The sequence below is a fragment of the Amycolatopsis sp. NPDC004625 genome, from assembly GCF_040609695.1.
In the GTDB taxonomy this organism is placed as follows: Bacteria; Actinomycetota; Actinomycetes; order Mycobacteriales; family Pseudonocardiaceae; genus Amycolatopsis.
On sequence record NZ_JBEXKX010000006.1, the window covers coordinates 55,730 to 113,400 of the forward strand.

49 protein-coding genes (2 of these 49 running past the window's edge) are annotated in these 57,671 nt (G+C 71.5%); 24 read left to right on the top strand and 25 right to left on the bottom strand.

The features are described from left to right. From gnd to dnaA, 3 genes are all read right to left on the bottom strand, one after another. Positions 1-467: the 5' portion of a phosphogluconate dehydrogenase (NAD(+)-dependent, decarboxylating) gene (gene gnd, locus ABZW17_RS08625; protein WP_354811124.1), read on the bottom strand. 424 nt of this gene lie to the left of the window's left edge; only the first 467 of its 891 coding nucleotides appear in the window; it begins with the start codon at positions 465-467; its stop codon lies beyond the left edge, outside the window. Positions 468-500: 33 nt separating this feature from the next. Beyond that, positions 501-1,634, bottom strand: coding sequence for a DNA polymerase III subunit beta (gene dnaN / locus ABZW17_RS08630; protein ID WP_354811126.1), 1,134 nt, complete (start codon positions 1,632-1,634; stop codon positions 501-503). A gap of 849 nt (positions 1,635-2,483) precedes the next feature. Next, entirely contained in the window at positions 2,484-4,103 is a 1,620-nt protein-coding gene (gene dnaA, locus ABZW17_RS08635; protein ID WP_354811128.1) for a chromosomal replication initiator protein DnaA, read from the bottom strand. Between the two features lie 549 nt (positions 4,104-4,652). Here dnaA and rpmH point away from each other — a divergent pair. From rpmH to ABZW17_RS08675, 8 genes are all read left to right on the top strand, one after another. Then, positions 4,653-4,796, top strand: coding sequence for a 50S ribosomal protein L34 (rpmH, locus tag ABZW17_RS08640; protein ID WP_003082934.1), 144 nt, complete (start codon positions 4,653-4,655; stop codon positions 4,794-4,796). 21 nt (positions 4,797-4,817) lie between these two features. After that, positions 4,818-5,252 carry a ribonuclease P protein component gene (gene rnpA / locus ABZW17_RS08645; RefSeq protein WP_354811130.1) on the top strand — a complete coding sequence of 145 codons (435 nt, stop codon included), beginning with the start codon at positions 4,818-4,820 and terminating at the stop codon, positions 5,250-5,252. 5 nt (positions 5,253-5,257) lie between these two features. Then, entirely contained in the window at positions 5,258-5,581 is a 324-nt protein-coding gene (gene yidD, locus ABZW17_RS08650) for a membrane protein insertion efficiency factor YidD (protein WP_354811488.1), read from the top strand. A 5-nt stretch (positions 5,582-5,586) separates the two neighbouring features. Continuing rightward, complete coding sequence (gene yidC, locus ABZW17_RS08655) at positions 5,587-6,705, top strand: membrane protein insertase YidC (RefSeq protein ID WP_354811132.1); 1,119 nt, start codon at positions 5,587-5,589, stop codon at positions 6,703-6,705. Positions 6,706-6,735: 30 nt separating this feature from the next. Next, complete coding sequence (locus ABZW17_RS08660; protein ID WP_354811134.1) at positions 6,736-7,293, top strand: R3H domain-containing nucleic acid-binding protein; 558 nt, start codon at positions 6,736-6,738, stop codon at positions 7,291-7,293. Between the two features lie 240 nt (positions 7,294-7,533). Beyond that, positions 7,534-8,196 carry a 16S rRNA (guanine(527)-N(7))-methyltransferase RsmG gene (rsmG, locus tag ABZW17_RS08665; protein ID WP_354811136.1) on the top strand — a complete coding sequence of 221 codons (663 nt, stop codon included), beginning with the start codon at positions 7,534-7,536 and terminating at the stop codon, positions 8,194-8,196. Between the two features lie 56 nt (positions 8,197-8,252). Beyond that, positions 8,253-9,200, top strand: a complete 948-nt coding sequence (locus ABZW17_RS08670; RefSeq protein ID WP_354811138.1) for a ParA family protein — start codon at positions 8,253-8,255, stop codon at positions 9,198-9,200. Further along, a complete protein-coding gene (locus tag ABZW17_RS08675; protein WP_354811140.1) occupies positions 9,197-10,204 on the top strand; it encodes a ParB/RepB/Spo0J family partition protein in 1,008 nt (335 codons plus the stop codon). The genes ABZW17_RS08670 and ABZW17_RS08675 overlap by 4 nt, the downstream gene beginning before the upstream one ends. 134 nt (positions 10,205-10,338) lie before the next feature. On the opposite strand, the gene ABZW17_RS08680 is transcribed toward ABZW17_RS08675, so the two are convergent. Further along, positions 10,339-11,283, bottom strand: coding sequence for a D-alanine--D-alanine ligase (locus ABZW17_RS08680; protein WP_354811142.1), 945 nt, complete (start codon positions 11,281-11,283; stop codon positions 10,339-10,341). Positions 11,284-11,309: 26 nt separating this feature from the next. After that, complete coding sequence (locus ABZW17_RS08685; protein ID WP_354811144.1) at positions 11,310-12,629, bottom strand: PLP-dependent aminotransferase family protein; 1,320 nt, start codon at positions 12,627-12,629, stop codon at positions 11,310-11,312. A gap of 212 nt (positions 12,630-12,841) precedes the next feature. On the opposite strand from ABZW17_RS08685, the gene ABZW17_RS08690 reads away from it, so the two are divergent. Further along, on the top strand, positions 12,842-13,486 hold the full coding sequence (locus ABZW17_RS08690) for a GNAT family N-acetyltransferase (protein WP_081655853.1): 645 nt from the start codon (positions 12,842-12,844) through the stop codon (positions 13,484-13,486). Between the two features lie 210 nt (positions 13,487-13,696). On the opposite strand, the gene ABZW17_RS08695 is transcribed toward ABZW17_RS08690, so the two are convergent. The 7 genes from ABZW17_RS08695 to murJ all read right to left on the bottom strand — a co-directional run bounded on the left by ABZW17_RS08695 (position 13,697) and on the right by murJ (position 21,396). Then, positions 13,697-14,848 (bottom strand): N-acetylmuramoyl-L-alanine amidase, encoded by a 1,152-nt coding sequence (locus ABZW17_RS08695; protein ID WP_354811146.1) that lies wholly within the window; start codon positions 14,846-14,848, stop codon positions 13,697-13,699. 281 nt (positions 14,849-15,129) lie between these two features. Then, on the bottom strand, positions 15,130-15,453 hold the full coding sequence (gene trxA / locus ABZW17_RS08700) for a thioredoxin (RefSeq protein WP_003082899.1): 324 nt from the start codon (positions 15,451-15,453) through the stop codon (positions 15,130-15,132). Positions 15,454-15,488: 35 nt separating this feature from the next. After that, positions 15,489-16,481 carry a thioredoxin-disulfide reductase gene (gene trxB, locus ABZW17_RS08705; protein WP_354811148.1) on the bottom strand — a complete coding sequence of 331 codons (993 nt, stop codon included), beginning with the start codon at positions 16,479-16,481 and terminating at the stop codon, positions 15,489-15,491. Positions 16,482-16,559: 78 nt separating this feature from the next. Continuing rightward, on the bottom strand, positions 16,560-17,345 hold the full coding sequence (locus tag ABZW17_RS08710) for a hypothetical protein (protein WP_354811150.1): 786 nt from the start codon (positions 17,343-17,345) through the stop codon (positions 16,560-16,562). Further along, complete coding sequence (sigM, locus tag ABZW17_RS08715; protein ID WP_033261039.1) at positions 17,342-17,965, bottom strand: RNA polymerase sigma factor SigM; 624 nt, start codon at positions 17,963-17,965, stop codon at positions 17,342-17,344. Before sigM ends, ABZW17_RS08710 begins: the two co-directional genes overlap by 4 nt. 31 nt (positions 17,966-17,996) lie before the next feature. After that, positions 17,997-19,589, bottom strand: a complete 1,593-nt coding sequence (locus tag ABZW17_RS08720) for a protein kinase family protein (RefSeq protein ID WP_354811152.1) — start codon at positions 19,587-19,589, stop codon at positions 17,997-17,999. Between the two features lie 79 nt (positions 19,590-19,668). Further along, entirely contained in the window at positions 19,669-21,396 is a 1,728-nt protein-coding gene (gene murJ / locus ABZW17_RS08725; protein WP_354811490.1) for a murein biosynthesis integral membrane protein MurJ, read from the bottom strand. Between the two features lie 516 nt (positions 21,397-21,912). Between murJ and ABZW17_RS08730 the strand changes: the two genes are divergently transcribed. After that, positions 21,913-22,578, top strand: a complete 666-nt coding sequence (locus ABZW17_RS08730) for a hypothetical protein (RefSeq protein ID WP_354811154.1) — start codon at positions 21,913-21,915, stop codon at positions 22,576-22,578. A gap of 124 nt (positions 22,579-22,702) precedes the next feature. Here the strand turns inward: ABZW17_RS08730 and ABZW17_RS08735 are convergent, their stop codons facing one another. Beyond that, on the bottom strand, positions 22,703-24,853 hold the full coding sequence (locus ABZW17_RS08735; protein ID WP_354811156.1) for a DUF6049 family protein: 2,151 nt from the start codon (positions 24,851-24,853) through the stop codon (positions 22,703-22,705). Beyond that, the gene (locus ABZW17_RS08740; protein WP_354811158.1) at positions 24,850-25,404 is read right to left on the bottom strand and encodes an NUDIX hydrolase; all 555 of its coding nucleotides are present in this window, start codon (positions 25,402-25,404) and stop codon (positions 24,850-24,852) included. Before ABZW17_RS08740 ends, ABZW17_RS08735 begins: the two co-directional genes overlap by 4 nt. A gap of 101 nt (positions 25,405-25,505) precedes the next feature. Here ABZW17_RS08740 and ABZW17_RS08745 point away from each other — a divergent pair, with 101 nt between their 5' ends. From ABZW17_RS08745 to ABZW17_RS08755, 3 genes are read left to right on the top strand one after another with little or no spacing between them, the layout of a single operon-like run. Next, positions 25,506-26,942 (top strand): CCA tRNA nucleotidyltransferase, encoded by a 1,437-nt coding sequence (locus tag ABZW17_RS08745; RefSeq protein WP_354811160.1) that lies wholly within the window; start codon positions 25,506-25,508, stop codon positions 26,940-26,942. Between the two features lie 3 nt (positions 26,943-26,945). Continuing rightward, a complete protein-coding gene (locus tag ABZW17_RS08750; protein WP_354811162.1) occupies positions 26,946-28,253 on the top strand; it encodes an ATP-binding protein in 1,308 nt (435 codons plus the stop codon). 12 nt (positions 28,254-28,265) lie between these two features. Beyond that, on the top strand, positions 28,266-29,117 hold the full coding sequence (locus tag ABZW17_RS08755; protein WP_354811164.1) for a class I SAM-dependent methyltransferase: 852 nt from the start codon (positions 28,266-28,268) through the stop codon (positions 29,115-29,117). On the opposite strand, the gene ABZW17_RS08760 is transcribed toward ABZW17_RS08755, so the two are convergent. Genes ABZW17_RS08760 through ABZW17_RS08785 form a run of 6 tightly spaced genes read right to left on the bottom strand, consistent with a single transcriptional unit; the run spans position 29,104 to position 41,445 of the window. Further along, positions 29,104-31,011, bottom strand: a complete 1,908-nt coding sequence (locus ABZW17_RS08760) for a TNT domain-containing protein (protein WP_354811166.1) — start codon at positions 31,009-31,011, stop codon at positions 29,104-29,106. The genes ABZW17_RS08755 and ABZW17_RS08760 overlap by 14 nt on opposite strands. Positions 31,012-31,047: 36 nt before the next feature. Further along, positions 31,048-33,885 carry an ADP-ribosylglycohydrolase family protein gene (locus ABZW17_RS08765; RefSeq protein WP_354811168.1) on the bottom strand — a complete coding sequence of 946 codons (2,838 nt, stop codon included), beginning with the start codon at positions 33,883-33,885 and terminating at the stop codon, positions 31,048-31,050. 16 nt (positions 33,886-33,901) lie between these two features. Next, complete coding sequence (locus tag ABZW17_RS08770) at positions 33,902-36,145, bottom strand: ADP-ribosylglycohydrolase family protein (protein WP_354811170.1); 2,244 nt, start codon at positions 36,143-36,145, stop codon at positions 33,902-33,904. After that, entirely contained in the window at positions 36,146-37,552 is a 1,407-nt protein-coding gene (locus ABZW17_RS08775; RefSeq protein WP_354811172.1) for a glycohydrolase toxin TNT-related protein, read from the bottom strand. Between the two features lie 5 nt (positions 37,553-37,557). After that, entirely contained in the window at positions 37,558-37,992 is a 435-nt protein-coding gene (locus ABZW17_RS08780) for a hypothetical protein (RefSeq protein WP_354811173.1), read from the bottom strand. Next, positions 37,993-41,445 carry a toxin glutamine deamidase domain-containing protein gene (locus ABZW17_RS08785; RefSeq protein ID WP_354811175.1) on the bottom strand — a complete coding sequence of 1,151 codons (3,453 nt, stop codon included), beginning with the start codon at positions 41,443-41,445 and terminating at the stop codon, positions 37,993-37,995. It lies immediately after the preceding gene. A 30-nt stretch (positions 41,446-41,475) separates the two neighbouring features. On the opposite strand from ABZW17_RS08785, the gene ABZW17_RS08790 reads away from it, so the two are divergent. The 3 genes from ABZW17_RS08790 to ABZW17_RS08800 all read left to right on the top strand — a co-directional run bounded on the left by ABZW17_RS08790 (position 41,476) and on the right by ABZW17_RS08800 (position 44,980). Then, on the top strand, positions 41,476-42,051 hold the full coding sequence (locus ABZW17_RS08790; RefSeq protein WP_354811177.1) for a hypothetical protein: 576 nt from the start codon (positions 41,476-41,478) through the stop codon (positions 42,049-42,051). 615 nt (positions 42,052-42,666) lie between these two features. Next, positions 42,667-43,779 carry a hypothetical protein gene (locus tag ABZW17_RS08795; protein WP_354811179.1) on the top strand — a complete coding sequence of 371 codons (1,113 nt, stop codon included), beginning with the start codon at positions 42,667-42,669 and terminating at the stop codon, positions 43,777-43,779. A 1,075-nt stretch (positions 43,780-44,854) separates the two neighbouring features. Then, a complete protein-coding gene (locus ABZW17_RS08800; RefSeq protein ID WP_354811180.1) occupies positions 44,855-44,980 on the top strand; it encodes a hypothetical protein in 126 nt (41 codons plus the stop codon). Positions 44,981-45,279: 299 nt separating this feature from the next. Here the strand turns inward: ABZW17_RS08800 and ABZW17_RS08805 are convergent, their stop codons facing one another. The 3 genes from ABZW17_RS08805 to ABZW17_RS08815 form a co-directional block, all read right to left on the bottom strand. Then, positions 45,280-45,603: a WXG100 family type VII secretion target gene (locus ABZW17_RS08805; protein WP_354811182.1), complete on the bottom strand. Its 324-nt coding sequence runs from the start codon at positions 45,601-45,603 to the stop codon at positions 45,280-45,282. Further along, positions 45,603-46,145 (bottom strand): YbaB/EbfC family nucleoid-associated protein, encoded by a 543-nt coding sequence (locus ABZW17_RS08810; protein WP_354811184.1) that lies wholly within the window; start codon positions 46,143-46,145, stop codon positions 45,603-45,605. The genes ABZW17_RS08805 and ABZW17_RS08810 overlap by 1 nt, the downstream gene beginning before the upstream one ends. A gap of 142 nt (positions 46,146-46,287) precedes the next feature. After that, complete coding sequence (locus tag ABZW17_RS08815; RefSeq protein ID WP_354811186.1) at positions 46,288-47,580, bottom strand: MFS transporter; 1,293 nt, start codon at positions 47,578-47,580, stop codon at positions 46,288-46,290. Positions 47,581-47,791: 211 nt separating this feature from the next. Here ABZW17_RS08815 and ABZW17_RS08820 point away from each other — a divergent pair, with 211 nt between their 5' ends. Further along, positions 47,792-48,364: a YqgE/AlgH family protein gene (locus ABZW17_RS08820; protein ID WP_354811188.1), complete on the top strand. Its 573-nt coding sequence runs from the start codon at positions 47,792-47,794 to the stop codon at positions 48,362-48,364. On the opposite strand, the gene ABZW17_RS08825 is transcribed toward ABZW17_RS08820, so the two are convergent. Next, positions 48,361-48,780, bottom strand: a complete 420-nt coding sequence (locus tag ABZW17_RS08825) for an SdpI family protein (RefSeq protein ID WP_354811189.1) — start codon at positions 48,778-48,780, stop codon at positions 48,361-48,363. The two genes, ABZW17_RS08820 and ABZW17_RS08825, sit on opposite strands and share 4 nt — an antisense overlap. Positions 48,781-48,845: 65 nt before the next feature. On the opposite strand from ABZW17_RS08825, the gene ABZW17_RS08830 reads away from it, so the two are divergent. The 3 genes from ABZW17_RS08830 (at position 48,846) to ABZW17_RS08840 (ending at position 53,847) form a co-directional block, all read left to right on the top strand. Beyond that, positions 48,846-50,006 carry an esterase-like activity of phytase family protein gene (locus tag ABZW17_RS08830; protein ID WP_354811191.1) on the top strand — a complete coding sequence of 387 codons (1,161 nt, stop codon included), beginning with the start codon at positions 48,846-48,848 and terminating at the stop codon, positions 50,004-50,006. 172 nt (positions 50,007-50,178) lie between these two features. Then, the gene (leuS, locus tag ABZW17_RS08835) at positions 50,179-53,019 is read left to right on the top strand and encodes a leucine--tRNA ligase (protein WP_354811193.1); all 2,841 of its coding nucleotides are present in this window, start codon (positions 50,179-50,181) and stop codon (positions 53,017-53,019) included. A gap of 90 nt (positions 53,020-53,109) precedes the next feature. Then, positions 53,110-53,847, top strand: a complete 738-nt coding sequence (locus tag ABZW17_RS08840) for an SDR family oxidoreductase (RefSeq protein ID WP_354811195.1) — start codon at positions 53,110-53,112, stop codon at positions 53,845-53,847. Here the strand turns inward: ABZW17_RS08840 and ABZW17_RS08845 are convergent. Then, on the bottom strand, positions 53,844-54,581 hold the full coding sequence (locus ABZW17_RS08845) for a TetR/AcrR family transcriptional regulator (RefSeq protein WP_003087390.1): 738 nt from the start codon (positions 54,579-54,581) through the stop codon (positions 53,844-53,846). The two genes, ABZW17_RS08840 and ABZW17_RS08845, sit on opposite strands and share 4 nt — an antisense overlap. A 179-nt stretch (positions 54,582-54,760) precedes the next feature. Here ABZW17_RS08845 and ABZW17_RS08850 point away from each other — a divergent pair, with 179 nt between their 5' ends. The 4 genes in view from ABZW17_RS08850 to ABZW17_RS08865 are tightly spaced (at most 22 nt apart) and all read left to right on the top strand, a layout consistent with a single transcriptional unit that may run on beyond the window. Continuing rightward, positions 54,761-55,264, top strand: a complete 504-nt coding sequence (locus ABZW17_RS08850; RefSeq protein ID WP_354811198.1) for a YbaB/EbfC family nucleoid-associated protein — start codon at positions 54,761-54,763, stop codon at positions 55,262-55,264. Between the two features lie 22 nt (positions 55,265-55,286). After that, the gene (locus ABZW17_RS08855) at positions 55,287-55,610 is read left to right on the top strand and encodes a hypothetical protein (protein WP_354811200.1); all 324 of its coding nucleotides are present in this window, start codon (positions 55,287-55,289) and stop codon (positions 55,608-55,610) included. Further along, the gene (locus ABZW17_RS08860) at positions 55,603-56,586 is read left to right on the top strand and encodes a hypothetical protein (protein WP_354811202.1); all 984 of its coding nucleotides are present in this window, start codon (positions 55,603-55,605) and stop codon (positions 56,584-56,586) included. The genes ABZW17_RS08855 and ABZW17_RS08860 overlap by 8 nt, the downstream gene beginning before the upstream one ends. A gap of 4 nt (positions 56,587-56,590) precedes the next feature. Further along, positions 56,591-57,671, top strand: the 5' portion of a protein-coding gene (locus ABZW17_RS08865) for a hypothetical protein (RefSeq protein ID WP_354811204.1). The gene runs 11 nt beyond the window's last position; only the first 1,081 of its 1,092 coding nucleotides appear in the window; it begins with the start codon at positions 56,591-56,593; its stop codon lies beyond the right edge, outside the window.

Consider the following 57,671-nt stretch of genomic DNA (forward strand, 5'->3'; position numbering starts at 1 on the left):
TGCGAGAAGCCTTCCTCGCGCGGGCCTTCCGGACGCAGCGCGTCGAAGATCGGCATCGCCTTCTCGACGTCGGCGGCCGCGCCGCCGACCATCAGGCCGTAGCCGTTCTCCTTGCCCCACACGCCACCGGACACCCCGCAGTCGACGTAGCCGATGCTCTTCGCCGCGAGCAGGTCGGCGTTCAGCTTGTCGTCGGTGTACTTCGAGTTGCCGCCGTCGATCACCATGTCGCCGGCGGAAAGCAGGTTGCCCAGCTCGGTGACGGTCTGCCGGGTCGGCTCGCCGGCCGGGACCATGATCCAGACGATCCGCGGACCGTCCAGTTTGGACACCAGGTCCTCGAGCGACGTCGTGTCGCTGACGTCCGGGTTGCGGTCATAGCCGACCACCTCGTGACCGGCCGCACGCAGCCGCTCACGCATGTTGAAGCCCATCTTGCCCAGGCCGATCAGACCGAGCTGAACCATGAGATCCCCTTACGTGCGAACAAGAAGTGCGGGTCAGCCCGGCAGGCGGACCGGCATCAGGAGGTAGAGGTAACCGGGGACGACGTTGCCCTCGGCGTCGGCGGGCTTGATGAGCGCGGGCCGGTTCGGCGTGGTGAACGTCAGCTCCGCCCGGTCGCTGTGCAGCGCACCCAGGCCGTCGACGAGGTAACCCGGGTTGAACGCGATGGTCACCGGCTCACCTTCGTACTCGACCTGAAGTTCCTCTTCGGCGCTGCCCTCGTCGTCGCCGCCCGCGGACAACCGCAGCGAGTTGTCCCCGAACTCCAGTCGTACCTGAGTCCCCCGCTCGGCCACCAGCGAAACGCGCTTGATGGACTCGGTGAGCGCCGAGACGTCGATCACCGCACGCGAGGTGTGCGACGCCGGCAGCAGCTGCCGGTACGGCGGGAACTCCGCGTCGAGCAGGCGGGTGGTCGTGTAGCGCCCGGAGCCGGACAGGCCGAGCAGGCCCTCACCGCTGGCGAGGGCGAGGCGGATGGTGGCGCCGGACGCGCCGAGCGTCTTGGCCGCTTCGGCGAGGGTGCGCGCCGGGACGAGCACCGCGGCGTCGGCCAGGCCCTCGGCCGGCTGCCAGGTGAACTCGCGCATGGCGAGCCGGAAGCGGTCGGTCGCGACCAGGGTCAGCGAGCTGCCGGAGATCTCGAGCCGCATGCCGGTGAGCATCGGCAGCGTGTCGTCCTTGCCCGCGGCGACGACGACCTGGGTGACGGCCTGGCCGAACGCGTCGCCGGCGAGCTCGCCCGCGAAGGCGGGCTGGGACGGCAGCTGCGGGTAGTCCTCGACCGGCATGGTCGGCAGGGAGAAGCGCGCGCTGCCGCACGTGATGGTGGCGCGGGCGCCGTCGACGGAGATTTCGACCGGCTGCGCGGGCAGCGCCTTGGTGATGTCGGCGAGCAGGCGCCCGGACACGAGCAGGCGGCCGCCGTCGGCGATCGTCGCCGGGACCCCCACGGTGGCGGAGACCTCGTAGTCGAAGCCGGAGACCGTCAGCGCGTCGGTGTCGCCGTCCGAGCCGGCGTCGAGGAGGACACCGCCCAGCACCGGCACGGGCGGCCGGGAGGGGAGGCTTCTGGCCACCCACGCGACGGCGTCGGCGAGCCCGTCACGCTCGACGCGGATCTTCATGCGCGCATCCTTTCGACGGTCGAGCCCACCGCGGGCTCGGGCCAGGCCTCGTTCTCGAAGACGGGGACCGGCGGCCCCCTCCGGCCGGGTCCGCCCTCCGCGTGAGCGGCCGGAGCACGGACCAGGTGCAGGCGTCCACGTTAGGCCGTCGCGGGGGCCGCCGTCACCTCGGCCTCCCCTTGAGTTTGTCGACATGACGACACGATCTCGCGGCTGTCCCCAACTTCGTCCGCCGCCTGTTTTTATCTTTTTCTCTCTTAGAAGAGATCTAAAGGCAGTAGCAGTAGTAGGCGTTGTGGATTGTGTGGATCGAGCTCGTTCGCGCAGGTCGGAGTGCTCGCGGGCGTGTGGGTAACCGTGGTGGTGGACCTGTGGGTAGTTCGGGCGGTCCGTGGATGGTTTCGGGCGACCCCGGATTCATCCACAGTTGGCCCCGGTTGTCCCCACGGTTGTCCCCAGGTGTGGGGCGATTTGTACCCAGGCTCTGGGGGTGCCGGACGGGGTCCGAACCCCTCTTCCGAGTGATCGGCGCCGCCTGTGCACAGCATGTGGGCAACCTGTGGAATCAGCGTGGACAACGGTGTGGACACGTTGTGGATCGCCTGTGGGCGGGGTGTGGACGGTTTCGGCGTCGTCGCTGGTGGGAGATCCGTTGGCACTGTGGGCAATCCGCCCACACCATGGGGAAACTTCCTTGTGTACAAACAATTTTCACGAGTTTGGCGAAGCACGCGTACGCGCCTTCGCTGCTTCGCGGGCGTACGCGTGCTTCAGACGCTCCAAAGACGACTAAGGGGCGTCCACAATGAGCGGACGCCCCGAAGTCGTTGGGAGGTAAGAGAGAACGTGCTACTGGCGCGCGCGCTGCTTGATGCGCGACGTGAGCTCCTGGACCTGGTCGTAGATCCGCCGGCGCTCGGCCATCTCCTTGCGGATCTTCTTGTCCGCGTGCATGACGGTCGTGTGGTCGCGGCCGCCGAACGTCTGCCCGATCTTCGGCAGCGACATGTCGGTCAGCTCGCGGCAGAGGTACATCGCGATCTGGCGGGCCGTGGCGAGCGCCTTCGTCTTGCCGGGGCCGCACAGGTCGTCGAGCGTGACGTCGAAGAACTCGGACGTGACGCCCATGATGGTCGGCGCGGTGATCTCCGGCGCGTGCGAATCCGGGATCAGGTCGCGCAGCACTATCTCGGCGAGCGCGCTGTCGACCGGCTGCTGGTTCAGCGACGCGAACGCGGTGACGCGGATCAGCGCGCCTTCGAGCTCCCGGATGTTCGCCTCGACGCGCGAAGCGATGAATTCGAGGACCTCGCCGGGGACCGCCAGCCTGTCCTGCGCCGCCTTCTTCCGGAGGATCGCGATGCGCGTCTCGAGCTCGGGCGGCTGGATGTCGGTGATCAGGCCCCACTCGAACCGCGTCCGCAGCCGGTCCTCCAGCGTTTCGAGGCGCTTCGGAGGGCGGTCGGAGCTGACGACGATCTGCTTGTTCGCGTTGTGGAGGGTGTTGAAGGTGTGGAAGAACTCTTCCTGCGTACCTTCCTTGCCCTCCAGGAACTGGATGTCGTCGACGAGCAGGATGTCGATGTCGCGGTAGCGCCGTTGGAAGGCGACCTTGCGGTCGTCGCGCAGCGAGTTGATGAAGTCGTTCGTGAACTCTTCGGTCGAGACGTACCGGACGCGCATGCCCGGGAAGAGCCGTTGCGCGTAGTGGCCGACCGCGTGCAGCAGGTGCGTCTTGCCGAGCCCGGACTCGCCCCAGATGAAGAGCGGGTTGTACGCGCGGGCCGGCGCTTCGGCGACGGCGACCGCGGCCGCGTGCGCGAAGCGGTTGGACGCGCCGATGACGAACGTGTCGAAGGTGTACTTCTCGTTCAGCTTCGTCTTCGACGTCTGCGGCTGCGCCGGCGCGGTGTACGGCTGGCCGGCGATCGGCTGGCCGGAGAACGTCGGCCAGATCTCGTGCACGGCGGCGAGCGCCTCGCCCTCTTCGTCGACTTCCTCGTCGGTGTCGCCGTCGTCGTCCGGCTTCGGGGCGACGGCCTGGTGCGGCGGCAGCGGGGGCATCGGCTGCGCGGGTTCGGGCCGCGGGGGCGGCAGCATCGGCGCGCCGTTGCCCGGCATCGGCGGGGCGGCGTCGTGGCTCACGCCGTTTTCCACCCGGCCGGGTGACGGCGCGTAGCGGGGCGCGGGGGCCGGGGCGACCGCTTCGGCGGTGTCGACCTTCACTGCGAGCGAGATGGCCCGGCCGAGCCGCCGGGAGAGCGCGTCGGTGATCGCGCCGCGCAGGCCGCGTTCGATCGCTTCCTTCGCGAAGTCGCTGGGGGCCGCCAGCAGGGCGGTGCCGTCGAGGAGGCCGATGGGCCGGGTCACGCGCATCCAGGCACGCTGCTGGGGGGACAGGGTCCCGTCGGACAGTTCGCGTACCACCTGTTCCCAGATGACACCCAGATTGTGCTGGTGTTCCGACACCTGTCTGGCTCCCCTCCCCTCATCGGCGTGGACGGCCGAACACCCCGCGACCTGCGTGCAGTCGGCACAGCGGATATCCACATAGTTGTCCACAGCTGTGCACTAATGTACGGCGACCTGCGACGCCGCCACCTGCGGGCTCGTCGTACGCCGGTGGGCACTCCACCACCCGGAGAACTGTGCACCGCGACCGGTGACCCGGAAGAGGCACGCTAACAAGCCCCGCCCGCTGCCACAAGGCATCCTCGGCGGCCAGCATTTCACGGTGCACGGGGGGTTGCCATTCGGTGCCGCGGCGTGGAACACCCCGGGTACGACGACCGGTCGCGTACCGTGGCCGAGGGGGTGCTTACCGGCCGCCCGACGGGGGTGCGTACCCTCGTAAGGTCTCCCGTATGCGACGGGTGCGTTTCGCGTGCCCACGTTGTCGTCGCTCGTCGTGACGAGGCCACACGTTGGTAGGAGACACCAGAGACTGCCGTGCGCCCGCACGACACGCCAGGCGACGGGGAGGAATCCCCGCGTCCGACGCGACACACAGGAGAAGCAGTGAGCAAGGGTAAGCGCACCTTCCAGCCGAACAACCGCCGCCGCGCCAAGACGCACGGCTTCCGCCTGCGCATGCGGACGCGTGCCGGCCGGGCCATCCTGGCTGGCCGTCGTCGCAAGGGCCGCGCCGCGCTGTCCGCCTGATCCGGCACGTCGGGGCGCGCCGTGCTGCCGGCTGCCGCACGTCTGCGGCGGAGTGAGGATTTCCGCGTGGTTCTCCGTCGCGGGTCCCGGGCAGGCAGGCGCCGCCTCGTCGTCCACGCGCTGACCACGGACCCGTCCGCGGCCGCCGACACACTGTCGGCGGCCAGGGCGGGTTTTGTGGTGAGCAAGGCCGTCGGCAATTCGGTGGTCCGCCACCGCGTCAGCCGGCGGTTGCGTCACCTCGTTTCGGCCAGGCTCGGAACACTGCCCGCCGGCACTGCGTTGGTCGTACGGGCATTGCCGCCGTCGTCGACCGCGTCCAGCGCCGAGCTCGGGTCCGACCTCGACGCCGCGTTGCGTCGGCTGGGGCTTCTGACGTCGCGCCGTCCGGCCGGGGATGTCCCCCGCCCGACGCGTCCCGCGGACGCGACCCCCGACCACGGATCAGCGGTGTGACCGGCATGCGAGCCACCCCCGAGCACGACCACGAGCACGACACAGAGCCCGAGCCCTCGAAGCCCGGCCCCGTCGCGTGGGTCCTGCTGCTTCCCATCAAGCTCTACCGCAAGGCGATCTCGCCCTTCCTCCCACCGGCTTGCCGGTTCTACCCGAGCTGCAGCGCGTACGCAGTCGAAGCCCTCACCCGGCACGGTGCCGGCCGCGGCTCCTACCTCGCGCTGCGCCGGCTGCTGCGCTGCGGCCCCTGGACGCCCCCCGGCCGCGACCCCGTGCCCGAGACGTTCTCGTGGCGCCACCGACGACCTGAAACACCGATCGAGGAGTAGCAGCAGTGCTCGATTTCATCTACTACCCCGTGTCCTTCATCCTCTGGTGTTGGCACAAGGTCTTCGGTTTCGTCTTCGGGGAAGCCACGGCGATCTCCTGGATCCTCGGCATCATCTTCCTGACGTTCACCGTCCGCGGCATCATGTTCAAGCCGTTCGTGAACCAGGTCCGGTCGATGAAGAAGATGCAGGACTTCGCGCCGGAGATGAAGAAGATCCAGAAGAAGTACGCGAACGACCGGCAGCGCCAGGCCGCGGAGATGCAGAAGCTCCAGAAGGAGCACGGCGTCAACCCGCTGGGCAGCTGCCTGCCGATGCTGCTTCAGATCCCGGTCTTCATCGGCCTGAACCACGTCCTGCGCGCGTTCACGATCATGCCGGCGGACGGTAGCAAGAAGACCGAGAACTACTTCTTCACCGAACACGACGTTCTGTCCTACACCAGCGCGAAGCTGTTCGGCGTCAACCTCGGTGAGGCCGTCTACAACGGTGTCGGGGTCGTTAGCGGCAACGCCGCGACTGTCGGCTTCCACTGGAACGTGCTCCCGGTCGCGCTGCCCCTGATGATCGTCGCCTCGATCGCCACGCACCTCACCGCGCGGCACTCGGTGGCCCGGCAGAACGCCGCGTCGGCCACCCCGCAGACCGCGATCATGAACAAGCTGACGATGTACATCTTCCCGCTCGGTGTGCTCGTCTTCGGTGCGCTGTTCCCGCTCGGCCTCCTCTTCTACTGGCTGGCGAACAACGGCTGGACGCTGATGCAGCAGCGGCTCGTCTACACGAAGATCGACAAGGAAGAGTCGGCCCGCAAGGCGGAGGCCGCGGAGAAGCGCGCGTCGCTCGGCCCGAAGCCGGGGCAGAAGCCGACCGCGCCGAAGGTCGGCCAGAAGCCGGTCCAGCAGAAGAAGAACCAGCCGACCCAGGGCGGCGCGCAGAAGAAGGTCACGAAGGCGGGCTCGGCCCACGGCTTCGCGCAGACCTCGGCGGCGGAGGCCGCCGCCAAGGCGGACGGCGCGACCGCGGCGGCCCCGGCCGAAACCAACGGCTCGAAGGACAACGGCACCGGCGTGCCGGGCCTTCTCAAAGACTCGACCAGGAAGTCGGGCCGGAAGCGCCGCTGAGGCGCGACCGGTTCGGAGAGGAGACGAATGATGTCGGAGACGATCGACACGATCGACGCCGATAAGGACGACGTGACCCCGGAGACGGTGGACGGCGAAGCGGGCGAGCAGAAGGCGGGCGGTGATGACGTCCTCGTCCAGGAGGGCGACATCGCCGGCGACTACCTCGAGCGCCTGCTGGACCTCCTCGACTACGACGGTGACATCGACCTGGACGTGGAAGCCGGCCGCGCGATCGTGAGCATCGACGGCGGCGAGGACCTCGAGAAGCTCGTCGGCCCCCGCGGCACGGTGCTCGAGGCTCTGCAGGAACTGACCCGGCTGGCGGTCCAGCAGGAGACGGGCTCCCGCAGCCGCCTGATGCTGGACATCGCGGGCTGGCGCGCGGACCGCCGCGAGGAGCTCAAGGAGCTCGGCCGCTCGACGGCGGAGTCGGTCCTCAAGAGCGGCGAGCGGGTGCGGCTGCAGCCGATGAGCCCGTTCGAGCGCAAGGTGGTCCACGACGCGGTGGCGACGGTCTCGGGCGTCACGAGCGAGAGCGAGGGCGAGGACCCGAAGCGCCGCGTGGTGATCTTCCCGGAGTCCTGAGCCCCGGTTGCTGCACGAGCGGCCCCATCCGACTGGTTCGGATGGGGCCGCTTTTTTGTGCGTGAGGACCGGCGCCGAGCGAATTACACGGGTGATGTTTCACGTGGAACGCTCCACAGCGGCGGCCGGGTGAGTGGAGTTGTCCACATCTTCGGACTGTCGGCTCGTCTTCTCCGGTTCATCGGGGACAATCGAACGAGCGCGGTTTCACGTGAAACCGGCGGACGAGGAGTAGGCGGAGTGAGCTTGGAGCGGGCCGCGGAGCGAGTGTTCGGAGAGCACGTCGATCGAGCGGCTGGGTACGTCGAACTCCTGGAGCGCCACGGCGTCGAGCGGGGACTGATCGGTCCCCGGGAAGTCGAGCGGCTGTGGGAACGGCACGTCCTCAACTCGGCGGTGATCGGCGAGCAGATGCCCGAGGGCGCCCGCGTGGTCGACGTCGGGTCCGGTGCCGGGCTTCCGGGTGTACCGCTGGCGATCGCGCGACCGGACCTCGATATCGTTCTGCTCGAACCGATGGCCCGCCGGGTGGACTGGCTGGCCGAGGTGGCCGAGAAGCTGGAACTCCCGATCACCATCGTCCGTGGACGCGCGGAGGAGCGGCCTGTGCGTGAGCAGCTCGGTGGTGCCGACATCGTCACCGCTCGCGCGGTCGCCCCGCTCGCTCGTCTCGCGGACTGGTGCCTGCCGCTGGTCCGTCCCGATGGCTTCCTGGTCGCCCTCAAGGGCGCCAGCGCGGCGGACGAGATCGAGCGGGACGGTGCCGCCATCCGCGAGGCCGGCGGAGCCGATCCCTTCATCGTCGAGTGCGGTGCCGCAGTACTAGAGGTCCCCAGCACGGTTGTGAAGATCCGTCGCCTGCCGGCAGCCGCCAAGGCGAAGGCGCGGAGCAGGAAGCGTTAACGAGCCGCCATGTTCCACGTGAAACGTGGCGACTCGACCACCGACCAGACGTCTAGATGGAGGAGGTGTCGAGACCGGTGAATCCCCCGCCGTCCGACTCCACGGAGACCAGCCACGACGTGGGCTGGACGCCGATCGCCGAAGAAGCCGCCCGCGCCGCGCGTCTGCTGCACCCCAAGGAGGGGGAGCTCCCCCGTCCCGGGCGCCGTCGGGTGATGACCGTCGCCAACCAGAAGGGCGGCGTCGGCAAGACCACCAGCACGGTCAACCTCGCCGCCGCGCTCGCGCTCCACGGGCTCAAGACGCTCGTCGTCGACCTCGACCCGCAGGGCAATGCGAGCACCGCGCTCGACGTCGACCACCGGTCCGGGACGCCCTCCATCTACGAGGTGCTCATCGGCGAGGTGACGCTCGCTGAGGCGGCCCAGCCGACCGAGCAGTCCCCCAACCTCTTCTGCGTCCCCGCGACCATCGACCTCGCCGGCGCCGAGATCGAGCTCGTCTCGATGGCGTCCCGCGAGTCCCGACTCAAGGAGGCCATCTCCTCGGAGATCCTCGACGAGATCGGCGTCGACTACGTCCTCATCGACTGCCCGCCGTCGCTCGGCCTGCTCACGGTCAACGCGATGGTCGCCGCGCAGGAGGTGCTCATCCCGATCCAGTGCGAGTACTACGCGCTCGAAGGTCTGGGGCAGCTGCTGAGCAACATCGAGCTCGTGCAGCAGCACCTCAACCGCGAACTCCGCGTCTCGACGATCCTGCTCACCATGTACGACGGCCGCACGAAGCTGGCCGACCAGGTGACGAACGAGGTGCGCAACCACTTCGGCGACACCGTCCTCAAGACGGTCATCCCCCGCAGCGTGAAGGTGTCCGAGGCACCCGGGTACGGCCAGACCGTGCTCGCCTACGATCCCGGTTCGCGCGGGGCGATGAGCTACGTCGACGCGGCCAAGGAGATCGCCGAGCGCGGCGCTCAGATGGAGAAGGGTAGTTCGACATGACCGAGCGTCGAGGAGGGCTGGGGCGCGGCCTCGCCGCCCTGATCCCGACCGGACCCACCGGCGGCGGTCCCCTGCCCGCGCCCAGCGACGCGGCGACGGACAAGAGAACGGCCGAGGAGAAGGGCTGGTTCGCGGCGAACGGCGCGGCCGGCCAGCGGCCGGAGGTCAGCGGTGAGGTCGCCGGTGCGGTCTACCGCGAGATCCCGGTCGGCTCGGTCAAGCCGAACCCGAAGCAGCCGCGTCAGGTCTTCGACGAAGACGCGCTCGCCGAACTCGAGCACTCGATCCGCGAGTTCGGGCTCATGCAGCCCATCGTGGTCCGCGAACTCGGGAACGACGAGTACGAGCTCGTCATGGGCGAGCGGCGGCTGCGTGCGTCGCAGCAGGCGGACCTCGAAGCTATCCCGGCGATCGTCCGGCAGACCGCCGACGAGTCGATGCTGCGGGACGCGCTCCTGGAGAACATCCACCGCGTCCAGCTGAACCCGCTCGAAGAGGCGGCAGCGTACCAGCAGCTGCTCGACGAGTTCGCGGTCACCCACGAAGAGCTGGCGAGCCGGATCGGCCGCAGCCGCCCGGTCATCACCAACACCATCCGGCTCCTCAAGCTCCCCCTGCCGGTGCAGCGCCGGGTGGCCGCGGGCGTCCTGTCCGCCGGCCACGCGCGTGCGTTGCTGTCGCTGGAGGACGCCGAGAGCCAGGAGGAGCTCGCCGCGCGGATCGTCGCGGAGGGCATGTCGGTCCGGGCGACCGAGGAAGCCGTCACGCTCAAGAAGAGCGAGAAGCCGGCCAAGCCGAAGCCCGCGCCGCGCAAGCCGATCCAGGCGCCGGGACTGCAGGAGCTCGCGAACCGCCTCTCCGACCGGTTCGACACCCGCGTGAAGGTCGACCTCGGCCGGCGCAAGGGCCGGATCACGCTCGAATTCGGGTCGGTCGACGACCTCGAGCGAATCGTCGCGATCATCGATGCGAACGGGACGAATCAGACACCGAAAACCGATTAGGGATCACCCCAGGGTGTTTCGTCACGGTGATGATTGCTCGACGCGATCGCGGTGACCACAGCCGGTGATGATCAACCGCGACACGAAAAAGGCCGCCACGGAGGTTCCGAGGCGGCCTTTCGCGTAGGTGAGAGTCAGCGGGAGATGGCCCGCGCGATCAGTTCGGCGAACACCGCGCCGAGCGACTTGCCCGCCGCCTCGATCGCCATCGGCACCGTCGACGTCTCGGTGAGACCGGGCGACGGGTTCACTTCGAGGAAGTGGACCGTGCCGTCCGCCGTGACGACCGCGTCGGTGCGGGAGATGTCGCGGAGCCCGAGCACGCGGTGCGCGGCGACGGCCAGCTCGGCCACCGCCTTGGCCGCGGCGTCGTCGAGCCGGGCCGGCGTGAAGAAGTCGGTGAGGCCGGCGGTGTAGCGGGCCGTGTAGTCGTACACGCCGCTTTCCGGGACGATCTCGACCGCCGGCAGGGCCTCGGGCCCGTCCTCGCCTTCGACGACCGTCACGGCCACCTCGACGCCGTCCACGAACCGCTCCGCGAGGACCGTGTCCCCGTAGGCGAAGCAGCCGACCATCGCCGCCGGCAGTTCCGCCGCCTCGCGAACCACCTGCGTGCCGAGCGCCGAGCCGCCCTGGTCCGGCTTGAGGATCAGGGGCAGGCCGAGGCGCTCCACCATCGCGTCGAGCACCGCCTGGGCGCCGAGCTCGCGGAACGTGCTGTGCGGCAGCACCACCCAGCCCGGCGTCGCGAAGCCGGCGTTCTGCAGCAGCGCCTTCGCGGTCGGCTTGTCCCACGCGCGGCGGCAGCCCTGGGAGCCGGTGCCGACGTACGGCACGCCCAGCATCTCCAGCACCGTCTGCACCGAGCCGTTCTCGCCCTCGCCGCCGTGCAGCGCGACCACCACGGCGTCCGGGCGCTGCGTGCGCAGCCGCTCCAGCAGCCCCGCGTCGGTGTCCCACTCCTCGATGCCGAAGCCCTCGGACTTCAGCGCCGCGGACAGCCGTCGCCCGGACCTCAGTGAGACGTCGCGCTCGTGCGAGAGACCGCCGGCGAGCACGGCAACGGTACGGTCGACCACCGTGGGAACTCCTTAGCTGGAACGAACTAGACCGTGTCCGGGGACGGGTTCTGCGGTCCCTGGATCTGGCGCGAGGTCACGCTACCGAAGGTGCGCGCGAGGTCCATTTCGGACTCCAGCACGGCCGCCAGCCGCCGCACGCCCTCGCGGATGCGTTCCGGGGTCGGGTAGCAGTAGGACAGCCGCATCTGGCGGCTGCCGAACCCGTCGGCGTAGAAGCCGGTGCCGGACGCATACGCCACCCGCGCGGTCACCGCGCGCGGCAGCATCGCCTTCGTGTCGACACCCTCGGGCACCGTCACCCAGACGTAGAACCCGCCGTCCGGCTTGGTCCACGAGCAGCCCGCGGGCAGGTACTGCTCCAGCGCCGACAGCATCGCGTCGCGCCGGTCGCGGTAGTTCTCGCGGAACTTCTTGATCTGGCCCTTCCAGTCGTGCGTGGCCAGGTAGCGCGAGACGATCATCTGGTTGAACGTCGGCGGGCACAGCGTCGCCGACTCCGCGGCCAGCACGAGCTTCTCGCGCACGGCGTGCGGCGCCAGCACCCAGCCGACGCGCAGGCCCGAGGCGAACGTCTTGGAGAACGACCCGAGGTACACGACGTTGTCGGGGTCGGTCGACCGCAGCGCCGGGTACGTCTGGCCGTCGAAGCCGAGCAACCCGTACGGGTTGTCTTCGACGACCAGGACGCCGTGCTCGCGGCAGATCTCCAGGATCTCCGCGCGGCGCTCGACGGCCAGCGTGACGCCGGCGGGGTTGTGGAAGTTCGGGATCGTGTAGAGGAACTTGACCCGGCGGCCGGCCTTCTTCGCCTGATCGAGTGCTTCCCGCAGCAGCGAAGGCACCAGGCCCTGGTCGTCCATCGCCACGTGCACGACCTGCGCCTGGTACGCGGCGAACGACCCCAGCGCGCCGACGTACGAAGGGCCTTCGGCGATGACGACGTCACCCGGGTCGCAGAACAGCCGCGTGACCATGTCCAGGCCCATCTGGGAGCCGACGGTCACCACGACGTCGTCCGGGTGCGCCTTGATGCCCTCCAGGGCCATGATTTCGCAGATCTGCTCGCGCAGTACCGGGACGCCGTGCGCCGAGCCGTACTGCAGCGCCACCAGGCCGTCTTCGGCGATGATTTCCGCCACCTGCGCCGACAGCGTGTCGAGCGGCAGGGCGGCCAGGTTCGGCATGCCGCCGGCCAGCGAAACCACCTCGGGCCGGCTGGCCACCGCGAACAGCGCCCGGATCTCGGAGGCGGTCATGCCCGCGGTGCGGGCGGCGTACCGCTCGAGGTGCGGGTCGAGGTTCTGGCGGCCGCTGGGGCGCTGGCTGGGGCGGTTCTCGGTCATCGACGTTCACCCGGGGCTAGGCGGACACGGTCACTCCCGCGGGAGCTGGTAGATCCCATCGAGTGTAACCGGGCACCCATCAGGACCCCCTGGCCTTCCGGTGCTTGTCACATCGGCCTATCCTCGACCGTGGCTCCCGTGTTCGTGCCGCGGCTCTTGCGCGGCTTGACGACCGGGCGGCCGGTCGGGAGCGCAGGTCAGGGAGGTCGCGGGTGTCGCGTCGCGTCGTGGGCGTCACACTGGACAACCTGGAGCACCTGCCGAAGAGCTGCCGCCGGTGCGTGTACTGGGAGCTGGCCCCCCACCTGAAGCACCAGGCCGAGGAGTTCGGCGCGACCGAGGTCGAGAAGGAAGCCTGGGTTTCGAGCGTGCTGCTCGAGTGGGGTTCCTGCGGCCGCATCGTCTACAGCGACACGCTGCCGGTCGGGTTCGTGCTGTACGCCCCGCCGAACGCGGTCCCGCGCGCGCTGGCCTTCCCGACGTCCCCGCCGAGCGCGGACGCGGTCCTGCTGACGTCGTTCCAGGTCCTCCCGGAGTTCCGCGGTGGCGGGCTCGGCCGGATGCTGGTCCAGGCGGTGGCCAAGGACCTGACGAAACGCGGTGTCCGCGCGATCGAGGCGTTCGGCGACGCCCGCCCCGACGAGGCCGACCCCGACGGCGGCCACAGCTGCGTGCTGCCGGCCGCGTTCCTGCAGAGCGTCGGATTCAAGACGGTCCGGCCGCACCAGAAGTGGCCCCGCCTGCGCCTCGAGCTGCGGTCGGCGATCACCTGGAAGGAAGACGTCGAGGCGGCCTTGGAGCGGCTGCTCGGCCAGGTGACGATCACCACCGCCGAGCCGAGCCTCGGCCGCGCCTGATTCCCTGCCCGCAAACGTTTGCGCCCTGGCCAAGGCGTGACGGAACACGCGTGTGCACAACTGTGGAAGAAGTGCCGAGTTATCCACAGAGCCCTGCTAGGAGCGGTGGACAAGCTGTGGAGAACTGCCCCGAAACCTGGGGACGCGCGCGTGGCGTCCCCAGGGGTGGTGGGGCAGGTGAAGGTGAGCCGCTAGGGGTTGTGGTCGGCCCTATTCGGCCTTCGCGAGCTCGTGCGCCAGGACGTCGGCGAACGTGAACGTGCCCGTCGGCTGGTCGCCCTCGCCGAGCAGGTACAGGCGCTTGACGGCGATCAGGATGCCCTCCGCGACGATGTCGCGGAACGCCGGGTCACCCAGCTTGCGGGCGTCGTCCGGGTTCGTCAGGTAGCCGATCTCGATCCGGACGGCCGGGCAGCGGGTGCGGGTGAAGATGTCCCACGACTTGTAGTGCGTGCGGTTGTCCTGCAGGCCCGTGCGGGCCGCGACCTCGCGCTGGATGAAGCCGGCCAGCAGCTCACCCACGGTCGACGTCGTGCCGTTGCCGTTGCCGAAGTGGAAGCTCGCGACGCCCTGCGCGCGCGGCGACGAGTTCTTGTCGCTGTGCAGCGAGAGGAACAGGTCCGCGCCCGCGTCGTTGGCGAACTTGGCCCGCTCCAGCTCGGTGGGGCTGTGGTTCGGGCCGCGGGAGATCAGCGCCTCCATGCCGGTGGCCTTCATCCGGCCCTCCAGGCGGCGCGCGAGGTCCCACGCGATGTCGGCCTCGCGCAGCCCGCCGGCGACCACGCCGAGGTCGTCGCCGCCGTGGCCGGGGTCGATCACGATGCGCTTGCCGCGCAGCCGCGGGCCGGCCTGGCGCACCTGCTCCTGCTCGCGCAGGAAGACCGGGCGGCCGCCACGGGCGCGCGGCGAGGACAGGCGGTGCAGCTCGCGGATGGTCGCCGGGCCGCACATGCCGTCCGGCGTCAGGCGCATGTCGCGCTGGAACGTCTTGAGCGCGCGCTCGGTCGCCGGCCCGAAGTACCCGTCGGGGCGGCCGGCGTCGAAGCCGAGCTCGGTGAGCCGCTCCTGCAGCGTGAAGACGTCGTCGCCGTGCACCGGGGACGCGATCATGTACGACAGCGGGCGGCTGCCCAGGTGGTAGCTGGCGCCCTTGAGCGCCTGGAACGTCGCCGGACCCACGATGCCGTCGGTCATCAGCCCACGGCGCTGCTGGAAGGCACGGACGGCGCCCTCGACGGCGACGTCGAACGTGCCGTACTCCTCGTCGGTCCCGGTGACCGGCGGGAGCAGGTCCATCCCGGCCAGGATGGACCTGATCTCGGCGACGTCCGGACCGGCGTCACCGCGGCGGAGTACCCGCATGCACTCCTCGCTCTTCCTCGGGCACCGGTTTCGGGGACTCGGTGCGGGGCAGGACTTCGGAAAACCTTCGCTGGGACGAGCCCAGGTCCTCTATTGTGCCTTGCCAACTCTGGGTGACAGCGCAGGCCCGGTAGGTCCGTCAAGAACCCGTTAGTGGAGTACCCGAGGTGGCCGCGGTCACGCAGGATTCACCCAAGTCCGGCAGATTACCCCGAACGGCGACGAACCCGGGGCCGCAGGAGGGATTCCCGCAGGCCCCGGGTTCGCCGGAGTGGTTCGATTCAGAGGACGTCGGCGAGGTCCGACAGCAGCGCGGCCTTCGGCTTGGCGCCCACGATCTGCTTCACCGGCTTGCCGCCCTGGAACAGGATCAGCGTCGGGATGGACATCACCTGGTAGTCACGCGGCGTGTTCGGGTTCTCGTCGATGTCGATCTTGGCGATGGTCAGCTTCTCGCCGTTCTCGGCCGCGATCTCCTCGAGCACCGGGGCGACCATCTTGCACGGACCGCACCAGGTGGCCCAGAAGTCGACGAGGACCGGCTTCTCGCTGGTCAGGACCTCGTCGACGAACGTCGCGTCGGTCACCTTCACGGTGTTGGCCATGGTTTCTCCTTCAGGGGTGAGTGAACGCCGGAAAGTCAGTGGGTGCCCGCGCCGTAGCCGCCGCCGACGAGCTCGGCCGCCTCGTGCGCGTCCGGTTCGCCGTGCTCCGCGAGCCATCGTTCCGCGTCGATCGCGGCGCTGCACCCGGAACCGGCGGCGGTGATCGCCTGCCGGTAGGTGCGGTCCACCAGGTCGCCGGCCGCGAAGACGCCTTCGAGGTTGGTGAAGGACGTCTTGCCCTTCGTGACGACGTAGCCGTCCTCGTCCAGGTCGACCTGCCCCTTGACCAGCTGGCTGCGGGGGTCGTGCCCGATCGCGACGAAGAAGCCCGACACGTCCAGCGTCGACTCCGAGCCGTCCTTGGTGTCCTTGAGCCGCAGACCCTCGACCTTGCCGTCCCCGAGCACCCCGGTGATCTGCGAGTTCAGCTGCCACTTGATCTTCTCGTTCGCGCGGGCGCGCTCGAGCATGATCTTGGACGCGCGGAACTCGTCGCGCCGGTGGACGACGGTGACGGACTTCGCGAACTTCGTCAGGAAGGTCGCCTCCTCCATCGCCGAGTCGCCACCGCCGGCGACCACGATGTCGTGGTCGCGGAAGAAGAACCCGTCACAGGTCGCACAGGCCGAGACACCGCGCCCGAGCAGCTCCTGCTCGCCCGGCACGTTCAGGTACCGCGCCGCGGCACCCATCGCGAGGATGACCGCGCGGGCGGCGTAGCGCTTGCCGTTCGCGACGACGTACTTGACGTCCCCGGTCAGCTCCAGCGACTCGACGTCCTCCGCGCGCAGCTCGGCGCCGAAGCGCTCGGCCTGCTTGCGCATCTCCTCCATCAGGTCCGGGCCCATGATGCCGTCGCGGAACCCGGGGAAGTTCTCGACCTCGGTCGTCGTCATCAGCGCGCCGCCGAACTGCGTGCCCTCGAACACCAGCGGTTCGAGCTGGGCCCGCGCCGCGTAAACGGCAGCGGTGTATCCGGCAGGACCCGACCCGACGACGATCAGGTTCCTGATTTCCTCGGCAGCCACCCGTTGACCTCCGCTCGTAGTGACCTGTACCAGGCTCAACACGATCGTAGGTGGCCATGTTCCCAGCCGTGACAGCCGCTACTTCTCCCCGACGACCTTGTCGAACAACACAGCCGGGTTTCCGGGGCCGCAGTCCGCGCCGAAGGCCACCAGGCGGAACTGGGCGAGCTTGCCGGTGGTCAGGATGATCATCACCCCGGCCTTGCCCCCGACGTTCACCGGGCGGATGCCCTCGGGCCGCACCTTCGGGTCGAGCCCGGCGGCCGCGATGCACGCGTCGAGCCGGTCCTCGTTCTGCAGCGGGCCGAAGTCGCGGACGCCGACCGCCTTGCCGATCAGGGCCTGCGCGCCGGCGCCGTCGTTGCCCACCGAAGGCCCGGCCGGGGCGGCGACGTTCGGGGTGCCGGTCGGCTGCGACGTGTTCGGGAGGGCGACCGTCACGGCGACGACCGCCGCCGCGGCCGCGGTCAGGACGCCGGCGGCCCAGCCGAGCCGCTTGTTCCGCTTCCGCCGGGCCGCCGCGAGGTCCACCACCGGGGCGTTCTGCGGTGCCGGAGCTGCCGGCCGGGAAGCCTCTGCTGAGCCAGGAAAGCGGGCGGCTGCTTCGGCGGCCAGCGCCGCGTCCAGCCGGGCGGCGAACTCCGCGGGCATCCGCGGGGCGGGTGCGTGGGCGAGCGAGGCCAGGTCGGCCTGCGTGGCGTCGAGGGCGTCCAGGATCTCCCGGGCCTCCGGGTCGGCGTTGACCAGCGGCCACAGCCGCGTGGCCTCCGCACCGTCCAGGACGCCGGCGTGGAGATCGGCGAGCACGTCGACAGACCAGGGCGGACCGACGGTCCCCCCGATCCCCCGGCTTTCGTCCGTCATCGTCCCTCCCCGCTACCCGGCTGACGCCCGGCCCGTTTGCTTTCGTGAGTTGGGACGTTCGCAATCGCATCGGGGTTCCGCAGGTGCCCGAGAACCTTCGCGAGTTTTCCCCGGCCCCGCGCGCACCGGCTCTTCACCGTGCCTTCGGCGATGCCGAGCAGCTTGGCCGTCTCGGCGACGGAGTATCCCTCGACGTCGACCAACACGATCGGGGCACGCTGCTCTTCGGGCAGCTGGTCGAGCGCCTCCCGCACCAGCAGGCTGGTTTCACGCTCGGCCATCGAGTCGCGCGGGGTGGCCGGCTCGTTGAAGCCGGTCTCCGGCAGCGGCACGGTCGGGCGCGCCTGGCGGCGGCGGATCCGGTCGAGGCAGGCGTTCACCACGATCCGGTGCAGCCACGTCGTGACCTGCGACTCCGCCCGGAACTTGTCGGCGGCCCGGAACGCCGAGATGAACGCGTCCTGCAACGCGTCGGCGGCCTCTTCCGGATCGCGGACCGTGCGCAGGGCGACGGCCCACATCCGGTCGCGGTGCCGCTGGACGAGTTCGCTGAACGCATGGGGGTCCCCCGCGGCGTGAGCCGCTATCAGATCCGCATCCGTGGGAGCTGCAGCTGTCACCCGGCAGAGCCTACTGACCCTGTCGGGTGCGTCACCCCGCAGGCAGGAAGCTCAGCTCACCGATCTGGGACAGGTGCGCGCCGTCGTCGCCGCCCAGCTGGGTGATCCAGACGATGAAGTACTCACCCTGGGTGGGCTGCGCCAGCTGGATCGTCGTGTCGCCGTCCTGGAGGTCGCCGTTGCCGACCACCTTCGTGTCGGCCAGGTCGGGGTTCTTCTCGGTCGCCGAGCGGATCTCGACCTTCGTGCCCGCGGTCCCGCCGCTGACCTTGACCTGGCTCAGGTTGATCGGGTCCTGGAAGGTGGCGACCAGCCCGACGCCCGGCTTGATGGTCGGGAACTGCTGCTTGTACTGCTCGGTCTTCCACACCGTGCCGGGGTCGCCGTCGATCACGTTCTTCGCGCGGCCGGGGTTGTCGCCCTTGCCCTCGGGATTGTAGACCGCGATCGCCTTCGGCGGCACCGGCGCGCCCACCTTCGGGGCCGGCGGCGGGGCGGGCGCGGACGACGACGCGGGCGGCGCCGCGGCCGACTGGCTCGACGCCGGCGGCGCGGCGACGTTGATCGACGGGCCGCTCGCCTTCGAATCGCCCTGGAAGACGTTGATCAGCATCAGGCCGCCCCAGGCGAGGATGACGACCGTCGCGACGACCAGCACGGTGACGCCGAGGGCGAGCTTGCGCCGCCGGGCGACGTCCTTGACCGGCTTCTTCGTCGTCCAGATCGTGCCGTCGGCCTCCGCCGGGTCCCCGCCGACGGCCTTGATCAGCTGGGTGCGCTCCTCTTCCTCGGCCACCTGGTCGAGGACGCGCAGGATGGCCGCGCTGGTGCGGATGCCACCGTTGCCGCCGTCCTCGATCGTGCGGACGGCCAGCGACGACAGGTCGGCCGGGACCGTCGGCACCAGCTGGCGCGGCGGGACGATCCGGCCCTGCGGCGTCATCGGCGCCGCCGGGATCGCGGGCGGGCCGCCGGGCAGCGCCCAGCGGCCGGTCAGCAGCAGGTACAGGACCGCGCCGAGCGCCTTGACGTCGTCGCGCAGCGTCGCCTCCGGCAGCGGGCCGGGGAACGCGAGCTTGAGCGCGCCGTTCGGCGTCAGCCGCAGCCGCTGGGGGTGGTCGAGGCCCAGGACGAGCCCGTTCTGGTGCGCCTGTTCGACGGCTTCGGCCAGCGCCTGCACCATCCGCGCGGCCGCGGCGGGCGCCACCGGCCGCTGCGCGACGAGGTCGACCAGGTCGCTGCCCTTGGTCCACTCCGCGACGACGACCCCGAGCAGCCCTTCGCTCGACGTGACGCCGCTGCCGAGGGCGAGCACGTCCAGCACGCGGGCGACGCCGCCGTGCCCGAACTTCGACGCGTGCGTCGCGCGCTCCAGCGTCCGCCGGGCCAGCCGGGCGGCTTCGGGATCCGCCGGGTCACCGACCAGCAGGGTCAGCGCCACGTCCCGCTTCAGCTGCCCGTCCCGCGCGCGCCAAAGGTGCGCGTCGCCCCGCTCGTCCACGCCGAACTGCGCGAGGAGGCGGTAGCGGCCGTCGCCGACCACACGCCCGGGGGCCAGCGATCCGACCTGGGCCTTGCCCACGTGGTTCGCACCCCCCGCCTGTTCGCTCCGCCTCGTGTCCACCCGCACTCTCCCGCTAGCTCCCCGCTCCAAGGTTACCCAGAATACGACGCGGGAGTGGTCGCCTTCCGTACCGCAATCGTTACCCGCGCTTGATCAACCGGGTGAACCTCGTAGTGGCCGGTCTCAGCTCCTCGACCTTGAGCGCCATGAGCACCCCGAACGAGACCACGATCCCCACGATGCTCTGCAGGAACAGCTTCGCCCACGCCCCCAGTTTCGGGCCGAAGGCGTCCGGCACGATCTGGCCGGCCACCCACGCGGCACCGACGCCGAGCGCGCTCGCCACGACCGTGAACAGGATCACGCCGATCACCCGCTTGCTGCGCAAGTTGCCCAGGGTCACCCACAGCCAAACCTGGCCGAGGATCGCCCCGACCACGAACGTCAGCGCGTTGACCATCATCACGCCGAGCACGACGTTGTCCGGCGACAGCAGCACCGGGCACAGGTACAGCAGCGGCACCTTGACCAGCGTCATCACGATCATGATCAGCGTCGGCGTGCGCGCGTCCTTCATCGCGTAGAACACCCGCATCTGCAGCATCACCAGCGCGTACGGCAGCAGCGCGAACGCCGAGATGGCGAGCGCGTCGCCGAGCCGCTCGGCGGTGTCGACCGTGCCCTTGCCGAAGGTGAACAGCGCGATGCCGATCGAGCCGCCGACCACGGTCATCACCGCGGAGATCGGGACGAGCATCACCGTCGAGATCCGGGACGCGTACGACAGGTCGCCGATCAGCTTCTTGTGGTCGCCGTCGGCGGCCGCGCGGCTCATCCGCGGCATGATCGCGGTCAGCAGCGAGACGCCGATGACGCCGTACGGCAGCTGGAACAGCAGCCAGGCGTTGCTGTAGGCCGTCACACCACCGGGTGAACCGCTGGTCAGCACGCGCGTGTTGATCGTGTACCCGATCTGGCTGACCGCGACGTACCCGAGGATCCACAGCGCGAGGCCGCCGAACTCCTTCATCTGCTTGTCGATGCCCCAGCGCCACTTGAACCGGAAGCCGGACCGCAGCAGCGGCGGGACCAGCAGCAGCGCCTGGGCGACGATGCCGCCGGTGACGCCGATGCCCAGCGTCAGCACCTTGGGGTCGGTGATCGAGGCGTGCCCGGTGTCGATGTCGCCCGGCATGATCCAGACGACCAGGATCGTGAAGATGACGACCAGGTTGTTGATCACCGGCGCCCACGCCGTCGGCCCGAAGATCTGCTTGGCGTTCAGCACGGCCGAGAGCAGCGCGAACACGCCGTAGAAGAAGATCTCCGGCAGCAGCAGGTAGGCGAAGGCCGTGGTCAGGTCCGCGCTCGCCCGGCCGGACGAGTCGACGTAGAGGCTGGTGAACGCCGGCGCGGCGATCACCGCCACCACCGTGCCGACCAGCAGCAGCGAGAACGCCACCGTGATGAGCCGCTGCGTGTAGGCCGCGCCACCGTCGGGGTCGTCCTGCGAGCGCACCAGCAGCGGCACCACCACGCTGGCGAGCACGCCACCCATCAGCAGCTCGAAGATGATGTTCGGCATCGTGTTGGCGACGTTGAACGAGTCGTTCGCGACACCCTGCCCGATCGCCGCGACCAGCAGCAGCTTCCACAGGAAGCCGGTGATCCGGCTGATCAGCGACGCGATGGCCATCCGCCCGGACGCCTTCGCCAGCGACGGCGCCTTGGCCGGGGCTTCTTCCGGCGCCTCCCCGTCCGGCCGGGGCTTGACCAGCGGCCCCTTGAGCGCCGGCATGACCTGCGTCGCCAGCGCGTCGTAGGGCCGCATGACGTCGGGGTCGGCGACCGGCCAGCGCGAGTTCATCGGGACGCCGGCGGTGCGCGGGATGAACCGCGTCGCCTCCGGGTCGGGCGGGCGCTGGACCTGGGTGGCCTCCTCCTGCCACGGCCGGACCGGCGCCGGGCGGCGCGAGCCGCGGCCGCGCGAGGGCACCGGCGTGCCCGGCGGCGGGGTGCCGAGCGCCGGGTTGCCGGGCGGCGGGGTCGTGGGCGGGTTCGGCTGCGGGAGCCGTCCCTGGTGACCGGCCGGGCCCGGCTGCGCGCCGCCCTGCGGCGGCGGGCCGGCCGGCGGCGCGACGGGCTGCGGACCGCTCGGCGGCGGGCCCGGCTGCGCGTTGCCCGGCGATATCACCGGCTGCGCGCCGCTCAGCGGCATGTTCGGCGGCGGCACGGCCGGCTGAGGACCGCCCTGCGGCGGCGGGCCCGGCTGAGGACCGCCCGGCGGCACCGGCTGGACCCGCGTGGGCGCCGGGCCGGCGTTGCGCGGCGGCTGGCCACCCCGCGGCGGGCCCTGCTGTGGCGGACCCTGTTGCGGCGGACCTTGCTGAGGCGGGCCCTGCTGCGGGCCCTGCTGTGGTGGGCCCTGTTGTGGCGGACCTTGCTGTGGCGGCGGGCCCGGCGGCGGGACCCGGCGCTGCGGCCGGTCCTCGCGGAGGGCGCGGTCGTCGTACGGGGGGCGGTCGTCCCGCGGCCAGTCGTCGCGGGGCGGTTCGCCGTGGGGGCCGCGCTCCTCGCGCCCGGGGACGTCCTCCGGCACCGGCCGGTCGCCGCGGGGACCGCGGTTGTCGCGGGCGGGGAAGTCGTCCGGGGCCGGCCGGTCGCCGCGGGAGCCTCGGTTGTCTCGGTTGTCTCGGGCCGGCCGCCCGCCGGGGGCGCGCTCGCCCCGGACCGGCCGGTCGTCGCCGGGAGGCCGGTCGCCTCGGGGTGGCTGGCCGTCACGGCGGGGCTGGCCGTCGCGGGCCGGGCGGCGGGCCGGGGCGTCGTCGCGGGCCGGGCGCTGGTCGCGGGCCGGGGCGTCGTCCGGGGGCGGCAGCTGACGGGTGTGGCCGTTGCGGGGCGGCTGGCGACGGCCGCGCTCCGGCGGGGCCGGCGGCGGCTGCTGCGGCGGCTGGCGGCGGCCCGGCTGGGACGCGCGCGGCGGCCCGTCCCCTCGTTGCGGGGGCGGCGGGCCTTCGCGCCGAGGACGACCCGCACGCTCGGGTGGTAAGCCCGGCTCTCTCTCCAACGCGTGCCCAATCCTCGGTGCTCGTCTCCGGTGCCGCGGCCGGGTGCCGCGCACGTGCGGACCAAGGGTAATCGCGAACGGCCCGGAACACTCAAAGGCCGAGCGATCAGGCGGTGGCGTCCCGGCCCGCGCGGGCGTCCTTGACCCGTCGGTAGATGCGCCGGGACGCGAGCAGAAGCAGGGCCACACCTGCGGCGACGGTCGCGATGATGGTGATCGCGCCGTACTCGGTGGACGTCAGCTCGAACCGCGCGGATGACCCGAGCGGGGTACCGGTTGGCGTGCTCAACGACACATCGACGCTGAACCGGCCGGCCCGCAGCGCCTCGACCGGCAGGAAGTAGTTCTTGCCGCCGCTGGCCGGGAAGTACCAGTCCTTGGCGTCCTCCGGGCGCAGGCCGGTGTTGTTGTTCAGGGTGAACCGGGCGTTGATGCCGACCGGCAGGTCGTTGCTCACGTACACCGGCAGCGGCGAGTTCCCGGACGCCAGCGCGATGGTCTGCTTCGGCTGCGAGACGGTCACCCGCCCGCTGATCGCCGCGAGCTCGGCCTGGGCGTTCGCGGTCGCCGCGTCCGCGGGCAGGCCCCGCCACGCCGTCGACGCGCCGCGCAGCTCGGCCAGCCGGACCGGCTCGACGACGTCGTCGGGTTTCACCCGTTTGGTCGGGTCGACCTGCATCGCCGACGCCAGCCCGGTGGCCTGGACGTCGAGGGCCGAGAGCGTCGAGACGACACCGGCGTCGATGCCGGCCGGGTCCTGGCCGCCGTCGCCGACCGCGCCGGAGGCCGCCGGGTCGGTGGCCAGCAGCGCCGGGAGCCCGGTCGCGGTGACCAGGCCCGCGGTCAGGAAGTCGCCGACCTGCCGCAGGTAGGTGGTGAACTCCTCGGCCGGGGCGTCCCAGCGCCGCGGCGGCGCGACCAGCAGGTGGTTCGGCCGCTGCTGCCCGGCGGGCTGGCCCAGCCCGGCGCGGAAGGCGAGCGCGCCGAGACCGTTCTGGCTCGCGATCGCCCGCTCGGTCGTGGCCGGCACGGTGACCGAGTCCGGCACCGCCGGGACGCCGGTCAGCGCGGCGGAGATCAGCGAGTCGGTCGGCTGGACGCGGACGGTGCTGCCCTGCACGGTGACCCCGCCGCCGGCCGCCGCGGGGGCGAGCTTGCCCGCGTCGGCGAGCACGGTCCGCACGCCGGCGTCGCTGAGCGCGGAGAGCACCGACGCGCCGGGCGTGCCGTCCGGCCAGAGCACGCCGGACTGCGGGGTGGCGCCGGTCAGCTGCTGGATGGTCGCCGCGCCGGCGGCCGCGCGGGTGACCAGCCCCGTGTCGCCGGGGTGGACGCGGGTGAGCGCGTCGAGGTCGGCGTCGGCGAACGGCAGCGCCACCACGCAGCGGCCGCCGACCAGCGACCGGACGTCGGACAGCCAGGCCTTCGCGGCGTCGGCGCCCTTGCCGTCGACGGTGCCCGAGTCCGTGTGGACGAGGTAGCCGCGGCTCATCGCGTCGACGGTGGCGAGCAGGTCCGGGTCGAGCGCGAAGCACATCGACTTCGCCAGGTCCGAGTTGCCGCGCACGGCCGTCACGGCCGCGGAGACCAGCGCGTTCAGCCGTCCGTCGCCGCTGATCTCGCCGGCCATCCGGTCGTCGGCCAGCACCGGCTGGCTGCCGTACGGCGAGGCGTAGAGGTGCGGGACGTTGCTGGTCAGCGGCCAGAGCAGGGTCATGCTCGGCGCACCGGACCGGCCGGTGGACTGCTTGCCCGGACCGGACAGCACCGGCATCAGCATGCTGACCGCGCCGAGCCGGGCGGGGCCGCCGAACTCGGGCGTGCCGTTGACGTTGACCAGCAGCGGGTAGACGCCGGGACGGCTGAACCGCTCCGCCCGCGTCCCGGTGAGCGGCACGGTGATGTTCAGCGGGGCGCTCTGCCCCGGCTCCAGCACCTCGGCCACCGACGTGAACTCGGTCAGCGGGGTGTCCTTGATGACCGCGCCCGACAGCACGTCGCCGACCCCGCGTTCGGTCGTCGCCCGGTCGCCGACCTGCAGCCGCACCTGCGGCCGGGTGACCTTCCGGTCGCCGGTGTTGGTCACCGTGCCGGTGATGGTCAGCGTCGTCGTCGACGTCGTGATCACGCGCGGGGCGAGCCCGGCCAGGTCGACGCGCAGGCGGGCACCCTCCTCCGCCTGGGCCACCGAGGCGCCGGCCAAGGCGGGGACGGCCAGGAAGAGGACGGAAAGGAAGGCTGCGGCGAACCGCTTCACTCGGGGGCTCCCTCAGGGGCGTGCTCGTCTCGTCCTGGGACGTCTGGGCGCGCGAAAAGTTCTGTGAGTATCTGACTGGCCTTCCGGACGAGTTTGCGCTCGTCGGAGTAGGCGAGTTTGGCTTCCAGCTCGGCCAGCGGGACCCAGGCCACCTCGGTGACCTCGACGTCTTCGTCGGACAGCTCGCCGCCGAGCGCTTCGAGCAGGAAGTGGTGCACGGTCTTGTGGATGCGCCGCTTCTCGGCCACGAACCAGTAGTCGATGGTGCCCAGTGGCCGCAGGACGCGCGCGGAGATGCCGGTTTCCTCCTTCACCTCGCGCACGGCTGTCTGTTCCACCGTCTCACCGTCCTCGATGTGGCCCTTGGGCAGCGACCACAGCAGTCTGCCGTGCCGGTCGAGCCGGCCGATCAGCACCGCCTGTTCACGGTCGGCGTCCACCACGAGACCACCGGCCGACGTCTCGTCGACCGTGGTCAGGCGCCTGCCGCGCTGGCGCCTGCGCCGCCTTCGCGGCTTGGAGGCGCCGGGGCGGCCGGCTGATCCGGACATGCTGCGATGCTAGAGCAAACGGTTGCCCCGGTAGGCTGGCTCTCCGTGTCCGTGTCCGGCGGTGCCTGCAGCTATCGCACCTGGAACGTAGTGGGATTTTCGTGAACGACGTGGTCGACAAGCAGGTGGTGGAGCTGATGGAGGTCTCCCCACTGGCCGAGGAGCTGGCGGAACGGTTCGCCAGGGCGGGGCACCGCCTCTACCTCGTGGGTGGCAGCGTGCGCGACGCGCTGCTCGGCCGGCAGTCCGGCGACCTCGACTTCACCACCGACGCCCGGCCGGACCGGGTGCTGAAGATCGTCAGCGGCTGGGGCGACGCGGTGTGGGACGTCGGGATCGCCTTCGGCACGGTCGGTGTGACGAAGAAGGGCATGCAGCTCGAGATCACGACGTTCCGCGCCGACAGCTACGACCGCGTCGGCCGCAACCCCGAGGTCACCTTCGGCGACAGCATCGAGGGCGACCTGCTGCGCCGCGACTTCACGGTCAACGCGATGGCCGTCGAGCTGGCGTCGAAGACGTTCATCGACCCGCACGACGGGCTGAGCGCCCTGCGGGAGCGCGTCCTGGACACCCCGGCGACGCCGCAGGAGTCCTTCGCCGACGACCCGCTGCGGATGCTGCGGGCCGCCCGCTTCGCCGCGCAGCTCGACTTCACCGCGGCCCCGCGGGTGGTCGACGCGATGACGTCGATGGCCGAGGAGATCGACCGGATCACCGCCGAGCGGGTGCAGGCCGAGCTGTCGAAGCTGCTGCTGGCGGCCGACCCGCGGCCCGGCCTGGAGCTGCTGGTCGAGACCGGGCTGGCCGACCGGGTGCTGCCCGAGGTGCCCGGGATGCGGCTGGCGATCGACGAGCACCACCAGCACAAGGACGTCTACCAGCACTCCCTCACCGTGCTGGCCCAGGCGATCGAGCTGGAGAAGACGCACGAGCCGACGTCGGAGCCGGACCTGATCCTCCGGCTGGCGGCGCTGCTGCACGACGCCGGCAAGCCGGCCACGCGGGAGTTCCAGCCGGGCGGCGGGGTGAGCTTCCACCACCACGAGGTGGTCGGCGCGCGGATGGCCCGCAAACGTTTGCGGGCGCTGAAGTTCTCGAAGGAGATCGTCGACGACGTCTCCCAGCTCGTGTTCCTCCACCTGCGGTTCCACGGCTACGGCAAGGGCGAGTGGACGGACTCGGCGGTCCGCCGGTACGTCACCGACGCCGGCCACCTGCTGACCCGGCTGCACAAGCTGGTCCGCGCCGACTGCACCACCCGCAACCGCCGGAAGGCGGCCGCGCTGCAGGCGACCTACGACGACCTCGAAGCCCGGATCGCCGCGCTCAAGGCCAAGGAGGACCTCGACCGCGTGCGGCCGGACCTCAACGGCGAGCAGATCATGGAGCTGCTCGGCCTCAGGCCGGGGCCGGACGTCGGGAAGGCGTGGAAGTTCCTCAAGGAGCTGCGCCTGGACCGCGGCCCGCTGGAGCACGACGAAGCGGTCGCCGAGCTGAAGAAGTGGGCCGCGGAAAACGGCGTCGGGGGCGCGTGAGCCGTGGCGGGCGGGGGCAGCTTCCTGGTGGCGCTGCTGAGGCGCGGCGCCCCCGCGATCGCCACCGCCACGAGTGAGCTGCCCGACGAGATCGCCGACCCGGCGCCGATGCACGCGCTGCGGCGCATCTCGCGGATGTCCGGCCCGATCGACCCGACCGAGCGCGACGGCCTGCTGCTGCGCGCCACCCGGTACGTCGTGCTCATCCCGCTGGCCTACCGGCTGCTCGCGGTGCCGGGCCAGTTCGGCGTATACGTCCTCCAGCACGGCGCGACCGGGCTGCTGCCGGTCGGGGTGTTCACGCTGCTGTCGGTGGCGCTGAACGTCGTCGGCCTCCGCTGGATGTTCCGCTCGGCGCCGTTCCGCGGCCGGGACGCCGGGAAGCTGCTGGCCGTCGACCTGGCCTTCACCGTGCTTTCGCCGCTGCTCATCGCGCTGACCGTGCCGACGACGGCGTACTTCGACGCGCTTTCGGTCACCAGCGTCCACCTCTACGGCGAGGCCGGGCTGCTGACGCTCGCCCTCGGCCTCCCGAGCGGCGTGGTGTTCGGGCTGCTCGGCTTCCCGCTGCGGATGCTGGCGAACTGGCTGAACACCGGCGGGTTCCGCGTGGGGGCCGCGTTCTCGACCTACTCCGTCCTGCTCGCGGAGCTGTTCCTGGCCACCGCCGCGCTGGTGCTGACCGGCCTCGGCACGCGGCTGGCCCTGGCCTACGGCACCCGCAACGGCCGCCTCGCCGAACGCGCCCAGCAGCACCGGCGGCTGCACGACACCGTGCTGCAGACGCTGGAGGCGATGGCGCTCTCCAGCCCCGGCGAGCCCGAAGAGCGGCTGGTGGAGATCCAGCGGCTGGCGCGGGCCCAGGCGATGGAGATCCGGCACACGATCGAGTCGGCGGCGTCCGAGCGGGCCGAGGCCGGCGCGCGGCCGCTGGGCGAGAAGCTCGCCGCGCTCGCCGCCGAGATGGCCCGCGACGGCCTGCGCGCCCAGCTCGTGGTGGCCGAACTGGACGACGACACGCTCTCGGAGGTCCGCCAGATCGCCATCCGCGACGCCGTCCGCGAGGCGATGCGGAACACCATGAAGCACTCCGGCACCGACCGGGTCGTGGTCCGCGTCGAGGAGCGCGACGGCGGGATCGCGGTGATCACGCGCGACCACGGGAGCGGTTTCATCGCGGCCGACCACCCCGCCGGGTTCGGCATCAGCGAGTCGATCACCGCGCGGCTGGCCGAAGTCGGCGGGACGTCGCTGGTCGAGTCGGGACTCGCCGGGGGCGGCACGCGAGTGACGTTGTGGGTCCCGTTCTGATATCTCCTGACCATGACCTCGATCGAGCCGCTCGCCGACGCCCTCGCCGCCTACCGGTCCGGTGACCGCGACCAGGCCGCCGAACTCGCCGCCCAGGCCGGGCGCGCCGGCTCCACCCTCGCCGACGAACTGCGCACCTACCTGGCCGGCGACGGCTCGGCGCCGGTGTACGACCAGCCGAGCGCGTTCACGGCGTTCATCCGCGGCGGCGGCAACGTCGAGCTGTACCGGGCGCTGAGCGCCGAGCTGGCCGCCCGGTACGACGCCGGGAAGCCGGAATCGCTGCTCGACCTGGGCTGTGGTGACGGCCTCGCCGTGGTGCCCGCGCTGGAACAGGCGTCGCACCTGCCCGCCCGGATCGACCTGGTCGAGCCGTCGGCCGCGCTGCTCGACGGCGTCCACGAGCGGGTGCCGTCGGCCCAGTGCTGGCAGTCGACCGCCCAGGACTTCCTGGCCCGCGACGACCTCGGCTGGGACTTCGTGCAGTCGACGTTCGCGCTGCAGTCCATCGAGCCGGAGCAGCGCGCCGAGGTGCTGCGCGCGCTGCAGCCGCGCACCGCGACGCTGGTGCTGGCCGAGTTCGACGTCCCCGAGTTCGACGAAGGCTCGCCCGAGCACCTGCGCTCGCTCGTCGAGCGGTACGAGCGCGGGGTGGCCGAGTACGGCGAAGACGCGACCCTGGTCGCGCAGGGCTTCCTGCTGCCGGTGCTGCTCGGGATCGTCTCCGGGCAGCAGCGGACGAACTGGGAGCACCCGGCCGCGGTCTGGGCCGAGCAGCTGAAGACGGCTGGCTTCACCGAGGTCGACGTCACCCCGCTCGCCGACTACTGGTGGTCGCCCGCCGTCCTGATCACTGCCTGCTGAGCGAGCCCGTCTCCAGGTGCTGGGCGAGCGGCCGCGGCAGCAGGTAGGCGACCGCGCCGCCCGGCAGGCCACCCCACGGCGCCGCCACGCCGGTCAGCACCCGGACCGCGCGCTGCACGCGGTAGAGCCGCTTCTCGCGTTCGCGTTCGAACGCCAGGGCCGTCTCGACGAACCGCGTGCCCTCGGCGTGCACCAGGTTGCCGGTCTCGTTGCCGAACCGGACGACCGTGCTGCCCGGGGCGAGGGTGATCAGGCGCTTGCCGCGGTAGAAGTTCAACGGCGGTTCGCCGCGCATCGGCAGGATCGGCCAGTCGGCGGGCTGGTCGGACTCCTCCGCCGGCCGCGGCGGCAGCATCAGCAGCACGCCGAGGAGGAACCGGGCGGCGTCGCCGAGCGAGCCGAACGCCACCGGCTCGTCCGACGGCGGCCGCGAGACCTCCCAGCCGTTCTCGGCCCGCCGCAGCGTCCAGACGCCTTCGGCGGGCATCTCGTTGGCGCCGATCCGGTAGGCCGCGGCCGGCACGCCGTGCTCGGTGAGCCGCTGCTGGAGCAGCTCCAGCGTCTCCGCGCCGCGCAGGTTCCGCACCTGCTCGCCGCGGGAGACGCGGGTGAGCGCGCGTTCGTCCGGCAGGTCGGCGTCCGTCTGCGCCGGCCGCGGCTGGCCGAGGACCTCCGCCTCCGCCGTCGCCCGCACGAGCTCGCCGACGAACGGCGGCCGGAACCCGGCGGCGCGGATGTGCTCGACCAGCTCCGGTTCCGGCGGCACGCCGTACTTGCGCAGGTAGTGCGGCACGGCGGCGGGCCAGATCCAGGTGCCGTCGGTGTGGAAGGCGTTCGGCACGTCGGGCTTCGCGCCCGGCCCGCCGAAGATGTCCGGCAGCGGCGCCGGCCGGTGCAGCGCGACCGGCGCCCGGAACAGGTAGTCGAGCAGGCCGCGGACCTGGTCGGGCGGCACCGGCGGCCGGTTGACCGCCGGGCGCTCGCCCTCGGCGTGCGAGTCGGCGATCCGCGCGTGCCGGAACACCGTGTCCAGCGGCAGCCCCGCCTTCGCGGTCAGCCACGCCGGCACGTGCTTCGACGTCCGCGGGAAGTTCGCCAGCTCCAGCTCGTAGGCGGCGGTCGACGGGCGGCCGCCGTCGTTGGGCGGCACCCGCCAGTCCGGCTCGCGGTCGGCGTCGAAGTCGAAGTCGAACTGCGACTCGGCGTCGAGGGTGAACGTGCCCTGGAACCACGTGCCGGTCTCGGGCTGGCACATCGCGGCCCGCAGCCGCGCGAACAGCCCGCCGAGCCGGGGCGCCGCGGGCAGCGAGACCGACACCGGGCCGTCCTCGTCGCCGACCGCGCGGACCTCGATCTCGGCGTAGTCGCCGACCTGCCGGAACTGCGCGCCGACCCGCGTCCAGCCGCCGGGCACGGTGTGCAGCAGCGTCCGGCCGATGGCGCGCAGCAGCGCGTTCTGGTCGCCGGTGCCCGGCTGCGGCCGCGCTTCCGGCGCCTCGGTGAAGTCGAGCCGCGTCTGCCACAGCGCCGTGACCTGCTTCGCCGGCACGGTGACCGAGAAGTCGGTCAGGCCCAGCTGCGCGGCTCGGACGGCGTCGTCGCGGACCCAGCGCAGGGTCAGCTCGGGCCGCGCGTCCGGCGCGACCTCGAAGACCTCGCCGTCGTACTCGGCGAAGGTCCGCAGCGTGAACGTCAACGGCACCTCGCTCGCCGGGACGACCTTCGCCGGCCGGTCCTCGAACTCCTTGTCGAAGCCCTCCGGCGCCTCTTCCTCCGGCAGCACCGACAGCAGCACGGTGCCGTCCGTGGTCGACCGTTGCGCGCGGAAGGTCCCCTCACCCCACGTCGCATACAGGCCGTCCGGGCGTTCGGCCACCTCTACCCGGTAACGCACGTTTCGTCCTCCCCGTCCCCAGTGATCCCCGAAAACCTAGTCGACCGGGTACCGAGCGAACCACCGGTCGTCGCCCGGCGCATCCGGGCCGAACTCGGCGAGCGCGTCGTCCGCGAGCCCGACGATGACATCGCGGAGTTCCAGCTGGTCGAGCCAGCTTTTCCGCAGTGCTTCCGCGCCGTACATCGCGCCGGCGAGATTGCCGCAGACCGAGCCGGTCGAGTCGCTGTCGCCGCTGTGGTTGACCGCTGCGAGCAACGCCGAATCGGCGTCGGTGGTGGTCAGGGCGACGTACACCGACATCGACAACGCCGTCTCGCCGACGTTGCCCTGCCCGAGCGTCTCGAGCTTCTCCGGTGTCGGCGGGCCCTCGAGCGCCAGGGCCGCGTCGAGCGCCTCGCTCTGTTCTTCGTGTCCCGGGTGCTTCACGAGCTCGGCCCGCGCGGTCGCGACCGCGTCGAGCAGCGGTTTCCCGTGCAGCAGCTCGTGGACGAGCACCGCGAAGCAGCCCGACGACAAGTACCCGCTCGGGTGACCGTGGGTCAGCGCCGCGCTCTCGGCCCCGAGCCGGAACACCTCGGCGAGGTCGTCGGACCACAGCGCGATCGGCGCCGCGCGCATCACGCCGCCGCAGCCCTTCGAGTTGTTCACCGGCCGCTCGATGGTGCCCCGGACGCCCGAGCGGCCGTACGCCTCCAGCTCGCCGAAGCAGGTCAAACCCGGCGCGCGCCGGCTGAACAGCTCCTGGTGGGTGATCAGCCAGCCGTCGGGCGCCTCGACGGCCGACTGCGGCCCGCGCGCCCGGTCCCAGGTGACGCCCTGGGTGTGCAGCCAGCGCTGGTAGGCCAGCTGCAGCGAGTGCACGACGTCGGCCGAGCCGGTCCGCCGCCGCTGGGCGTGCGCCCGGATCAGCGCTTCCAGCGTGAAGAGCGTCATCTGCGTGTCGTCGGTGATCCGGCCGACGCCGCCGTACGCGGGGATGAAGTCGGTGATGCCGGCCGGTCCGGCGATTTCGCGGATCCGGTCGATCGAGTCGAACTCCGTCTTCGCGCCCAGCGCGTCGCCGATCGCCCCGGCCAGCAGGCTGCCGCGCAGTCGCGATCGCAAGTCGGGTCCCTTCGGTTGCAGGGTGAACCGGCCACTCGGGTACCGGCGCTCCCAGCGAGCGTGTTCCGCGGTCTCCGTCTGGAGGCCGTTGCGGTTGAAGTACCAGAAGACGTCGCTGGCGACGTCGTCGAGCAGGCCGAGGTCGGGCAGTGCGGCCACCCACGCGGCGGGCAGGCCGGGCACGCCGAGCCGGGCGCCCACCATGGCGCCGGCCAGCGCCCCGGCGACCGGGCCGGACCGCGCGGCGAGCGTGATCGCGGCCTCCGGGTCGTAGCCGCGCTTGGCCGCGGCGAACAGGGCGCGGCCCAGCACCGATCGCACGCTCCGGCCGTCGCCGATGCCCTCCTGCTGCGTGACGTCGTCGGCGTCGCGGTCCTCGCGCAGCGCCAACGTCGAGGTCGCCAGGTCGCCGCCGAGCTCCCGCAGCCGGACGTGCACCGGCAGTGCGAACGTGTCCCGCGTCAGCAGGGCCTGGAACAGCGAAACCAGCAGATCGACGCCTTCGGTGACCTCGGCGCCGGCCGCGCTGCCGGTCAGCTCCCGGGCGACGTCCTTCGCGTACTGCTCGCCGTCGACGTCGGCCAGGGCGACCGCGCCGGCCGGGGTCGCGGCCAGCGCCGTGGCCAGCAGCGCGGAGAACTCGGCGGGCGCCAGGCCCGCGTGCCGGGTCGCGACGGCGAGCCAGCCGGCCGGGTCCGGTTCGGGCAGCGTCGCCGGGACCTCGCCGGTCGGCACCGGCGGCAGGCCGCGCAGCAGCGCGTCGGTGTGGAACAGCAGGTGGCGCGTGAGACCGCCCATCGGCAGCGGGCCGGTGGCGCCACCACCCAGGGCGTCACCGATCGCGAAGCCGACGTACGCGCCGACGATCCGGTGCCACGCGAAGCGCCCGGCGAGCGTCCCGAAGGCGGAGAACTTCCCGAACGTCCACGGCACCGGCCGCGGCCGCGCGTCCTCGTCCACGTGCGCGATCAGGCCGTTCGCGGCCAGGTCGGCGGGCCATTCGGGGTCCTGCCCGGCCCGGCGCCGGACGCCGTTGCGGTACTGCCAGGCGAACCCGCGCAGGTACCGGAGGCACTCGGCGGGCGTCAGCTCGAAGTGGTGGTCACGGGCGTGGTCCACGGCGTATCGCAGGTGCCGTTCCAGCAGATCGGGCGGCTCGACACCGAACTCGGCGACCAGCGCGGGCAGCGCCTCGGCGACCTCGGGCCCGGCCTCCGGCGCGGGCTCTTCGACCCGGGCGCGCAGCTCGGGCGCGCCACCGCGGGCCTCGGTCAGCTCGCCCGCGGTCAGGCTGCGGACCTGCCCGGTGCCGGGGTCGAGGGTCAGTCCGGACGACGGCAGCTCCCGGACGGCCACCCGCCACCGCCGCGGGTACCGCCCGGGCACCTTCGCCGACGAGCTGTAGGCGATGACCTCCCGCCCGCCGGTGCCGGGCACCGGCCGCAGCAGCGGCTCGCCGTCCAGCAGGGGGACGTACACCTCGCAGTCGAGCAGCGCCCGGGCGAAATCGGCGCGGCTGATCCAGTTCACGCTGAGGTAGTTCAGCAGCTTTTCGGCGTCGGTGGCAGGCACCGGGAACCCGCGCCAGACCGGGCCGGGCGTGTACTGCTCGTTGCCCCGGCGCGGGCCGGTCGGCTCCCCGAACAGCGTGTACTGCGTCCAGCCGCGGATGGCGCGCACCGGGATGCCGAGGCCGGGAAACGCCTTTTCGTCGAACTCCGGGTCGACGTCGGGACGCCACTCGACGAAACCGCCGTCTTCTGCCATTCTCCCCATCCTCGCGCTAGTGCCGCGGGTACCGCTCGATCCACTGGTCGCCGAGGGCGCTCAGCGCCGAGTGCCGGTCGAAGTGCCAGTAGGCGTCCGAAGCGACGTTCTCCACCAGGTACCGCAGCTCCAGCTGGTCGACCCACTTCTGCGGCAGTCCGGGGATCCCGGTCCGCGCGCCGAGCAGGGCACCGGCGATCGCGCCGGTGAGCGCGCTGCGGCCGGAGTGGTTGACCGCGCGAAGCAGCGCCTGCTCCGGGTAGTTCTCGAAGCCGGACAACGCGGCGAACGCGCGTCCGAGCACCGACAGCGTCGTCTTGCCGTCGCCGATCAGCTCGGGCATCCGCAGGTCGGGCAGCCCGTGCTCGCCGAAGAACGGCACCGACTCGGCGACCATCTCCGCGATCGCCGTCCACTCCGGGCCCTGCTGGTACTCGCTGTCCGGGTTGAGCACCTCGCGGCTGGTGTTCCAGATCGGGAAGCTGAACGCCTCCTTGGTCAGCGCGTGCTCGAACAGCCAGGTCAGATAGGTCGCGGCGGCCAGGTCGGGCTCGGTCGGGTGGGTGACGCCGGCCAGCTCGCGCGCGGCCTGCCGCGCGCCGCCCCCGAACCCGCTGCCGGGCCCGGCCATGGTCAGCGCGGCGGGCAGCGCCGGGATCAGCGCGGCCGGGCCGGTCATCGGCTGCGCACCCGCGCCGCCGGTCGCGAGCTGGTGGTAGGCGTTGAGCTCGGCGTCGTCGGCGTCGCGGCGGGCGTGCAGGTCCGGGACCTGCACGAGCCAGCCGTCCACGGCGTCCATCGGCGCGCCCTGGGTGCGCAGCCAGCGCTGCAGCGCCCCGCGGACGACGTCCGGGAAGAGCTGTTCGGCCTCGCGCGACTCGGGCTGCTCGCGGTGCGGGCTGCGGATCGCGGCCTCGGTGTAGAACAGCAGCCGCTGCGTCAGCGAACCGATCCGCCCGGGCTGGTCGAACGCCGGGACCAGGTCGGTGACGCCCTCGATGCCGTACTTCGCGTGGATGTCGTGCAGCATCATCCGGTCGACGGCCGCGCCGAGGGCCTCCCCGAGCGCGAAGCCGACGTACGCGCCCGTGACGCGCTGCCAGCCGTAGCGGAACCCGTCGAGGTCCCGCTCGAAGTACTTGCCGAACGTGTCGAGCCGCGGCACCGCGCGGCCGGTGTTGTCGTACGCCGGGGCCAGGCCGTTCGCGCGCAGGTCGTTGGGCTTGCTGCGCGGCGGCTCCGGCATGGCGAGCCGCTTCAGCCAGGACTCGCCGAGCACGGTCTTCGCGCACTCCTCGGCGGTCAGCTCGAAGCCGCGGCGCCGGGCCTTCTCGGCCGCCACGAGCGGCGGCTTCACCGGATCCGGCAGTCCCATCCGGGACGCGGTTTCGGTGGCGACCCGGATCAGGTCCTCCTCCGCCTCCGGGCAGCGGCCGTGCACGTCGATGCGGGGCTCGTGCCGCGGGAACCGCTTGACGATCTCGGCGAGCTCGCCGCTGGAGACGTCCTCGATGGTCGTCGGGCCGCCGTTGATCACCAGGTTCGGCGGGTGCTCGAACTCGGCCAGCGTGGCGACGTCGACCTTCCACCAGCCGTGCTCGCGCGAGGGCAGGTGCCGGGTCGAGCTGAACACCTTGAGCTCGTTGCGCTCCTCGGCGAAGTAGAACCGGTCGGTCTTGCCGGTCTCCAGGTCGAGCGGGACGAACACCTCGCACCGGATCAGCCCGATGAGCAGCAGCTCCCGGGTCAGCCAGCCGACGCTGCCGAACGACAGCAGCGTCTCGATGGTGTTCTCCGGCTTCGGGTAGCCGCGGCGGATCGGGCCGGCCTTGTACTCGGGGTTCTCGCGCTCTTCACCGGTCTGGTTGCCCTCGGCGTCGACCTTCACCCAGCCCGCGACGGCCTGCAGCGGCACGCCCAGCTCCCCGAGCCCGGCCTTGACGTACTCGGGGTCGACGACCTCGCGCCAGTTCTCCTGGCCGGGGAACGCCACCGGCACCGACAGCCCGCCGGGGTGCGGGTGCGCCTGCCGCAGCTCGCCGTCCGGCTCCCGGACGACGACCGACGGCGGCGGGAAGATCTCCTTCTCCGGCCGGCCCTCGTCGAGGAACGCGATGGTGTTGTAGGGCACCGACCAGCCCTCGGGGATGCGCAGCACCTTCTCGGTGTCCACCCGCAAGCCCGCGGGACCGGAGACGTCCGGGCCGTGCACCGCGCGCAGCCACTGGCCGACCTTGGCAATCGCTTCCGCCGCTTCCACCTACTCGATCCTCTCCAGGCTTCCGTCGGACTCGTGCTCGGCGATCGTCTTCGGCAGCACGAAGGCCACCGCGCCACCCGGCAGGTTCGCCCACGGAACCGTGATGCCGGTGATCACGTGCAGCGGGCGTCTCAGCCGGTAGCTCCGCCGTTCCCGCTCACGTTCCAGCGGCAGCGACGTCGTGGCGAACCGTACCTCGCCGTGGTGAACGAGATTGCCGGGTTCCTCGCCGAAGCGCAGGACGACCGTACCCGCCACCAGCCTGGTGATGCGCTTGTTGCGGAGCAGGGTGAGGGGAGGCTCACCCGGCGCCGGGTGCACCGGCCAGTCGTCGAGTTCCTTCGCCGTTTCCAGCGGGGTTTCGTGCCCGGCGGTCATCCGGGCGGGGTGCAGCAGCAACGCACCGAACAGCTGCTGGGCGGCGTCTTCGAGGCGGCCGAAGTACATCGGCTCGCGGGGCTTGCCGCCGGCGTACGCGGCGACCTCCCAGCCGTCGGGGGTGTAGTTGAGGCACCACGCGCCGTCCGCGCGCTCGCCGACGCGGTACGCCTCGGGCCAGACGCCGTGCTCGCCGAGCCGCTGGACCAGCACGATCAGCAGCTCTTCGTCCCCGAGCTTCGGGTCCGGCGTGGTCTCCAGCTCGGCGGCGACGTCCCCGGCGGTCTTCTTGACGTCGGCGCGGCCCGGCTTCGGCCGCGGCTTGCCCAGCAGGTCCGCCTCCGCGGTCCGGCGGACCAGCGGCTCGACGTACGGCGGCTGGAAGTGGTGCCGCCGGATGTGCGCGACCAGGTCCGGCTCGGGCGGCACGCCGTGCTTCGCGAGCAGGAGCGGGACGGCTTCGGACCAGATCCACGTGCCGTCGGTGTGGAACCGCTCGTCGCCGGCTTCGTGGACGACGGCTTCGCGCTCGAGGTACTGCAACACGAGCGGCACCTCGGTGTCGGTGAGCGGCGGCCGCTCGACGTCCGGGCCGCCGACGTCGGCGTGCCGGAAGACCACACCCAGCGGGAGCTGCGCGCGCAGGCGCCACCAGTCCGGGATGTGCTCGTCGGCCCGCGGGAAGGCGGCGAGCTCCGCCGGGTAGGCGGCCGGCTCCGGGGCGTCCGTCCACACGGGATCGTCGTCCAGCGCGAAGTCGAAGTCGAAGGCGCCGTCGGGGGTGAGCGTGAAGCGCGCCTGCAGCCACGTGCCGCGGTCCTCGGTGTACATGCCGGCCCGCAGTTCGGCGAAGAGCCCGGTGAGCTCGTCCGGCGTCGCCGTGTTGTGGCCGACGGCTTCGGCGTTCGCGCCGACCTGCCGGAAGTCGACGACGGCGGGCTTGGCGGCGTCGGCCCGGTGCTCGCGGACGAGCTTTCCCAGGCGTACCAGGAGGGTCCGCTGCGCTTCGGGCGAAAGCCGATGTTCCACGTGAATCATTGCGGGATCACCGACGTGAAGGTGAAGGTCGGGGCCTCGCCGGCGGCGCGGCGGGCGAACTCGTCCTCCCACATCTTGAAGGTGCGCCGGTAGATCGAGTCGATCAGCGCGCGTTCTTCCTTGGTGATCTTGCGGTGCTCCTCTTCGGTCGCGGCCCAGATCGCGTCGATGGTCTGGTAGAGCGCGAAGATCGGCCCGTCACCGCGGAGGTAGTTGTGGCGCTCCTCCTCGGTCCGGCGCACGAACCGTTCGCGGTCGAGGCTGCGGATGTCCGGGCCGTGGTCGAAAAGCACGTCCGTGACGTGTTCCGGTTTTTCCTCGAAGTCCCCGGTCTTCCAATTCAGGATGCGACCGGTCAGGCCGCCGTCGGGCGTGCTCTCGACCACGTACGTGTGGTCGTAGTACTCGAAGTAGGACGGCGTCCGGACCATTTAGAGACTCCCCTGCAGCGCGTCCCAGAACAACGCCCGTTCGCGCTTGATCAGCCCGTCGATCAGGGCCTGTTCCTCGTCGGTGTGTGATCTGCCTTCGGCTTTCTTGAGCGCTTTGAGGTCACGCCGCACTTCGTACAGCGAGTGCTCGTACGCCGACACGTCGTCCAGCGACTTCAGGTGCAGGCGAAGCTCGGCGACGTGCCCGTCGATGCGCACGCTCATCTGCAGGTCGCGGTAGCCCGCCGGGGCGGGGTTCGCGAAACGGTCGTCGAAGGCGACGATCTCCAGGTCCGGGTGCTCCGCGATCCGCGCCAACGCGGCGTAGGCGTCCTGCACCCGTTCGAACTGGATCATCGCGCCCGCGAGGTCGACCAACCGCGACGCGTCGCCGTCGTAGTTCGTGTTGATCTTGTCCATCGCCCGGCCTTCGGACTTCGGCCCGGGACGGAACCCGGCGTGGCCGCCGGTCTCCTCGGCCAGCGGCGGCAGGATCTCCTTCAGCTTCAGGTCGACCCGGGCCGCGTCCCGGTAGCGCTCGGCCAGGTACTCCCGCGTGTAAGCCTCGTCCCCGAGGCGGCCCTGGTCGAACGGTGCCTGCTTGCGGTGCGCGTTGGGGTGGTCCTTCGCCTCGTCGAGCACTTCCTGTGCGGTTTCGGCCTGCTCCGGCGTGAGCGGTGTCGGATCCGGGTGCGGCGCCACCGGTTCGGCGTCCGGGTCCGGGTGGTGCACCTCGTGCACGGCGTCGGCCAGGATCGGGATGGCCTCGTCGTGCACCAGCAGGCCGGCGATCGTCTCCGGCTTGCGCAGCAGCGACCGCGTCAGGAACTCGTTGGCCGGGTCGTGGAGCAGGTCGACCAGCTCGGGGTGCTCGGCCAGCCGCGTCCGGACGAACTCGCCGACCGGCCCGAGGTTCTGCGGGTTCCCCTCGTGGTCCTTGACGATGAGGTCGGTGGTCGCGCCGGCGAGCGCCTCGGCGACCCGCGGCTGGGCCAGGAGCTCGTCGAGCCGGGACTGCGGGGCGTGGCCGTAGCCGCCGTGTGCCTCGGCCTGGGGGTGCTCGGGCTGGACGTGCACCTCCTCCGGCGTGCCGACGTGCATCAGCTTGATGCCCTTCGGCGGCTGCGGCAGGTGCATGAGGTCGCCGGACTGCGGGTCGATGAACGCGACGCCGTCGCGGGTGTGCACGACCATGGCGACGTGCCCGTAGACGACGCCGTTCGGGCCTTCGTACTTCACCGCGACCACGGCGTGGTGGTCGAGCGGCCGGTCGCGCATCTCGCGGATGACGTCGTCGTAACTGCCGCGCTCGGAGAACGTCTCGCCGAACCGGCCTTCGAGGTGCTCGAGCGTGCCGCGCGCGCCCATCTCGTGGAACAGGATCGGCTCGGCCGTCATGTCCCCGCCGCGCAGGCGGTCCAGGTACGCCTCGGGCCCGCGGGTGCAGTTCGACATGAACCCGTTCTCCAGCGCGCCCGGCTGGTGGAAGCCCGGGTTGACCTCGCGCAGGTGCGGGTGCCGGTCCTGGACGTAGGCCGCGCGCTCGGCCGGCGTCGCCGTGTCGGCGTGGATGGCCGCTTCCGACGGCGGGTTCGTCGCGCGAGCCAGCGTCGAGTAGTCCGGCAGTGCTTCGTGGAGGCGCGGTGGCTCGGCGGTGCCGTCGAGGACGTCACTGACCGAGTGGTGGTCCGGCTGGTGCCCGGGCCCGGGGTCGCCGAAGCCGCCGAGGCGTTCCATCAGGGCGGCCTGGCGGCGCCGTTCGAACTCGGCCGCGTTGTGCTCGTTCTCGGCGCGCCGCTCGGCCATCTTGTGCTGCGCGGCCTCGGGGTCGAGGTAGCGCGGGTGGCCGGGGCCGATCTCCTCGGCCTCGATGACCCACTTGCGGCGGCCCTCGGGGGTGATCTCCAGCCGCCGCTCGTGCACCAGCAGCTGCGTGCCGGGCGGCGAGAGCGTCTCGCGCTCGGACGGGTTCTCGGCGAGCTTCGAGATGTCGCGGAGGTTGTCCGACCGGACGTGCAGCTCGACGTCGTCGCCGAACTTGCTCGTGGCGAACTCGCCGGTCTTGATGGACGCGCTGGAGAACGCGGGCTCGACGACGACCGCGCCCGGCTCGTACGGCCCGGCGACGAGCTCGGCCAGCCGCGGGTCCCCGCCGACGTCGAAGGCCCGGATGCTCTCGCCGGACGTGCGCGGGACCTGGTGGAGGCCGTCGACGATGGCGCGCGCGTTCGCCTGCGCGAGGTCGAAACCGGGGTGCCCGGGGCCGCGGCGCAGAGCCTCGTTGACGTCGTAGGCGTACTCGCCGCGGGTGTAGCCGTGCACCGCGACGGCGGCTTCGTCGGTGAGCGGCAGCCCGGCGGCGTCCCGACGGGCCAGCGCGCGGTCGTGGATCTGCTGGTAGACGTCCTCGTTGCCGACCGCGCGGCGGATGCTTTCGTGGTCGGCGGGGGTGCCGCGGTGCTCGCCGTCGAAGAGGTAATCCTCGTCGTGCGGCGGCCGTTCGGGCACCGGGCCCAGCCGGTCGGCGATCGTCTCGTGCGGTGCTCCGAGCGGCAGCTCACGGATCCCGGCGGCGTCGTGCGGCAGCTCGGCCAGCCGCCCGCTGACGGGATCGGCGAAGAGGACGCCGTGCTCGGTGTGCACGGCGGCGACCAGCCGTTCGGCCCCACCGTGTTCGAAGGCGACGGCGGACCGCGCACCGACGGGCCGTTCGCCGAGGTCGTGGGCGACGTCGTCAAAGCTGCCCCGGCTGCTCCACGGCCCGTCGAGACGTGCTCCACGGGCGGGCCCCGCGACGACGTCCTCACCGTTCATCCGCCGGTCGAAGGCGGTCATCGATTCGGCGGCGTTGGTCCGGAAGCCGTGTTCGCCCGGGCCGTAGTGGTTGCGGGTGTTGACCGCGGCGAGCTCGGGAACGGCGTCCCGCACGAGGCGGGCGTGCTGCTGCGGCGTCTCGACGGACCCGGCGTGCAACACGGGCGTCCCACCCGCCCGCAGCGGCTCGGCGAGCCGCGCCCAGCCACCCTCGGGAGCGCCGGTGGCCGGCGGCCGCCGAACGGGAGGAGGCGGCGCACTGGGGTCGTCGAAGGCGGTGAGCTTCGACATGTCACCGCTGGGCCGCAGGTGCGGGTGCTCGGCGTAGAACTGCTCGAGCTCGGCATCGGCCTCACGCTGGAACCGGTCCTCGTCGGCGCGTTCGTCGGCCCGCCGCCGTTCGACGGCCTGGCGAGCCTCGGCGTCCCCGAGGTACCGCGAATCCCCGGCGGCGACCTCTTCGGCGTGCACGATCCACTGCGCCTCACCGGGCCGCCGGTTCGGGTTGTCCGGGTGGCCGGGGCCCTTCTCGACGCCGGTGATCTCGAACTGCGCACCGGCCTTGAAGAGGACTTCGCGTTCGTGCCCGATGCTGGCCATGGCCTCGACGTCACGGCCGGTCTTGGACTGGATCCGCATCTCGACCTCGCCGGGGAAGGAGCTGCGCGGGTGGTCCGCATCGACCTTCGACGAGCTGAGGAACGAGGGTTCGGTGATGTGCGCGCCTTCGTGGAACCGTCCGAGGAAGGCTTGAAGGCGCGCCGGATCCCCTTGGAAGTCGACCCGCCGCGACACGGTCCCGACGTGCGGCGGAAGTTCGTTCAGCCCGGAGACAAGCGCCCCGGCCTGCGGCGCGAGTTCGACGAGCTCAGGCCCGCCCATCCGCAGAGCCCGGTTGAGCGGCCCGACCATTTCGTACCGCGTGTAGGCATGAACGGCGAGCGCCCCGGCATCGGAGACCCCGGGGTGGAACTGGTCCCGCTTGGCGAGAGCTTCGCGGCGCACCTGTTCGTGCCGCCACTCACCGGACTCGGAGCTGTGCCGCCCGGAGTCCATGAAGGTGTCCTCGATCCGCCGGATCCCGGCGGGGTCCGCGGTGTGAAACCGCTGATCGGTGAGATAGGGCTCGGCAGGCGTTTCGGCGGCGTGTTCGCCAACGGCCGGTTGTTCATGGCTCTGGCCGCTGGGTTGTTCGTGGACAGGGGCGTGCTCGGCGCCGGGCGGCTGCTCGTGGCCGGGCGCTGACTGGCCGCTGGGTTGTTCATGAGCCGCCGCACGCTCGGCGGCGGGTGCCTGCTCCTGGGCATGGGCGACAGGTTGCTCCGCCTGCGGCCCATCGTGGACGGGCGCGGGTTCGGGAGCAGGCGCGTGTTCGCCAACGGGCGTGGACTGCCCGGCCGGCTGCTCACGCATCGGCGATTCGGCGACAGGCACGGAAGCCTCGTGCGCGGTCGGCCGCTCGAACGCCCGCGGCGGCTCCTGAGGCACCCGCGGATCCCCCACCCGCGGCGGCTCCAAAGGCCCCCGACCAGGCTGCTCCGGAAGCGCCCCGAACCGCGACGGCGGAACAGCAGGCGGCCCCAGCCGCGGATCATGCGGCGGAACAGCCGGCCGCCCACCGGGCGGAGGCGGCATCGGCGGCCGCCCGCCGGGGCCCTGCGGACCCCGCGGCTGAGCCGGATACCCACCCGGGCGCTGCCCCCCACCGGGCCGTCGCGGATCCTGCGGATGTGCCCCCTGACCAGGCCCACCCCCCGGCTGGTGTCCACCGGACCGAGCATTGAAAGGCCCGCCCGGGTGCGGTTGCGCGCCGGGCTGCCCCGGCGGCCGCTCGCCAGGATGAGCAGGCGGTTGCCCACCGTGAACCGGCTGCACCGGCGGCTGCACGTCCGGGTGGGCCTGTCCGCTGGGGTGAGCTGGTGGCTGCCCGCCATGAACCGGTTGCGCACCCGCCTGCGCCGGCGGCTGCCCGCCTGTGTGGGTCTGCCCGTCGGGATGAGCTGGCGGCTGCCCGCCCGGGTGAGCCTGCCCGCCTGGCTGAGCAGGCGGTTGCCCACCTTGGAGCGATTGCGCACCGGGATGAACCGGCGGCTGCCCGCCTTGGAAAGCCTGTGCAACGGGGTGGACTGGTTGCCGACCTGGCTGGGTAGGCGGTTGCCCGCCTTGGAATGGTTGCGCGCTGGGATGGATCGGCGGCTGCGCGCCTGGGTGAACAAGCGGCTGTCCGCCTGGCTGGATAGGCAGCTGTCCGCCTTGGAGCGGTTGCGCCCCGGGGTGGACCGGCGGTTGCCCGCCTTGGAACGGCTGTGCGCCGGAGTGGATCGGCGGCTGTCCGCCCTGGAACGGTTGGGTGCCGAGACCGGCCGGTGGCTGTCCGCCCTGGTGGGGCTGCCCGTTCAGCTGAGCCGGCTGCCCACCCTGGAACGGCTGCCCACTAAGACCGACCGGTGGCTGCCCGGCCGGGTGGGGTTGGGCGCCGTGGTGGAACTGTGGTCCCGGCGTGGTTGGCGGCTGCCCGCCCGAGTGGGGCTGCCCGCCCTGGAATGGGTGCCCGCCGTGCTGGGGCGCCGGTCCTCCGGGCCGAGCCGGCGCGGGGCCGCTCTGGGGTGGCCGAACCGATGGCTGCACCATCCGCCGGGGATCCTGCGACGGAACTCGTTGCGGCTGCTCCGGCGGCACCTGCCCGCCACCCCGCGGCGGCATCGCCCCACCGCCACGTCCGGCGGTCGCCGTCCCGCCCGGCGGCATCGCCCCACCTCCGGCGTTTGCCATCCCGCCCGGCGGCGGCGTGAACCCACCCCCAGCTGGCGGCGAAACCTGCTGAGGCGACGGACCGTTCTGCACCGCTCCCGCATCCGCCGCGAACGGCTGGCTCGCACCTCCGGTGAACCCCGCCGCGCCGACGTTGTCGTGCGGACGTCCGCTCTGCCCTCCGAACCCTGGCTGCGGGGCCATGCCGTAGCCGCCCGGTGAAATCGCCGCCTGCTGTGGCGTTTCCACCGCGCGGGGCTGCTGGACCTGGTCGCCGCTCGACCGTGGCGGCTCAGCCTCCCGGCGGACCTCCGGCTCCGCCCGCGCTTCCGACGAAGACGCTCCCTCGCCACGCGACTGGGGCGCAGCGGGAGCCTCGCTCCGCGACTGGACTTCGGAAGACGGCTCGTGCTGAGCAGCCTCGCTGCTCGGCGCCGCCGCGGGTCCTGGCTCTCCCCCGCGCGACTGGGGCGCGGCGGGAGCCTCGTTCCGCGGCGCCACCGCAGGTCCCGGCTCCTCCCCACGCGACTGAGGTGCGGAGGAAGGCTCGCGCGGCTCGTCGCCCCGCGACTGGACTTCGGCGGGTGCCTCGTGCCGCTGCTCCTCCTGCTGAGGCGCCTCACCCCGACCTCGCGCCTCTTCACTCCGCGACTGAGACTCGGAAGCCCCATCTCCCCGCGTCTCAGGCTCCGCCGAACCCTCCCGCCGCGGCTCCGAAGACGGCTCAGCCGCACCCGCCTCCCGCGGGATGTTCGCCTCGTGGACCGCGTGCAGCTGCTCCTTGGCGCCCCCGACCGCGCCCCCGACAGCCCCGCTCGACGCCCCCATCAACAACTGCTCCGGCGTCAATGACCCCAAATCGCCGGTCACCGCCGCCTGGCCGACCGTCTGGGCGACGCCCTCGACCGCCCCACGTGCCCCGGCCCTCAGGGCCGCGTCCGCGACCTGGCCACCCGCAGAATGCGACAGCCCCTCCGTCGCCCCGCGCCCTATCGATCCCGATGCCGCTCCGACCACTCCGCCGACCGCGCCGGAAACTGCCGCGTCCGAGGTTTTCGACCAGTCCCACTCCTGGCGATCGCCCTTGGCCATCTGCAGGCCCTGGATGCCCGCGTCCATGCCCAGGTTGATCGCTTCGTTCTTGAGGACCTCCATGCCGATCTTCTTGAGGCCCTGCTTGAGCAGCTTCTCCAGCAGCTCCTTCGCGACCTGCTTGAACCCCTGCTGCGCCAGCTTCTCGAGCAGCTGCCTGAACAGCATCTGCACGGTCATCCGGGTCGCGATCTGAGCCGGCGCGATGCCCGCCGTCGAGCCGCCGAACGTCACTGCGGCCGCCGCGATCATCGCCGCTATCTGGGCTGCCAGGATGATCAGGGAAATGATGATCATGTACTTCGTGTACTCGACGTCCAGCGCCGTCTGATCACACGAATCGCCCAGGGCCTTGGCCGCGTCCGCCAGCTGCTTGAAGTACGCCTCGTCGCCCTCGACGAACTTCTTCCACTGCTCCGCGAACGCGTCGGCGCCGTCGCCCGTCCAGTTGTCGCGGACGCCGGACGCCGCCTGGGTGCCCGTCTCCGACACCGGGCCGATCGCCGACGACGCCGTGTGCCACGCGTCCCGCAGGGCGCGCAGCTTCGTCTCGTCGCCCTCGGGCCAGCTCTCGCCGACGACGATCGGCAGCAGCCACTTGACCGCGTCGGGCATCTCCATCCCCACGCGTCAATGCCCCTTGCTCAGCTGCGATGTCACGTCTTCGTCGGCGCCCGAGAGGGCCTTCATCGACTTGGCGACGTTCTGCTGCATCCCCCGCAACCCCTGCACGAGGTTCGTGAACCCTTCGACGGCGCCCTGCGCGCCCTGCACGTAGTCCTTGGCGAACTCCTTGCCGGAGTCGTCGCCGCCCCAGCACTCGCCCTGGGCGGCGAGCGCCGACGAAAGGGCCTTCGCCGCGTTGTCGAGGGCATCGGCCGCCGTCACCAGGCCGTTCGACGCGCGCAGCACCGCGTCCGGCTCCGCCGTGAAGCCGGAACCCCCGTCCGGCATCAGTCGCCCCTCGTCATCCAGGACGACGGCGGCTCCTCGTCCTCGTCACGCGGCGGGCGGACGCGCTTGGGGGTGGGCTTGGGCGCGGGGACCGGCGGCGCCTGCTCGTTGCGCAGGATCGAACCGCCGTCCTCGAACGACTCGGGCCGCGGCGCCGGAGTCTCCTCGACGACGTCGTCGAACGCCGGGATCGGCGGCACCAGCCCGGCCAGCGACGGTGCGCCTTCGACCAGGTCGGCCAGGTCCGGCAGGCCCTCGGTGATCGGCGCCATCAGGTTCGCGATTTTCTGCTTGACCTGCAGCGATCCCTGACGCACCAGCGTCTGGACGGTGTTCGCGAGCTGCGCGGGCGTGGTGCGCTCGAACGTGTTCGGCGCGAATTCGAGCTTGGCGAGGCTGCCGCCGGCGTCGATGGTGGCGCGGACGAGGCCGTCGGGGGAACTCACCTGGGCGGTGGTCTCGGCCGCCGCCGCCTGGGCGTCGCGCAGCTGCGCCGTCTGCCGTTCGAAGTTCTCCAGGAGGGTGTCCATCTGGTCCTTCATCGCGGCATTCCGTGCTTCGAGCCGTGCACGGTCGTCGCCCGCGGTGGTCACAGGTGCCCCCGGTGTCCCTCGAACCTACTAATGACTTGCCGTCACCCTAATGCCAATGGAGCAGTCCCCGTGACCGGTTCGAGTGTTTGCGTCAGCGAATCGCACGTCGGCGGGCCACCAGGTAGCCGGCCCCGCCGACCAGGTAGCAGACCGTCGCGGCGACGAGCAGGCCCGGCGAACGGCCGTCATCCGGCACGACGAGCGCGCCCAGCGAAACCGCCGCCACCTGCGTGATGTTGAACAGCGTGTCGTACAGCGCGAACACCCGGCCGCGGGCCTCGTCGGCGACGTCGAGCTGGATCGACGAGTCGACGCAGAGCTTGAGCACCTGCCCGGCCCCGGTGATCACGAACGACGCGACCAGCGCGAGCGGCAGCAGCATCGGCAGGCCCAGCGCGGACTGCGCGATCGCCGCCAGCAGCAACGCGCCGAGGACCGCGCGCAGCCGGCCGAAGCCGCGGATGATGCGCGCGGTCAGCAGCCCGGCGAGCAGCAGCCCGGCGCCGGCGAGCACCGCCATCTGCCCCAGCCCGGGCAGGCCGGCGCGGAAGATGCCGTGGTCGGTGAAGTAGTTGCGCATCAGCAGGACGGTGACCAGCAGCGACACCCCGAACGACGCCCGGTGCGCGAACAGCGCGACGAACCCTGCGGTGACGCTGGGCGCGCGCCACGCGTGCCGCGCACCGTCCGCCAGCCCGCGCGCGACGGCGAGCACCGGGTTCGTCGGCTCGTCGACCACCGTCGGCCCGAGCACGCCCCGGGCGAAACCGCGCGCGATCAACGCCGAGACCAGGGTGCCGAGCACCGCGAACGCCGTGGTTTCCGCCGATCCGACGTCGTTGCTGCCGAACAGCGCGCGCAAGCCGATCGCGCAGCCGCCGCCGATGACGGCGACCACCGAGCCGAGCGTGGTCGCGAACGCGTTCGCGGTCACGACGCTCTCTTCTTCCACCACGTGCGGCAGGGACGCCGAGAGCCCCGACCCGATGAACCGGGAGATGCCTTCCGCGGCCAGGGCCAGCGAAAACAGGCCGAATCCGCCGAACCCGAACCCGACCGCGGCGGACGCGCTCACGATCGCGAGCCCGCGCAGGAGGTTCGCGAAGATCAGGACTTTCCGGCGGTCCCAGCGGTCCAGCAGCGCACCGGCGAACGGGCCGACGACGGAGTACGGCAGCAGGAGCGCGGCGAACCCGCCCGCGATGGCCAGCGGATCGGCGGCGCGTTCGGGGTTGAACAGGACCGCGCCCGCCAGGCCGGCGCGGAAGACGCCGTCACCCCAGCTGGCGGCGAAGCGCGTGAAGAGGAGACGGCGGAAGTCCGGGTCTTTGAGCAGCTCCCTAGGGCCTCTTCGTGCTGTCGTCGACTGGGAGCTGATCGTCACGAAGTCAGGGTAGAGGGTGGCCGACGCACTGAGGTCGCCTCTCGGCGGCTATGCGCAGTGTGGCTCCAGCCGGACGGTATTCCACAAAGGCGGTTCTTCAGTGAGCCCGGGGGACACGGAGTGCGCCGACCACATGTTTCAAACGGGGCTCGTGGGGCGATTGTTCCCGAGCCGAAGTAATTCGCCGGGCCAGAGGTGAGATCATGGGTCCGTGCCAGCGGACGCCGAGGTTGAGCCGGGAACGCTCCTGGTCGCCGCCCCCACGATGGTCGACCCCAACTTCCGCCGGACCGTGGTGTTCGTCATCGATCACCGCGACGAGGGCACGCTGGGCGTGGTCCTGAACCGGCCGAGCGACGTCGCCGTGCACGACGTGCTGCCCAACTGGGGCGGGCACGTCGCCGAGCCGCAGGCCGTGTTCGTCGGCGGCCCGGTCGAGAAGAAGACCGCGTTGTGCCTGGCCGCGCTGCGCACCGGGGAGACGGCGGCGAGCGTGCCGGGGGTGATCGCGGTCCGCGGGCCGGTCGCGCTGGTCGACCTGGACACCGATCCCGAGGCGCTGGTGCCGAAGGTCCGCGGCGTGCGCGTCTTCGCCGGGTACGCGGGCTGGGACTCGGGGCAGCTGGCCGGCGAGATCGAGCGCGACGACTGGGTCATCGTGCCCGCCTTGCCGAGCGACATCCTGGCCTCGCCGGACGGTGACCTGTGGAGCCAGGTGCTACGCCGTCAGGGCATCCCGCTGGCGCTGCTGGCCACCCATCCGGGCGACCTCCAGCGGAATTAGGACTCTTCCTTCTTGAAGACGCCGCAGCCGCCCGCGCCGCACGCGCAGCCGCTGCAACCGGCCGGCGCCGCCGGAGCCGGGGCAGGCACGGTCAGCGCGGCCCGGTTGCCGAGCACACCGCCGCCCATGACCAGCAGCACCATGGCGAGCACCCCGGCGAGCGCGGCCGAGACGAGACCACCGGTCGTCGGCATGGCGAGCCCGGCCAGCCCGGTGAGCACGGCGATCGCGCCCCCGGCCATGGTCGGCAGCGCCGCGACGCGGTTGGCCAGCTTGAAGGCTTCTTCGCTGCGCAACGCCGCTTCCGTGCGCACCCCGGTGCCGCCCTCGCGCGTCAAGCGCTCGCGGAACCCGAGGAACCCACCAAAACCGACGAGCAGACCCAGCACGACCGGAACCAGCGCGATAGCGAACACGGGTCAAGGATAAGCGTGACGTCCCGGCAACCTGCCGGATACCCTGATCGACTGTGCTACAGGCCATGTCACCGCGTGTACTGCCCACCGTCCTGACCGCTGCCCTGATCGGGGGAATCCTCGCCGCCACGCCGGCGAGCGCCACCGAGAGTCACCAGCGGCCCATCCGGCTGCTCGGCGAAAAGATCGTCCCGAACTCCCTGCAGTTCCAGGGCACGACGGTCGGCGGCCTGTCCAGCATCGACTACGACCCGCGGACCGGCGGCTACGCGCTGATCTGCGACGACCGGTCGGCGATCAACCCGGCCCGGTTCTACACCGCGACCTTCCCGGTGTCCGCGAAGGGCGTCGGCGACGTCACCTTCACCGGCACGAAGCCGTTCCTGCGTCCCGACGGCACGCCGTACCCGCCGCTCGCGCAGAACGACCCCTCGAAGCCGCAGAACGAGCAGACGATCGACCCCGAAGAGTTGCGCGTCGACCCGTGGACCGGCGACTACTACTGGTCGCAGGAGGGTGAGCGGACGGCGACGACGTTGATCGACCCCTCGGTCCGCGAGGCGCGCCGGGACGGAAAATACGTCCGTGACCTGCCGATTCCCGCCAACGAGAAGATGACGCCGACGGCCGGCCCGCGGCAGAACCTGGTCCTCGAGGGCCTCACGTTCACCGGCTTCGGCTCGCTGATCGCCAGCGACGTCGAAGGCCCGCTGCTGCAGGACGGCCCCGAGTCGACCACCACGACCGGTGGCGTTTCGCGGATCACGCTGCAGGGCCGCTACGGCCCGGTGCTGGCGCAGTACGCCTACCCGCAGGAGCCGATTTTCGCGTCACCGGTGCCCGCCGGCGCGTTCGCCACCACCGGCGTCTCCTCGATGCTGGCCGTCGACCAGGCCGACCCGACGAAGTTCCTGATGATGGAACGCTCGTTCGTCACCGGCGTCGGCAACAAGGTGCGCGTCTACGAGATCGACACGAGCGGCGCGACGAACGTCCTGAAAGTGAAGTCCCTGGCCGACGCGAAGCACGTCAAGCCGGTGAAGAAGCGGTTCCTCTTCGACGCGGCCGACCTCGGCCTGTCCACTGTGGACAACCTGGAGGGCATGACCTGGGGCCCGAAGCTGCCGAACGGCGAGCGCAGCTTGATCTTGGTCAGCGACAACAACTTCTCGCCGACGCAGGTCACGCAGTTCGTCGCACTGGCGGTCCCCTCCGAACGGCTTTGACCAGCAAGTTACGATGTGCACATGAACACGGCTCGGCTGCTCCCGTTCTTCAAGGGTCTTAGCCTGCCGCGCTGACCGGGCCCGGCCCGGCCGGCGCGGCGACCCCTCATGCCCTGGTGGCTGAGGGGTCGAGTTGTTTCTGGAGTAGCTCGAAACGCGAAGGAAGACGGCGATGACTGAGGCGACCGGGACCGACGTCCCCGCGCACCGCTACACGGCCGCGCTGGCGGGGCAGATCGAGCAGCGCTGGCAGGACCACTGGGCCGACCAGGGCACCTTCCACGCGCCCAACCCCGTCGGGCCGCTCGCCGTCGAGGGGCAGCCGGTGCCCAGCGACAAGCTGTTCGTCCAGGACATGTTCCCGTACCCGTCGGGCTCCGGCCTGCACGTCGGGCACCCGCTGGGCTTCATCAGCACCGACGTCTTCGCCCGGTACCACCGGATGATCGGGCGCAACGTGCTGCACACGATGGGCTTCGACGCGTTCGGCCTGCCGGCCGAGCAGTACGCGGTCCAGACCGGGCAGCACCCGCGCAAGACGACCGAGGAGAACATCCGGACCTACCTGCGCCAGATCCGGCGCCTGGGCCTGGGCCACGACGAACGCCGTCGCATCTCCACGATCGACCCCGAGTACTACCGCTGGACGCAGTGGATCTTCCTGCAGATCTTCAACAGCTGGTACGACACCGAGGCGGGCAAGGCGCGGCCGATCGCCGAGCTGGAGGCCGCCTTCGCGGACGGCTCCCGGCCGACGCCGGACGGCCGTGACTGGGCGTCGCTGAGCGCGGCCGAGCGCAAGACGGTCATCGACGACCACCGGCTGGTCTACATCTCCGAGGCGCCGGTCAACTGGTGTCCGGGCCTGGGCACGGTGCTGTCGAACGAAGAGGTCACCGCCGACGGCCGTAGCGAGCGCGGCAACTTCCCCGTCTTCCGCCGCAACCTGCGGCAGTGGATGATGCGGATCACCGCGTACGCCGACCGCCTGGTCGACGACCTGGACCTGCTGGACTGGCCGGAGAAGGTCAAGTCCATGCAGCGGAACTGGATCGGCCGCTCGCACGGCGCCCGCGTCACGTTCTCCTCCGGCGACGACGGCATCGAGGTCTTCACGACCCGGCCGGACACGCTGTTCGGCGCCACCTACATGGTGCTGGCGCCGGAGCACCCGCTGGTCGACAAGCTGACGACCGCGCAGTGGCCTTCGGAGGTGGACGAGCGCTGGACCGGCGGCGCGGCGACGCCCGCCGAGGCCATCAAGGAGTACCGCGTCGCCGCGTCGCGGAAGTCCGAGCTGGACCGGCAGGAGAACAAGGAGAAGACCGGCGTCTTCACCGGCGCGTACGCGACGAACCCGGTCAACGACAAGCAGATCCCGATCTTCGTCGCCGACTACGTCCTGATGGGCTACGGCACCGGCGCGATCATGGCCGTCCCCGGCCAGGACGTCCGCGACTGGGAGTTCGCCGAGAAGTTCGGGCTGGACATCGTCCGGACCGTGCAGCCCTCGGACGGCTTCGACGGCAAGGCGTTCACCGGTGACGGCCCGGCGATCAACTCGGGCTTCCTGGACGGCATGGACGTCGCCGAGGCCAAGAAGACGATCATCGACTGGCTGTCGGAGAAGGGCGCCGGCACCGGGACCGTGCAGTACAAGCTGCGCGACTGGCTGTTCTCGCGCCAGCGCTACTGGGGCGAGCCGTTCCCGGTGGTCTACGACGAGGCCGGGGAAGTGCACGCCGTCCCCGAGTCGATGCTGCCGATCGAGCTGCCCGAGGTCGCCGACTACTCGCCGGTGACGTTCGACCCCGAGGACCGCGACTCGATGCCGTCGTCGCCGCTGGCGCGCGCGACGGACTGGGTCGAGGTCGAACTGGACCTGGGCGACGGCCCCAAGACGTACCGCCGCGACATCAACACCATGCCGAACTGGGCGGGTTCCTGCTGGTACCAGCTGCGCTACCTGGACCCGACCAACGCCGAGACGTTCTGCGCACCGGAGAACGAGCAGTACTGGATGGGCCCGCGGCCGGGCGAGCACGGCGCGGACGACACCGGCGGTGTCGACCTGTACGTCGGCGGCGTCGAGCACGCGGTGCTGCACCTGCTGTACTCGCGGTTCTGGCACAAGGTGCTGTTCGACCTGGGCCACGTGACGTCCAAGGAGCCGTACCGGAAGCTGTTCAACCAGGGCTACATCGAGGCGTATGCGTACACCGACGCGCGCGGTGTCTACGTCCCGGCCGAGCAGGTCGAGGAGCGCGACGGGAAGTACTTCTTCGAGGGCGAAGAGGTCACCCAGGAGTACGGCAAGATGGGCAAGAGCCTGAAGAACGTCGTCACGCCGGACGAGATGGCCGAGAACTACGGCGCCGACACGTTCCGGTTCTACGAGATGGCGATGGGCCCCCTGGCCATGTCGCGCCCGTGGGCGACGAAGGACGTCGTCGGCGCGCACCGGTTCCTGCAGCGGCTGTGGCGCCTGGTCGTCGACGAGGCGACCGGCGAGCTGCGGGTGTCGGCCGGCGAGGCCACCGACGCCGACCGGAAGGTGCTGCACCGCACGGTCGCCGGCGTCCGCGAGGACTACGCGGAGATGCGGTTCAACACGGCCGGCGCGAAGCTGATCGAGCTGAACAACCACGTCACCAAGGTGTACGGCGCGGCCGCGTCGACACCGCGTGAGCTGGCCGAACCGCTGGTGCTGATGCTGGCGCCGCTGGCCCCGCACCTGGCCGAGGAGCTGTGGCACCGGCTGGGGCACGCGGACTCGCTGGTGCAGGGGCCGTTCCCGGTGGTCGACGAGAAGTACCTGGTCGAGGACTCGGTCGAGTACCCGATCCAGGTCAACGGCAAGGTCCGGTCCCGGGTGACAGTGCCGGCTTCGGCGTCTTCCGACGAGGTCCAGGCGGCGGCGCTGGCGGACGAGAAGGTCGCGGCGATGGTCGGCGACGGCTCGCCGCGCAAGGTGATCGTGGTGCCGGGACGGCTGGTCAACATCGTTCTCTAGCACGCTGTCCGAAAGCTGCCGGTGATCTCCCGGTTCTCCGGATTTGATTGAACGGTCAAGGAAATCCGTTCGATCGAAGGAGAACCGGGGATGACCCTCGACGGCAAGGTGGCGCTGGTGACGGGCGGCAGCCGGGGCATCGGCGCGGCCACCGCCCTGCGGCTGGCCGAGGACGGCGCGGACGTCGCGCTGACGTACCAGCACAACGGCGCGCTGGCGGCCGAGGTGGTCGACAAGATCAAGAGCCTCGGCCGTCGCGCGCTGGCGATCCAGGCGGACTCGGCGGACGCCGCGGCGGTTTCGGCCGCCGTCTCGGCTGCGGTGGCGGAGTTCGGCCGGCTGGACGTGCTGGTCAACAACGCGGGCGTCGGCTTCGTCGGCGCGTTCGCCGAGACCGCGTTGGAAGACGTCGACCGCGTGCTGGCGGTGAACGTCCGCGGCGTCTTCGCGGCGACCCAGGCCGCGGCCGGCGTGCTGAGCGACGGCGGCCGCGTGATCACGATCGGCAGCTGCGTCACCGACCGCGTCCCCGGCCCCGGCATGGCGCTGTACGCGACGAGCAAGGCGGCGATGGTCGGCCTGACCAAGGCATTGGCACGTGAGCTGGGCGCACGCGGCATCACGGTCAACCTGGTCCACCCGGGCCCGACGGACACGGACATGAACCCGGCCGACGGACCCTACGCGGCCGACCAGCGCGCCCTGACGGCGTTCGACCGCTACGGCAAGCCGGCCGAGGTGGCCGCGGCGGTGTCCTACCTGGCTTCACCCGGCGCCGAGTACGTGACGGCGACGGTGCTGTCGGTGGACGGCGGCCACGCGGCCTAGCCGGAGTAGAGCCCGATCTCCCGGGCGAGGTCGATGAGCATGGACTCGAACAGGACGTCCGGCTTCGACATGGGAATCGGGTAGTTGCCGAAGACCTCGAGCGTGACGTGCCCGTAGAGCCGGGCCCAGAACTGGATCATCAGGTACGTCACGCCGAGGTCGATCTTTTCGACGGGCACGCCCTGATCGGACTCGGCGAGCACGGCGACCAGCGACTCCTGGAAGGTCTGCAGGTCGTCCCGCAGCTCGTCCGGAACCCCGCTGGCCGACGGCAGCACGATGTCGTGCCGCGCGAGCACCCGCCCGGCGGCGGCGAGGAAGATCCGCCCGAACGGCTCGTCGACCCGGCTCAGCGCACTCCCGGCCGTCGACCCCACGCCGCCGGTGGGCGACGCGAAGACGAGTGTGAATTCCTTCGTGTGGGTGAGCGCCCACCGCCGGAACCCCTTGCAGATGGCGAACAGCTGCAGCACGCCGTCGTCCGGCAGCTCGGCGATCTCCTCGGCGAGCTCGTCGGCCAGGTCGGCGCAGACGTCCAGCCGCAGGTTCTCGACGAGGTCGTCCCGCGATTCGTAGTACCGGTACAGCGCGGGCGCGGTGATCCCCAGCTCCCGGGCGATGGCACGCAGCGTGACCGCCTCCGGCCCCTGCTCGACGAGCAGTTTCCGGGCGGTCCGCCGGATGTCCTGTTCGGTAGCCGCACGCGCGCGACCCCTCCGCGTGGGGTGGCTCATCCGAACAGTCTAGGGGCCTAGTACGACAAATCTTGCATTAACGCGATCCGCGCCGTAACGAAAAGGTGCAGCTCAGGCGCGCTACGAACCGCTGATGACCGGAGCCGTCCCGAAACTGTCGGTCCGGTGTGCCACACTCGGTCGCCGTACGGTTACCGACGTGAACAGGGGAGGTTCGCGTGTCGAACCCTGAGCAACTGCTGGCGAGTTTCGACGCCAGGATCGCCGAGGCCAAGCAGCGGGGCGACCGGATGCAAGCCGAGATGGCGGCGGTCTCCGTGTCCGAACGCAGCCAGGACGGCCAGATCGCGGTCCGGGTCAACCACCTCGGCAACCTCGTCGGCCTCGAGATCGGGCACGCCGTGCGCGAGAAGGCGAACCTCGCCGACGAGATCCTGCGGACCGTCCGGCACGCGCAGAGCAAGCTGGCCGGTGCCGTGCCGGCCGGGATGCCGTCGATCGCGGGTACCGAAACCATGAACGAGCTGGTCCAGCAGCTGCACCGCCAGTTCCCGGAGCCGGAACCGCAGGGCTTCGTCGAAGGCGGCCACGCGGCGCCCGCGACCGACGGCGCGCGCTTCATCGCCGAGGAAGAACCGTCGCCACTGCCGAAGCCGCCGCGCCGCGCGCCCGAACCCGGCAGCGACGACGACTACTTCAGCGACGGCGACTACCTGCGCTGACCAGGGCAACGAGGGGAACACGGTGAACAACCCGCAACCGGACATCCGGATCCAGCCCGAGCAGTTGCTGTCCCACGCGAAGAAGCTCGAACCGTTCGTCGACCGGTTCGCGAAGACGCTGGACGCGGCGGCCCAGGTCGTCGACCCGATGGCGTTCGGCCTCATCGGCCAGGCCTGCGGCCTGGGCGCGCTGTGCGGCGTCGCCCAGACCCTGGGGAGCGACTCGATCGGCCACGCGAAGAACGTGGCGCAGGAGCAGATCGACCGCGTACGCACCTGGTCCCAGCACGTCGACTGGCGCGAGCAGGACGTCAAGGCGAGCTTGGAAGGAATCCACCTTGACTGAGAACGCGCTGGTGACGGCGGCGGAGAAGAAGGTCGAGGAAGGGTCCTCGGCGCTCGAAGGCGCCGGGATGGCGCAGGACTTCTGGGACGCGGCGACGAAGGCGGCCGACGGCGACTGGACCGAGGGCCTGCTCAACCTCGGTTTCGGGGCCGCCGGGGTGGCGGAGTTCCTGCAGGACCCGATCGCGGGCCTGGCGAGCATGGGGCTCGGCTGGCTGATCGAGCACGTCGAGTTCCTGCGTGCCCCGCTCGACTGGGTCACCGGGAACCAGGAACAGCTCGACGTCATGCAGGAGACCTGGAGCGGCATCAGCGACGAGATCGACGCCGTCGCCAAGGACCTCCTGGACACGGTGAAAGCCGACAGCGCGGAGTGGCAGGGGCAGGGTGCGGACGCCTATCGCGCGTTCACGGCCGAACTCGGCGACATGTACTCCGGTGTCGCCGGCGGGGCGAAGGCCGTCTCCGTCCTGATCGACGTCTGCAAGAGCATCCTGAACGTCGTGCGCAGCGTGCTGCGCGACCTGCTCACCGAATGCATCGGCAAGCTGATCAGCATCCTCATGCGGTACCCGGGCCCCGCCGCGCCGGCGGGCCTGGCCGGCGAGGGCACGGCCGAGATCGTCAAGTGCGGATCGCGGATGTCGGAGTGGCTGCAGAAGCTCCTGCGGGCCTTCCGGAAGGGCATCAGCCAGTTCAACCACCTCAGCGGGCTGTTCCGGACCGTCGGCCAGAAGCTGCTCGCCGCCCTGCGGGACGCGGCACACGCGGCGCCCGGCGTCTTCAAGGACGGCCTGAAGGAGCTGCCGAAAGCACTCGGCGAAGAAGCCGGCAAGGAAGCGGGCAAAAAGACCGCGGGCGCCTACGACGAAGCCGACAAGAACTACCGCGAGAACCACTACAACGAGAAGAAACCCGCGGCCGCCGAACCGGTGTTCCAGCAGCAGGGTGGTCAACGCATCTCCGGGTCGATCTGACGCCGTGGTGCCGACGACTCCCGGCGAGCCGGAAACCGCCGTGGTGCCGGTCCGGCTGCCGATCCACAACCCGCCGTCCGAGCTGAGGACGGCCGTCGGGTGCATGGCCGTCCTCGGGCTCGTGCTCGCGGTCGCCGCGGGCCTGCTGGCGTGGGTGCGCCGCGGAGATCCGGTCATGCACCTGGTCTCGCCCGCGCTCGGCGTGCTGGCCGTGCTGTGCTTCTGCGTCAAGCCGATCCTGGGGCGCTACCTCCGCCGGCACGGCGGAATGGTGACGGCTCGGGTCGAGTTCGGCCCCGACGGGTTCCGGCAGCCGCTCGAGGACAGGACGACGCTCGTCCTGCCCTGGGACGACGTCCGGCGGTTCGTCTTCCGCGAAGGCGGGCCGGGCGGCCGGATCGCGCTCGCCGTTTCGCTGGTGGACGAGGACGCGATCCGGAACCTCAACCCCGACTGCCGGCACAAGTCCGAAGACGGCTACATACTGTCGTCGGCGCTGGCCCGCGAAGAGGCCGAAAAGGCGGCGGCCGCGATCGAGCGGTACCGCCCCGGACTCGGCCGGTGGACCTCCAAGAACGTCCGGCGCGGCGGCTTCGGCGTGCCGGACCCGGTCAGGCGCCTGGTCAGACGCTGGAGCGCGGACTCGGCACGCACGCTCGTCCGCGCCGAGCAGGCTTCGGCCGGCCGGTTGTTCGTGCTGTGGACGGCGTGGCTGGCCGTCATCGCCGACTTCGTGGCGCCGGCCTTCTACGACATCCCGCCCGGCATCCCGCTGCCGGTCGCCGTGACGATCTGGATGCTGCTCTACCTGACGCGCTACCGGGGCGAATCCGGCGAATTCGCCCTGACCGCCGACGCGATCACCTGGCGTCCCGAGGAGGGCGAGCCGGTCCGGGTGCGGCGCGCCGACCTCGGCCGGCTGGCGGCTGAGCCTTCGGGGAAGCAGGCCACGCGTCACTACGTCTCGGTCCGCGCGGTTCTCCGTCGCGGCGAGGAACGGCCGCTGGCGGCGAAAGTTTCGCCGGGCGCGGCCAGGAACGTGCTGCGGCTGGCGCAAGGGGCGCCGCCGACGCCGATCACTCGGG

What these genes read in the sequence shown, in the direction of transcription:
- dnaN (WP_354811126.1), bottom strand. Translation starts at nt 1,634, where the DNA reads ATGAAGATCCGCGTCGAGCGTGACGGGCTCGCCGACGCCGTCGCGTGG.
- yidD (WP_354811488.1), top strand. Translation starts at nt 5,258, where the DNA reads ATGCGAGCCACCCCCGAGCACGACCACGAGCACGACACAGAGCCCGAG.
- ABZW17_RS08660 (WP_354811134.1), top strand. Translation starts at nt 6,736, where the DNA reads ATGTCGGAGACGATCGACACGATCGACGCCGATAAGGACGACGTGACC.
- ABZW17_RS08670 (WP_354811138.1), top strand. Translation starts at nt 8,253, where the DNA reads ATGGAGGAGGTGTCGAGACCGGTGAATCCCCCGCCGTCCGACTCCACG.
- ABZW17_RS08675 (WP_354811140.1), top strand. Translation starts at nt 9,197, where the DNA reads ATGACCGAGCGTCGAGGAGGGCTGGGGCGCGGCCTCGCCGCCCTGATC.
- ABZW17_RS08685 (WP_354811144.1), bottom strand. Translation starts at nt 12,629, where the DNA reads ATGACCGAGAACCGCCCCAGCCAGCGCCCCAGCGGCCGCCAGAACCTC.
- ABZW17_RS08695 (WP_354811146.1), bottom strand. Translation starts at nt 14,848, where the DNA reads ATGCGGGTACTCCGCCGCGGTGACGCCGGTCCGGACGTCGCCGAGATC.
- trxA (WP_003082899.1), bottom strand. Translation starts at nt 15,453, where the DNA reads ATGGCCAACACCGTGAAGGTGACCGACGCGACGTTCGTCGACGAGGTC.
- ABZW17_RS08710 (WP_354811150.1), bottom strand. Translation starts at nt 17,345, where the DNA reads ATGACGGACGAAAGCCGGGGGATCGGGGGGACCGTCGGTCCGCCCTGG.
- murJ (WP_354811490.1), bottom strand. Translation starts at nt 21,396, where the DNA reads ATGAACTCGCGCTGGCCGGTCGCCGACCCCGACGTCATGCGGCCCTAC.
- ABZW17_RS08740 (WP_354811158.1), bottom strand. Translation starts at nt 25,404, where the DNA reads ATGTCCGGATCAGCCGGCCGCCCCGGCGCCTCCAAGCCGCGAAGGCGG.
- ABZW17_RS08755 (WP_354811164.1), top strand. Translation starts at nt 28,266, where the DNA reads ATGACCTCGATCGAGCCGCTCGCCGACGCCCTCGCCGCCTACCGGTCC.
- ABZW17_RS08765 (WP_354811168.1), bottom strand. Translation starts at nt 33,885, where the DNA reads ATGGCAGAAGACGGCGGTTTCGTCGAGTGGCGTCCCGACGTCGACCCG.
- ABZW17_RS08780 (WP_354811173.1), bottom strand. Translation starts at nt 37,992, where the DNA reads ATGGTCCGGACGCCGTCCTACTTCGAGTACTACGACCACACGTACGTG.
- ABZW17_RS08785 (WP_354811175.1), bottom strand. Translation starts at nt 41,445, where the DNA reads ATGCGGATCCAGTCCAAGACCGGCCGTGACGTCGAGGCCATGGCCAGC.
- ABZW17_RS08800 (WP_354811180.1), top strand. Translation starts at nt 44,855, where the DNA reads ATGCCCGCCGTCGAGCCGCCGAACGTCACTGCGGCCGCCGCGATCATC.
- ABZW17_RS08805 (WP_354811182.1), bottom strand. Translation starts at nt 45,603, where the DNA reads ATGCCGGACGGGGGTTCCGGCTTCACGGCGGAGCCGGACGCGGTGCTG.
- ABZW17_RS08810 (WP_354811184.1), bottom strand. Translation starts at nt 46,145, where the DNA reads ATGAAGGACCAGATGGACACCCTCCTGGAGAACTTCGAACGGCAGACG.
- ABZW17_RS08830 (WP_354811191.1), top strand. Translation starts at nt 48,846, where the DNA reads ATGTCACCGCGTGTACTGCCCACCGTCCTGACCGCTGCCCTGATCGGG.
- leuS (WP_354811193.1), top strand. Translation starts at nt 50,179, where the DNA reads ATGACTGAGGCGACCGGGACCGACGTCCCCGCGCACCGCTACACGGCC.
- ABZW17_RS08840 (WP_354811195.1), top strand. Translation starts at nt 53,110, where the DNA reads ATGACCCTCGACGGCAAGGTGGCGCTGGTGACGGGCGGCAGCCGGGGC.
- ABZW17_RS08845 (WP_003087390.1), bottom strand. Translation starts at nt 54,581, where the DNA reads ATGAGCCACCCCACGCGGAGGGGTCGCGCGCGTGCGGCTACCGAACAG.